Origin of the sequence: Sandaracinomonas limnophila (genome assembly GCF_004005965.1) — a bacterium.
GTDB lineage: Bacteria > Bacteroidota > Bacteroidia > Cytophagales > Spirosomataceae > Sandaracinomonas > Sandaracinomonas limnophila.
Window position 1 is genome coordinate 115,344 of sequence record NZ_SACY01000004.1, and the last position, 57,240, is coordinate 172,583.

Consider the following 57,240-nt stretch of genomic DNA (forward strand, 5'->3'; position numbering starts at 1 on the left):
ACATCCATTGCAGTATTAGTTTCCCACTCTAAGGTCTTACTTCCAAGAGATGATTGCAAAATACCTGGCTCTGTAGCGTTGTTCCAACCTAATGCATAAAGCGGTTGCCATGCGTAATTGCTAATTCCTCCGTCATTACCTGTTTGACCATAGGAAGCTCTTAATTTCATGTTGTCGATAAATGTCAACTCTTTCATGAAATCTTCTTGATCTAAACGCCAAGCAGCAGAACCTGAATAAAAAGTTCCCCAACGTTTGTCTTGGTAAAACTTAGATGAACCATCTCTACGTGCTGAAAATGAAACAAAATATTTTGAATCATAATCATAATTTAAACGAGAGAAGAATCCTTCTACTCTACGTAAATCTTTTTGGGATGTTAGATTTGTTGTAGTAGTGAAATTAATTAACTCGTAGTTTCCGTCCAAAATTTGTTGCGATCTCGAACCGTCTAAACTATTACTAACTAAGTTGTAATTTTCGTGACCAACTAAGGCGTCAACTGTATGTTTACCAAAGGTATGATTGTAAGTTAATAATTGAGACAAGTTGTAGTTTGTAATATTCTCAAATGTATTTGATGCCCTACCTGCTGGAGCGCCGTCTCCAATTTCTGGATTACCAAAAACAATGGTGTTTGCATTGGTAATATCAATACCTACATTGTTTGTAAATTTAAAATCTTTCAAAAATGTAATTTCTGCAAAACCACGTCCACCAAAAAGATTTCTATTAAAGAAGTTTTCATTCAATAGGGTTTCTGCTACCACATGACGACCACCATATTGTGGACGATTTGAAAGTCCTAATGCACTTAAATTACCATAATCATAACGCAAATTCCCGTTTTCCAACTTCAAAAAAGAACCTGGACTTGCTGGATCGTAAGCATAGACTGGATAAATTGGTGCAATACCTCTTGTAAAGAAGAATGGATTCACAAAAGAAGTTCCACCATCGGCAGTAGACTGATTCGAACTTGTAATTGTTGTGTTCAAATTTGCACCTACTTTAAACCAGTCTGTCATTTGGCTATTCATATTCAAACGAGCAGTAAAACGATCATAATCTGATTTAATTTGGTACCCTTTGTCATTTAAATACGAAACAGACAAGAAATAATCTGACTTTCCATTATTTCCAGAAAAATTAGCGTTAACCTCATCTCTAACACCTTGGTGCATAATTGCCTTTTCCCAATTAAGATCATCGGCATTGTAAATTAAGCTTGCTGATGGATTTAATTTACCATCTAATCCTACCAAGCTGGCAAAGGGTACATTATACACATTGTATCCTGTTCCAACAATTGCTCCTAATCCAGCTGATGCTGTTGCATTTGCAGTTGCAATTGCCACTGGACTCGTTGCGCGATATGCTAGGTTGTTACGGTTTGCCTCCCACATCAATGGATAATAATCAGCAGGCCCTACTCTGTCATACTCTGGTAAAGCACGAGTATTGAAACCTTTCGTATATTTAACATTGATTGAGTTTTTACCTTTTGTACCTTTTTTTGTAGTTACCATTACTACCCCGTTTGCAGCACGTGCACCATATAATGCAGTGGAGGCCGCATCTTTCAATACTGTAATCGATTGAATGTCATCATTATTCAAATTCGCAATAGAAGCCGAATAAGGAACTCCGTCTACTACATACAAAGGTGAATTTGAAGAAGAAATAGAACCAAATCCACGAATACGAACATCTGGCGATGACCCAGGTTGTCCGGAAGTTGAAGTAGTTGTTACACCTGCAGAAATACCTTCTAAGGCTTGCCCAATATTAGTTATTGGACGCTGAGCCAATTTTTCCGCACCAAGAGATGCTGAAGAACCTGTAAATGAGGCTTTTTTAGCAGTACCGAAAGTGGTCACGATAACCTCATCTAAGGTTGAAGTTGTTTCGCTTAAAGAAATATTGATTACAGCCTGACTTCCAAGCTTTACCTCTTGAGAGGAATAACCAATAGAACTAAAAACTAAAGTTGAATTTGATGTAGCAGATAATTTGTAATTTCCGTTGACATCGGTATTTGTCCCCCGATTGGTACCTTTAATGGATACGGTAACCCCTGGAAGTCCTAGACCAGATTCTCCTGAAACCTTACCTGAAATTGATTTGTCTTATGCAAAAATTGGGAGTGTCCCAAAAATGCAAAAAATCAAACTGATCAGTGCAGTTTTTTTCATTTTTTTTTAGTTTATAGAGTTTGATGATAAATTTAATTGTTGCGAAAGTTAATTACTAAAATTTTTAATTACAAAGAAATAAATAATTTATTACCAAGGGATTAAGCCTAATAATCGTTTCCCTAATTGCGACAAGTCGGCAGTTTTGTACTTCGTTTGCTCCCATTTTCGCGGATCTCCCGGAAAGGCAAATCCCTCTGGAGAAACGCGGTCGCGCCAAGAAGTAATTCTCCATTCTTTTAAGGCTTCGTTTTCTTCCTCTGCTGGCATCATGGAAATGTATTGGGCCATTCGAACTTTGTCTTCGCTATTATTTGCTCGAATACCATGTGGTTGTGTACTGTTGAAAATTAATAAATCGCCAGCCTCCAATTTTACTTTGGTCGGAATAAATCCCGTGGTATCTGGCTTGAATCTATCTCTGTCTTCTGGCTGAGTTAATTTCCATGTGTCATAGGTTCTAAACAATTCTGGAATACATTGAAAGCCTCCCATATTTTCATCTAATTGATCGGCTAAAGCTAATACTCCTTGTACGTTTACTGGTTTTGTTTCCGGGTCATAGTCCCAATGAATAAATCCCTTGTATTCGTGTCCGGGACGTATCGGAAAGTTCAAATTAGCTCTATCAATAGTTACCCACAATTTTTCAGTTCCCCAGATATCAACAAAGGCATCATAAACTCTTTGCATTTGTCGGTTATTCCACAAATGTTGGTTATTGTAACACTCTACCATACCCGTATTGGCCAACTCTTTCATTTTCATTTCGGCGCGGGGTGCAGTATACCAGGTGTCCTTGTTATTTGGGTCTTTTTCTTCAAATTCCCACAAAAAAGCTGCCGTTGCCAAAGCTTGCTCACGCGGTACGGCATGCTTAACTATGATGTATCCATTGTGTTTCCAAAAATTCCAATCTTCTTCCGAAAGCACCCGAAGGGGTTTGCCATTAGATCGATCGTTTAAACTAATTGAAGAAGTCAGAGCTGTGGAAGGGTTTCCGGGAATGTCTTGATGGTCTTTGGTATTTGGCGTGGCCATTGTGGCAGCCATGGTTCTATTTTCCATAGATTTATTTTTTAATCAATAGGTGGCCTAAAATAAAAACAAAATGGGGGACAGTTAGCAAATTGAGCGGATTTAATTCAAACATTTTATCAAATTTAAGATGCAAAAAAGCTGAAAATCCTCTTAAAAAACCACATCCATAGCAATTGAATCCAAAGATGTTTTTAAAAAGGCAAAAAGAAAAATCTTGTTCACCTGCGTTAAAATCAATGAACCAAATTAGAATTGGCAGGATGAAAAGAAGCCATTTCTGATTATTTTCTAAAAAGCGGATTACCATTTCCATCTTTGAAACTGCCTATTATAATCATGATAAGGTCAACGGTTGCCCAAATACCACAACCGCCAAGAGTTAATAATTGAAAAATACCAACTCCATATTTTCTTGTATAAAAACTGTGCACGCCAAATGCCCCAAAAAAGATACAAAGCAATAAAGTTGTGAGCCAATCAAATGAATTAGGTGGGACTATGTTAGACTGATGAGAAAAATTCTTGGTGGGAACCCCACAGTTTACACAAATAACAGCTTTATCATCTATTTCTTTCCAACAATTTTGACAATACATAATTGCATAGGTTTAATTAATTGCTTCAAATTACTAATTCTTCTGCATATTGTACAATAAGGTCTGAATTTTCCACTCATCTCCAGATTTAACCAAAATAAAAACATCCACCCCTTTGTGAGAAAACTTTTCTTTTAGGTAAAATTCATACGGAACCCATGCAGAGGCTATTTCATTATCAATTGAAATATTACCCCATGAAACTACTCTTTCATCCATGTCTCCTGGTTTTCTAGTCATCACATTTTGAATAAATTTACTACTAGGAACCTCTCTCACCATATTTCCTTCTGGGCGAATAGTACTAATATTTAAAACTGCATTTGGGGTAAAACAAGATTTTAAAGCCACAGAATCTACCGACTTCATTGCTGCAAAAGTTTTTAAAATAACACTTTTGATTTTATCTGAATCAGCAGTATTTGTTTGGGCGTTTAAATTTGAGCAAGCGAAAAGTAAGCAAGTGAGCAAGTAAGCAAGTAGCTTCAACCCTTGTGGTTGAAGAGTAAGCCAATGTGCAAGTAGCTTCAACCCTTGTGGTTGAAGAGTAAGCCAGTGAGCAAGTGGTTGAGTTACTGTTTTTTTCATAATTTTTGACTGAGCGTTTTAATTTTTTTATTCATAATCCTAAACCAAAGAGGAGGAATTAATGCCAATAAAATCATACCTGGATAACCTGTTGGCATTTGAGGAGCAGTTTCTATATGGCGAAGGATTTGATATTTGCGGGAAGCCAAGTAATGATGATCTGAATGGCGACTTAATTCAAACAGCATCAGTCGACCAATTTGGTGATTACTATTCCAGCTATGCCAAGGTTGAACCCGTTCATAAATTGCTTCCCGTTTTTGAATCCTACTCAATCCATAATGTTCAATGTAATTGATGCTTTCGAGCAAAATACTTCCAATGAATGCTGAAAGCATAAAATAAAACATGACTGCTGGGCCAAACAAATAATAAATGAGCCATAGAAATGCCAGTTGAATGAATTGAAATTGAAGCATTTCATTATGAATGGAAAAGCTTTTTTTACCCTTCTTTTTGCAATCTTTTAAGGAAATTTTCCAAGCGCTCAAATACGTTCCGATAAAAGTTTGCAGGTAAAATGCATAAATAGATTGGTTTAGTTTAGCTGAACTGGGATCATTTGGGGTACCTACATGCGAGTGGTGCCCTTTGTTATGGTCAATAAAAAATTGCATGTACAAACTAGTAAGCAACAACAATTTGGCAAGGGTTTGCTCAAATTTATTAACACGATGTCCTAATTCATGTCCGAGATTAATTCCAAAAATGGCGCACAAAAGTCCCATTGAAATTATTCTAGCTAAAATATCAGAAGTGCCTATACCCGGCTCTTGAATCTGACGAAAAAACAAACATAAAGAAATAAATTGTCCGACGGCGGCGGCATATATTACAAAATCAAACCCCTTATTATTTTTAGCCAATTCTTCCTCTTTTGGGTCTAGGTTTTGTGGATCTGGCTTGATAAACAATTCAAGTCCTGGAATTATGAAAAAAATGAATATTAGCGGTGCCCAAGCAGCTATTCCGTAGGAGAAAAACGAAATTCCTGCTAAGAAAAAAAGTAAAAAAGGTGTGTAATATTTAATCATTACCAGCCATTAATTTTTTGGTCCATCCATCCCGATCGATTTTCTAAAAAAAGCTTAAGTGCCTCAACGGATTTTGTATAATTTACTACCTTTTCTTTGTCCCAAATTGCATAATTTCTAGCAACGGCTCCATTAGTAATCAATGATTGCGCTGTATTTTCTACCAATTGAGTCATCGCGGCAGTAGAAAATTCTGCCGAACGAAGTCCTTGCCAGCGGGCTTTAACCTTTTGTTTAAAAATTGGATCTTCTAATAATCTGGTCCACCAAAAAGGTGCCATCCACGCGTCTGAGGAAACAAAATTATTATAATTTGCAACCCATTCGTTTATTGGAACTCTTCCCCCCTCATCAAAACCAATGTTAAGGTCCCAGGTTGGTCCCATTACCAATTTGCCGTCTGCATCTTTTGTAACATAGGTGCTTAGCCGATAAGCATCCACATTTCTACAAAGCTCAGTAATTATGAAATAATCCACGAAGCTATCTATATCAATAAAATTAGTATAAGTACGAGTTGTTTTTGAAAAATCATCCGTGATCAATGCCATCTCGAATTGATCAAGATATTTGGAAATATATACTTTTTGAGCTGGTGTTATTTTTTCTGCACTGGGGTATTCGTACGTAAAATAGGTTTCTAAATATTTATTAGGATGAAAAGCCGGCAAAAACGGTGGAAAGGTCAAGAGATTTTTATTAATATCATAATTACTTCTAAAACTATTGTATTCATTATAGGTTGCATCATCAGCCCAATTCGAAAGAAAATATGAATTAGGTTTTAAATCGTTTTCTGGTGCAGAATCTACTTTATCAATTTTTAAAATATACCCTCCCGTTATATTTGTAGCGGAGGAATTCATTGATTTAATATTTATTCTATTTGTGCTTCTATTTAATTTTTCACAGAATAAATAAACTCCCTGATATGAACCGTTTATTTCCACCTCGACCAACTGTCCCCGGCTGGCATACTTTCCCATTTTTCGAGAAAGTTCATAGCCGATATAATTGTACATAAGGGTTTTATCCCAAATATATTTATCAATCAAATTGACAACATGTCCGATGAGTCGCCAATCTTGTTCCGCAGGTAAACCTAGCATGGAAACATCAAATCCCTTCCCTGCCTCATCTACGGTGCCAACGTTATAAGATTTTTTATCAGATAAACGAAAAGATGTTTTTCCACGAAATTTCAGGGTGATATTTTGTTTTTGTAAAAGATTTTTTTGCTGGTAAACTTTTAGGGTGGCGTTGCTTTTTGTGCCATAAAGAATCTCATTTCCTTGCGTATTTATAACAAAATAAGGTATGGTACTTTTTCCTGTTTCAAGTGCTAATACCTGGCCATCGCTGGCTTTTGTATCAATAACTTCAACTTGTAAATGTTGTTTACAAGAAATTAAAATGAGAAAACAAAATACTAAAATTCTTTTCATTTAAATAAAAATTTCACCTTTCAAATATAAAACAGCTTTCCCAGAAATCTCCACACGGTTACCCTCTAATTTACATTGAAGATTTCCACCCCTTTCAGAAAGTTGCTTGGCTATAAAATCTGATTTTCCATATACATTAGACCAATACGGCACCAAAGTAGTATGAGCAGAACCAGTAACAGGATCTTCATTAACTCCACAATTGGGTCCAAAAAATCTGGAAACAAAATCACATGTATTTCCCTTAGCAGAAACAATTAATCCGCGTGTCCCTAGTTTTTCAATATTTCCTAAATTGGGTTGAATGGCGGAAATAACTTCCTCGTTTTCAAAAATTAACAGATAATCAGACTTTCCTTTGAAAGCCAATTTAGGCATATAGTTGGTTGATTGTATTAATTCTTTGGTCAACTCAACCTCAGTATTGGGGGTAAACCATCGAATTTCTACTTGATTGTTTTGAATCACATAAAAGGCGGTTTCAGAAAGGTTGTTTTCAAGGGCTATTTTTTGTAATATTTCATCCGGCAACCATTCGGCCAACGGACAAACTGCAGCAGGATTTCCTTGAAAAACTTGCTCAGCAAAGGCGTCGACTTGGTAGAGGGTAAGTTTCATTTTGTAAAAAAATTAATTTTCTACCACATACTTTTTAAACTGATTCAAAATAGACTGCCAGCCTTGTTGCTGCATTTCGTGTGGATTTTGATTTTCAGGATCAAATACTTCACTTACTTCCGTTCTATTTACATTTTGATGAAAAAAGACTTCCATTTCGCGACCATCTCCCAATAAAATCTTGATATATTTCTCCTTTTCAATTTCTTGAAAAGTTCCCCAGAAATCAAACTCAAAACTTGCGTCTTTTGCAGCCATCAAGTAATGAAACTCCCCGCCTACTTGGAGGTCTGCAGTGGCTTTCGGACAATGCCAAGATTCGTGTGCAAAGTTCCAATGTAGCACGTGTGTGGGATTTGTCCATTTTTCCCAAACTTCATTTATTGGACTGTTTATATTTGCAGATACAGTAATTTTAGACATATTAATTATAGTTTAGCATAGGGTAAACGATCTATTCTTTGTGTTTTATGGTAACTATCTAGACCAGAACAAGAAATAGTACCTGCTTTTTCGATATCCAAATATCCGTCTGGGTGTAAACAATCTTTTGGAAAATGAACTTGTTCAATTTGACCAATAATCATAATAGTTTGATTGATTGTTAAATCGATTCGCTCCTTAAATTGAACTCCCAGTTGAACAGCACTCTCTTGAACAAATGGAGCAAAAAAATCATTTTTATACTCTCTTGTTAGGCCAGTAACTTCAAATTCTGAAACTTCTTGGGGGTATCGTGCAGAAGTTTGGTGTGCCTTCTGAAAAATAGATTCGTTGACATGATTTATGGTGTAATAACCGGTGGATAAAATATTGGATAAGGTATGTCTTTCTACAGAATCTGGACGCATAATAAAACTAATTAATGGAGGATTTGCCCCGATATGGACTATGGAGCTGAATATTGCCAAATTAGTTTGTCCTTGTCTATCACTTGTACCGATTAAACCAATGCTTTTAAATCCACCAACGCTGTTGATAAAATGCGCTCTTTCACGCAATTCCAATTGCATAATTTCTTCCAAGCGAATACAAGTCTTCATATTGTTTTTTAATTTAGTCAAAGATACACTTTGGTAAATTGATGCAAATGAAAAATGTAAAAAAAGAAAACCTTCCCAACAAAATTTGTATTGTTTGCGAAAGGCCTTTTTCTTGGAGAAAAAAATGGGAGCGCTGTTGGGACAATGTAAAATATTGCAGTGATGTGTGCCGAATAAAATCGAAAAATAAAAATAGGGATTAATTACTTTGCGTTTTTTTTTACATTTAATGTAATTTTTTTACAAATGAATAAACTTGTAATTGTACTTCTAACATTTTTTTTACATCCAATTTTTGGACAAAAACCAGTTCCTGAAAAACCAAGGATATTAATTAGTACAGATATTGGCGGTACGGATCCAGATGATAATCAATCGATGACTCACCTGCTCATGTATAACAATCTTTTCAATATTGAAGGACTTGTTTCATCTCCATCTTATGGGGTCGGCAGAAAAGAAGAAATCCTGCGCATGCTCGATTTATATGAAAAGGATTTTGCCAACTTATCAAAAAAACAAAAAGGATTAGCCACTGCAAACTATTTACGAAGCATTACCAAACAAGGTAGAAAAGGTGGAGCTCCTTTTCTCGGTTACACCGGAGCTACAGAAGGCTCAAACTGGATTATACAATGTGCGAAAAAATCTTCTAAACAAAAATTATGGGTGTTAGTGTGGGGTGGATTAGAAGATTTGGCACAGGCATTACACGATGCCCCCGAGATTCAGCAAAACATTCGTGTATATTGGATTGGTGGACCCAACAAAAAATGGAGTGCTAATGCATACGCCTATATTGCACATAATTTCCCGAACCTTTGGATAATTGAAAACAATTCCTCCTATTATGGGTTCTTCTCTAAAACCAATGAACTTGATCGCATCGACGAATCTGATTTTTATGAGCAATATTTAGCTAATGCAGGTGAATTGGGAAAAGATTTTGTAAACTATTACAAAGGAAAAGTAAAAATGGGAGACACGCCTTCGCTCCTTTATATGATGGATGGTGATCCGAACAACCCAACGAAGGAAAGTTGGGGAGGAAGTTTTGAAAAAATTAATCGAAGTGCAAAAGTTGATTTTAATCGATTGACGACCGAAAAAGATACAGTTGCATTTTGCACCCTTGTTTCCTTTCAATTCAAGGGGCCAAAAATAAATGCCCCAAAAGATTCTTTCGTTTTTTACATGGAAACTCCCTATGCCGGTGGGGCTCAAAAATGGGGTGGGTATTATTTAGGCGATGGTTTTTATGGGCTACATTATGTCCCAAAACAAGCCGAAATTATTCACTATAAAATTACCTCATCCATACCCGAATTCCCCACAGGAGAGGGAACATTAATTGTCACGAATCAGTGGCCAGGAAAAATGCATTCAACAGATATACAATTAGGTCCAAACTGGTATTCCGATAAAAGTGATCCAGCCCTTTACGATGGTAAAATACAAGGCGGAAAAACCATTTCTAAGTGGAGAAAGGCAGTGATGGAGGATTGGGGGAACAGATTGAGCCAGTGAGCAAAGTGAGCCAGTGAGCCAGTGAGCAGAGTGAGCCTGTGAGCAAAGTGGGCTAGTGAGATAGTGGGCAGAGTAGGATAAATTCTCAGATTCCTATATTCCTATATTCCTATATTCCTATATTCCCATATTCCAATATTCTTCATTTCTAAAAAAATTGTATCTTTAAAAGAAATTTTTGACCTATTACACGATGAACGAACACATGCCGCGCAGAAAATTCTTGCAAAATAGTTCCATTGTAGCTGCTGGTGCCTTATTACCTTCTACTTCTATGAAAAAAATTGCTCCCAAACCGGGTGAAATCATCCTCGGCCACGGAAACTTCCAATACAAAGTCGTTCCCAATTGGGGGATTCTAGATGCTGGGAAAAATCCCGTAAACGATTGTCATGAGATGGTAGAAGACGCCAAAGGCCGTTTGTTTTTGCTTACCAATGAAACCAAAAACAATGTGCTCATATATGATAAATCGGGAAAATTGCTAGAGGCTTGGGGACACTCCTATCCGGGCGCGCATGGACTCACTTTAGTAAACGAAGGACACGAACAATTCTTATTAATTTGCGATAATAACCGCCATCAGGTCATTAAAACCGACTTAAAAGGCAAGGAAATCTTTAAAATTGACTACCCCAAAGAAACGGGTGTTTACGATCACCCGCACCAATTTGTACCCACAGAAACAGCTGTAAATCCGAAAAATGGGGACATTTACGTTGCCGACGGCTACGGCGCCAATTACATCATTCAATACGATGCCAAAGGAAATTACATCCGACATTTTGGAGGTAAAACCGATGGTTATGCAGATGATAAATTCAATTGTTGCCATGGAGTTTTAGTAGATACGCGTGATCCCAAAAATTGGACCTTGCTCATCACCGACCGTGTCAATAACAGCCTCAAGCGATTCACCCTAGACGGAAAATTCATCACGCGTTACCATTATCCAGGTTCCTATATATGTAGACCTGTGTTACATGGCGAAAACATCCTTGCAGCTTGTTTCCGAAGCACCAAAGAGTCTAATGTGGGTTCTGGTTATATCCAAATAATTGATAAAAACATGCAGGTCGTTTCCACACCTGGTGGCTCTGCTCCTGTTTACCAAAATGGCATCTTGCAAGCCCAACACAAAGAAGACGAAAACAAAGTATTTATTCATCCACACGATGTTTATGCCGATTCGGATGAAAATATTTATGTGCCTCAATGGGCTTCCAATAAAACCTATCCAATTAAATTAGAACGAATCTAATGCCGAAATTATTCCGATATGGCCTACCTATAGTGCTCCTAATTTTGGGAGCCTACTATTATTTTAGCCCATCGGAAAACGCTATTGACAACTCAATTCCAGAGGTAGTCGATTACAATTATCACATTCGGCCTATATTATCGGACCGTTGCTTCAAATGCCATGGTCCTGATGCCAACAAACGCAAGGCAAATCTTCGTTTAGATACGCCCGAAGGTGCCTATGCCGCCTTTAAAGACAATAAAGCTATGCATGCAATTGTCGCTGGCAATCCAAATGCTTCGGATGCCTACTTGCGATTGATTACCAAAGATACTAGTCAGCGCATGCCGCCGATGAATTCCCATTTAACGGTTTCAGTGCACGAAATTGAACTTATTGAAAAATGGATCAAACAAGGTGCTGTTTACAAACCACATTGGGCCTTCATCAAACCCGTTCAAAGTACCTTACCTGAGGCAGATAAAGATTGGGCAAGAAGCCCAATCGATTATTTCGTCTATGCAAAAATGGAAGAAAAAGGCCTTTCTCCAAGTGAAGAGGCTACAAAAGAACAATTACTGAAGCGAGTTAGTTTGGACTTAACAGGATTGCCACCTGGTCTCGATATGCAAGACAGATTCTTGCAAGACAATAGTGAAAAGGCTTATGAAAAAATGGTCGACGAATTGCTTGCAAGTAAACATTATGGAGAAAAAATGGCCACTCCTTGGCTCGATTTAGCCCGTTATGCAGATTCGCATGGTTACCAAGACGACGGCCTCCGCACCATGTGGCCTTGGCGCGACTGGGTCATTCATGCCTTCAACTCAAATTACTCTTATGCCAAATTTTTAACCTGGCAGTTAGCCGGTGATTTGTTTCCCAAACCAACAAAGGAAATGCTTTTGGCAACAGGTTTCAACAGAAACCATAAAATCACTCAAGAAGGTGGCGTAATCGATGAGGAATACCGTGTAGAATACGTAAACGACCGCACCAATACCTTTTCAAAATCGTTTCTGGCTCTCACCTTTGAATGTGCTCGTTGCCACGACCACAAATACGATCCCATTTCTCAAAAAGACTATTACAGCACCTTTGCCTTTTTCAATCAAGTACCCGAAAAAGGACTTTTTGGAACGATTGACGCCTCTTTTGCCGATCCTCCAAACATGTCGATTTCGACCAAGGACGTTAAAGCAATTTTGAAATTCATCAATAAAAAAGATACGTCTTCGGTAGATGTGATGATCATGGCAGATTCCACTCATCGCCGACCAACCTATGTACTTTCGCGTGGTAATTACGACATGCATGGCGCAGAAGTTACAATGGGACTTCCCAAAAGTATCCTACCTTTCGACGGCAAAAAATACGGCCAAAATCGATTGGGATTAGCGCGTTGGTTGCTCGACAAAAACAATCCATTAACGGCTCGTGTATTTGTTAACCGGATATGGGCACAAATCTTTGGCAGAGGCATTGTAAAAACGGTAGGAGATTTTGGCATGCAAGGAGAGCTTCCCACCCACCCCGAATTACTCGATTGGTTGGCTGTTGATTTTCAAAAAAATGGATGGAATATCAAGCGATTGGTCAAGCAATTGGTGATGTCGGCCACTTATCGACAATCCTCAACCCTCACGAAAAACGCCTTAAAAACCGACCCCGAAAACATTTATTTGTCACGTATGTCTCGAATCCGCATTCCTGCAGAACAAATTAGAGACCAAGTATTGGCATCATCTGGATTACTGAATAGAGAAATTGGTGGACCAAGTGTAAAAACGTATCAACCCAAAGGACTATGGGAAGTAGCCACCTCTGGTAGGGGCTCCTTGATGAATTATATTCAAGACCACAACCAAGATTTATACCGCAGAGGAATGTATGTGTTCATCAAACGGACCGTTCCGCCGCCAAGCATGTTGATTTTCGATGCCAGCAATCGCGACCAATGCGAAGTACAAAGGGGCAGAACCAACACACCTTTACAAGCCTTGGTGATGATGAACGACCCCCATGTGTTGGAAAGCGCCCGAATCATGGCCAGTAAATTATCGCAAGAGCAAGGAAATTTGGAAAACAAAATCAAGCAATCTTTTCGAAAAATAATTTGTCGAAATCCAAGTAAAAAAGAAATGGACTTGTTGACCATTTATTACCAACAGGAAGAAGAAAGCTTTAAAAAATCGCCTCAAAAAGTTCAAAAACTGATGAAAATTGGAGAATACAAGCTTGAGAAAGCCCGCAACACTAGTGCTACGGCAGCATTGATGTTGACAATCCAATTAATCTATAACATGGAGGAGGCCATTATGCGTGTGTAATATGGAAAATGAATTCTTAAAAAATCGGCTCAACATTACCCGCAGGCATTTCTTTGGTCAGGCCGCTGCTGGTATTGGCGGATTGGCTTTGGGGTCTTTATTGGTTCCAGATTTGTTCAAGGGAGGAGAAAGTTCACAGGCAATGCCCTTAGGATTGGCGCATTTTGCGCCAAAAGCAAAGCGCGTTATCTATTTGTGTCAGAATGGCGCGCCCTCTCAGTACGAAAGTTTTGACCATAAGCCCTTACTCAATAAAATGGCAGGTACCGACCTCCCAGAATCGATTCGTGGGGGACAGCGATTAACGGGTATGACAGCCTCACAAGATAAATTCCCCCTAGTTGGCTCCTTTTACGGGTTCAAACAATATGGTAAATCGGGTGCTTTTGTGAGCGATTTATTCCCCCATATTGGCTCCATTGCAGACGACTTATGCATCATTCGAACCATGAACACGGATGCGATCAATCATGACCCGGCCCTAACTTTTTTACAAACAGGAGCACAGGTGGGCAACAGGCCCAGCATGGGCGCCTGGATGTCCTATGGTTTAGGCAGCGAAAACAAAAATTTACCAGCCTTTTGCGTTTTGTTGTCTAGAGGTAGAGGAAATGGCCAAGGGGTGTACTCCAAATTGTGGACCAACGGATTCTTGGATTCAACGCACCAGGGTGTGGTTTTTAGCAGTTCGGAAGATCCCATTTTGTATTTAAATGATGTGGAAGGTATCGACAAAGCAGGCAGAAGACGCATGCTCGACCAACTGGCAGAACTCAATCACGAGGGCTTCCAAGAAAACAAAGACCCTGAAGTAGAAGCCAAGGTACAGCAATATGAAATGGCCTATCGCATGCAAACGGCCGTACCGGAATTGACCGATTTGTCGAAAGAACCCGATTATATCGTAAAAATGTATGGTCCGGAATGTCTGGTACCGGGCACATACGCCGCCAATGTTTTACTGGCCCGCAAATTATCCGAATCGGGTGTGCGATTTGTGCAAATTTATCACCAAGGTTGGGACTCTCACGGCAATTTACCAAAAGAAATGGCCATGCAAGCCCAAGATGTGGATCGCTCTTCTGCAGCATTGATTACTGATTTAAAACAAAGAGGCTTATTGGACGAAACGCTGGTCATTTGGGGAGGAGAATTTGGACGAACCAATTATTGTCAAGGCCAATACACACTCGATAATTATGGCAGAGATCATCACCCAAGAGCCTATAGTATTTTTATGGCCGGGGGTGGTGTGAAACCCGGAACGGTATATGGAGAAACGGATGAATTTGGCTACAATGTCATCAAAGATCCTGTACATATTCATGATTTCCATGCCACTGTACAACATTTGATGGGCATCAATCATGAGCAATTGACTTATAAACATTTGGGCAGAAGGTACAGACTCACCGATGTGGCAGGAAACGTTTTACCCGGATTAATCGCCTAATATGCAAAGATTCTTACAAATAGGGACGCTCTTTTTATGGTTTTTACAATGCTTGTTGCTATTTCTTTTAGTATTTCAAGAGTCATTTGAATTACCGCTGGCGGGCATAGGCCATTTGCACCCGCTGATTTTGCATTTACCTATTGGTTTTGGGGTTTTATTGGCCCTTTTCAGTGTAGTCAAAAAGCAATTTGAACAAATTGAAATTCTATTTCAATCCCTCCTCGTATTAACCGCACTTTTCTCTACTGCAACAGCCATTTTTGGTCTCTTTTTAGCCAAAGAAGGAGGCTATGAGGCCGAGCAAATCACCTGGCATCAATGGTCGGGCGTGGCGGTTTCTTTTGTGTATTTTGCTTGGGTGTTATGGCAAAAAAGTCCCCTTATGGTTGGAATTTTAGGTGTATTGACCTTGATTTTTGCAGGACATACAGGTGCATCCATCACCCACGGAGCAGATTATTTGCAATTTGGAGAACAAAAAGAAGCCATTACCAACGAATCTATTGCCTTTGAGGCCTTGGTACAACCCATTCTAAAGACTAAATGCGAGTCGTGCCACAATGAACAAAAGTCTAAGGGAGGTTTAAAAATGAATACCCTTGCGAATTTATTGAAAGGCGGGAAAAATGGACCTATTTGGAAGGCTGGCGATTTAAACAGTCATTTACTTCAGCGCATGAACTTGCCTTTGAATAATAAAAAACACATGCCTCCAGCTGGCAAAGCACAGCTAACGGCAGATGAGCAACTAATCTTAACGCTTTGGATCAAAGAAGGGGCAAAGGTTGAGCAGAAGGTGGGAGCCTACAGCAAAGTATTTCAAAATCTTGCTACTAAACAACAAGAAACCACAATTGAGCCAGTTTATGATTTTTCAGCTGCATCTGAAAAAGATATTGCGGCCGTAAATACACCCTTTTGCTCGGTATATCCCATTGCCTATGATTCGCCAGCCCTGCAAGCAGAGTTTTTTGTAGCGGCCAAATTTGATCCTAAATCCTTGGAAAATTTAAGCAAAGTATCGGAGCAATTAATTGGAATCAATCTAAACAAAATGCCCGTTTCGGATGCAGATTTAAACATTTTAACAAAATTTTTACATCTTGAAAGACTGCATTTAAATGCAACAAAAGTGAGTTATCGAGGGGTTGTAGATCTGTTAAAAAAATTACCCAATTTAAAGACCTTGGCAATTTGGAACACAGTAATTAGCAATCCAGAAATTACCCAATTGAAAAAACAATTTCCGAAAGTAAGTATTGAGCAAACGGTTGTTTTAAAAAATGAAACATTACAGATAAATCCACCCATTTTGGTCAACGAAAAACTGATTTTAAGACCAAATGAGCAGCTCTCTTTCAAGCATACAATTAATGATGTGGTTTTCAGATATACGGTAAACGATTCCCTACCAGATAGTCTTTCCCGTTTGCAAACAAAAGGGATCGTGCCCATCAAAAACTACACCAAAGTCCGCATCATTGCTACCAAACCCGATTGGTACGCTAGTAATCCGGTGGATGTAAAGGTGTATAAATCTAATTTTGTTCCACATAAAATCGATTTATTAAGCACTCCATCGCCCAAATATCCGGCGAAGGGTGGGATGAGTTTGATGGATTTTGAACAAGGAGCAAGGGAGGTAAAAGGCGTTCCGAACCTCACTTGGTTAGGATTCAAAGATACAGATTTAGATGCTTTGGCCAGCTTTCAGCTACCTACAAAGGTTAATGGACTTACCTTCTCCTATTTAGAAAAAACAGATGCCGACGTGTTTCCTCCTACTAAAATAGAAATTTGGGCAGGAAATGACTCAAAGAACCTTAAATTAATTGCCAGCTTTTCCCCCATACAACCCAAAGAAAAAAGTGGGTATAACCTAAAAGGCATCAATATTCCAATCTCCACCGTACCATCAACTTATTACCGCATCAAAGCCCACCGAAACAAAAAACTACCTTCTTTTGTAGACAACAAAGGGAAAGGCGCTTGGTTGAAGGTGGACGAGGTGGTGTTTTATTAAGTAATAGGTATAAGGTGTGAGGTATAAAATAATAACTAAAAATTTAGTTAAAAATATTTTGTAACTAAAAAATTAGTTATACATTTGTTCCAACAAATAAGGAACAATGAAAAAATTAACGCAGGCAGAAGAGCAAATTATGCAAGTACTTTGGGAACTACCCGAGGGCGGATTTTTAAAAGATATTTTGGAAAATCTACCTGAACCAAAGGCACATTCAAATACCGTTGCCACCCTTCTTAAAATTTTAGTAGAAAAAGAATTTGTTGGGATAAACAATCCAAATCGAAATAACTTTTATTTTCCCAAGATTAGTAAAGAAGCCTATTCCGGAGTTCGAATGGCAGGACTAACTGAGTCGTTTTTTGGAGGTTCATATAGCAATGTGGTTTCCTATTTAGTCGACAAAAATCAGATGTCAATTGAAGATTTAGAGTTATTAATTAGTCAATTAAAAAATAAGAAAAATGAACTATAATCTACTATTCATTTACTTGATAAAAAGTACTCTACTCTCGGGACTCTTTTTTACTTATTATCTACTTTTTTTAAGAAACAACAAATTTCATAGTTATAACCGATTTTACTTGTTAATTAGCTTATTGCTTAGTCTACTTATTCCATTGTTCAATTTAAATCTAATCGCTACACACCAAGAGTCGGATGCTGAAGTGCTTAAAGCCATGTATCTTCTCTCTACCATTCAAGTAAAGGCTGAGCAATCTAATTGGATAAGTGAACATTGGCAAGAGGTATCTTTTTATCTATATGGCATCATTTCTATTGCATTTTTAGGATACCTATCCAAGCAAATATATTCCATATATCAACTAAAAAAATCACACGTACGTACTGTATTTAAAAATATTGAACTAATTGAAACAGAAATCGATGCCGCGCCATTTTCATTTTTAAATACGCTTTTTTGGAAAAAATCAATTGATTTAGCATCGGAAAATGGACAAATAATATTCAAACATGAACTAACTCATATACAACAAAAACATTCTTTCGACAGATTGTTTTGCCAACTAACTTCGGCTATTTTTTGGATTAATCCCTTCAACTGGATGATACAAAAAGAGCTAGAGCATATTCACGAATTTATCGCAGACCAGGAGGCAGTGGGGCCTAATAACACTTCATCTTTAGCGAAAATGATTCTTGAAGTTCAATATGGAAATCAATTTTTAAACCCAAAACATACATTTTTTTATTCATCTATTAAACGAAGAATTATTATGTTAAAAACTTCAAAAAATACAAAATTTGAACATCTAAGAAAGATGTTGGCCATGCCATTATTTGCTACATTAGCAATTGTCTTCTCCTTGAAAATTCAAGCACAAGAGCAAGCCGTTAATGTGAAAACAGACATAAAAAAAGATCAAAAGCAGCCAAAATTGGCTATAACAAATAGGATTCCAGAAAAATGGAATCATGTCAACACAATAAAGGTCCCCAAAAAAACGAATAAAGTAGGCTTGGTTTTGACACCAGCTAAAACGAACAATCCTTTAATTGTTGTCGATGGAAACATCATGGTAGACTTAGATATCAATAAATTAAGTCCTGATAAAATTGAATCAATCAATGTGTTAAAGGGAGAAAAAGCCATAGAAAAATATGCTCAAAAAGGGAGTAATGGCGTTATTGAAATAAAAACCAAAAAAATATAAAACCCGTGTTTTAGTTTAAAAATTTGATTGATAGATTGTGTAATAGCCGATGATTTTCATCAGGCTATTCCCGTTTAATCCACCTTACACCTCATACCTTACACCTCCCATGAAACCCCTACCTACTTTCCTTCTCGCCCTATACACCTATTTCCTCTTCAAAATCTTAGTCTTCAAAGATTTGCCCGAGATTCAAATCGGACATTTACATATAAATTTTGGAGGCACGCAGGGTGGTGAGGGCAATTGGATTCCCTTCAAAACCATTATTCCGTATGTATTGGGCGCTAAAGGCCTGCTCATTGGGGGATTAAACATTGTTGGAAATATCGTTTTACTAATTCCTATTGGTTATTTAGTACCGTTTGTCTTCCGATCGATGAATTGGAATAAAACAATTGTTTTCGCCATTGTGTTTTGTGTCCTGATCGAAACTATTCAATCCATTTTCAAGATTGGCATCTTTGATATCGATGATGTAATCTTGAATGTACTGGGTGTGCTTATTGGTTACTTGGCATTTACCTTGCCAACTAAAATAGTAATGATTAGTTCCGTTATCTGTTTAGCAATTGCGCTCTATTTCGTCTATCCTGTGTTTGCTTTAAGTCAAAGAAAACCACGAGCAAACCACCCATTATCTGATAAAAAATTGTCTGACAAGTCGCAACTAAATGACCTTTGCGGAGGAACAGGTGGTATTGGCACCATTTTTAAAATTGAAGCAAAAGGATTTGATTTAACACAAAAAAATGGGAAACTTCTCCATGTCCGATTAGCTCCAAAGGCAGAGATAAAATCATCGTCTGGAACTATTTCACTGGCTCAGCTCAAAGTTGGACAAGCCGTAACCTTGGTTGGAGGACCAGAATCGTTAGATGGATTTTTGGCTGACCTTGTGCTGGTTTGTCAATAATTGAATAAAAATATTTCAAATTAGTAAAAGAATATTCATATTTTAGGGGTGAAAACCTATTGATATGAAAAAAACGTGCTTTTTGGCATTTTGCCTTTGGATTTGCCTTGGCTCCATTGTGCTGGCAGACGATTATAAAGCTTCCTTATTTGGTATTAAATCCAATGGCACAACACTGAATACCAATTCTATACAAAAAGCGATCGACTATATCCATGAAAAAGGAGGTGGCCGATTAGTGTTTTATGTAGGCAGGTATTTGACCGGAACGATTCAGCTAAAGTCCAACGTGACTATCCACCTGGAAGAGGGTGCCATTTTATTGGGTTCAACCAATATCTATGATTACAACGTCACACAAACCTTTCCAGCCTTGGTTACAGCCTACAATGCTCAAAATATTGCTATAACAGGCAAGGGCGTAATCGACGGACAAGGCAGAGAGGTAGCCTATAATTTATTAGATCAAGTACACAAGGGCCTATTGAAAGATGCCCTGATTAACGACCGTCCTGCTCAGCGTAGGCCCAAAGGTATTTATTTACGCGAATGCAAAAATGTGGACATTTCAGGGGTCATCGTAAAAAATGCTGCAGAATGGGTAGTTGTTTGCGACCAGTGTGAAAACCTAAAAATTGATAAACTGACCGTAGACAGTAAGGCCTTTTGGAACAACGACGGCATCGATATAGTAGATTGTAAAAACGTACTGATCTCCAATTCTTTCATTGATTCCAGTGATGATGCCATTTGTTTTAAATCGCACGATGCAACAAAGCTGTGCGAAAATGTAGAAGTGCGAAACTGTGTGGCTCGGTCTAGTGCCAGTGGTATCAAATTTGGAACCGTATCCTCTGGCGGATACAAAAATTTTAAAATCATCAACAATAAAATTTTCGATACTCATCGCTCTGCCATTACTATCGCCACTCCAGACGGAGGAGCTGTAGAAAACATCTTGGTGGATAGTCTTTATGCTTATAATACCGGAAATGCTATTTACCTGCGAATTGGGGCTAGGTGGAACAAGGGTCGAACGGGAACGATGAAAAACATCACCATTCGAAATATGCATTGCGAAATTGCTGCAGGAAAGGCCGATGCTGGAAGAGAATATGAAGGACCTGTGGAAGATATGCCAAGAAACATTTCACCGGCAAGTATTGTGGGACTTCCTGGACAATACATTTCAGATGTAAAACTTCAAAACATTAACATTGTATATCCGGGTAACAGCAATCCAAACTATGCTTTTCGGGGAATTTCCAATGCCGACTTAGATAGCATTCCTGAAATGCCGGCTGCATATCCAGAATTTTCCCAATTTAAGGAATTACCTGCTTGGGGATTTTATCTTCGACATGCGAAAAACATTCAATTTGAGAACGTAACCTTAACTGCCAAAGGAAAAGAATATCGTCCTGCATTTGTATTTGATGATGTACAAGGCGCCACTTTATCTAAAATGCACATTATTGATCCTCAAAAACAGAAAAAACAAGTACACAGCTATCGTTCCACCAACATTGTGCAAAGCAAATAAAACCAAGTCGCATGAAAAAATACCTATTGATTGCAGGTTTGCTTAGCCTTATTGGCAACATTGAGCTCATAGCAAAAGACTATTTAATCCGTGATTTCGGAGCAAAGAACGATGGCACGACCAACAATGCCGGCGCCATTCAATATGCCATTAATTTCATCAATGAACAGGGTGGTGGCCGACTAATTTTTGAAACAGGCACCTATGTAACAGGAAGTATTTACCTAAAATCGAATGTCACGCTACACCTCAATCAAGGAGCCACCATTCTTGGTTCAACTAACCCGTTTGATTATGTAAAAGACAAAAAAATTGGTTGGATGTCCATGATTTTTGCAGTAAATCAAGAAAACATTGGAATTACTGGCAAAGGTACCATTAATGGAAGGGGGTATCTAACCGCCAATAATATGGTGACTTATATACAAACCGGAATTTACACGGACCCATTAAAATATGATCGACCAAATGAAACCAATCGGCCACAAAACATTTACTTCCGCGAATGTAAAAATATTACCATCAAAGATATTACCTTAAAAGATCCTGCAAGTTGGAATCAAACCTATGACCAATGTAAAAATTTATACGTTGATGGCATAACAGTAGATAGTAAATCGTATTGGAATAACGACGGAATTGATGTGGTAGATTGTGAAGATGTGGTGATCAAAAACTCCTATTTTGATGCAGCAGATGATGTCCTTTGTTTTAAATCTCATTCGGCAGAACATCTGTGTAAAAACGTTGTCGTGGATAATTGCGTTGGCAGGTCAAGTGCCAATGGACTAAAGTTTGGTACGGTTTCTAGAGGCGGATTTAAAAATTTTAAAGTCACCAATTTAACCATTTTTGATACCTATCGTTCGGCAATTACATTAGCGGCTGTTGATGGTGCCGAGATTGAAAACATTGAAATTGATGGCGTCAAATCAATCAATACGGGCAATGTTATTTATTTACGAATTGGCGATCGCTGGGGAAAGGGAAAAAAGCCTTCATTAAAAAATGTTCGCATTTCGAATGTATATGCTGAAGTCCCGATGGGAAAACCAGATGCTGGCTATAATTACGAGGGGCCCGTGGAAGATTTACCTAGAAATATTTCGCCGGCAAGCATTGTTGGTTTGGTGGAAAACAAGATAAAAGACGTGACGCTTAAAAATATCCAAATTGTCTATCCTGGGGAAGGGAATCCGATGTATGCCAAGCGCGGATTAAGTCCAGCCGAATTAGACGGAATTCCAGAAATGCGCGATGCCTATCCCGAATTTTCGCAATTCAAAGAATTACCTGCTTGGGGGTTTTACGTTCGACATGCAGAAGGAATTAACTTTGAAAACGTTACCTTCACTGCCTTAAAAAAAGATTACCGACCCGCTATCGTATTAGACGATGTGAAAGAGGCCAGCTACCAGTCGATGAAATTCAGCGAACCTGAGAGCAATGGCAAACAGCAAATTTTTGAATATCGTTCGACCAGTAAAACTATTAAATAAAAAAAGCCTCGCGTATGCGAGGCTAATTCTATAAATAGAAAACAAAAATACTTATTTAACTTTACTGTAAATCGTATATCTAACGCGACCATCTGCCTGATTAATTACTTGCAGAAATTCATCTTCCGTCTTATTTTGGATTTTTAGATTTGATTCAGGAACTCCGCCACGAATGTTTGTTAAGTTGGTAATCTCCTTAATTTGGTCCTTGTCAACTGTAAATGTACCTGTTCCAACATATCGAACATACTCCTTCTTAACCGTATCTACCAAGGCTCTTACACCCCAAATGAAATTTCCTTTGTTGTACATTTTATAATCTGGATAATTCTGACGAGTTGTATCTGCACCTTTCACAAAATAATTACTCGTTGCTTTCCACAATCCATCAAATTCACTGGCTGCGTCTTCTTTCATTCGAGAATATTTTTCTTCGATTTTAATGTCAATTCCATTGTTTTTCATGCTTGGGATTTTCTGTACATAGCCCGCCTCATTTTTCTCAATGACCAGATTATAATTAATCGCTTCTTCCTCTCCTCCAGAGTTAAAAATATTAGTTTCAACCACATCAGAACCTTTAGCAGTATAGGAGCCAATGCCAAAATTAGCAGATGAATCTGCTGCCATATTGATCCAAATGTAATGAGAGTCTGAATATACCTTGATCTGATTGTGATTTTCGCCTGTTTGCAACAAACTGTCGTTTGACACCGCATAAATAGACTGTGAGTCCATTTTATAGACACCATTTAAACTGGCTACTTCTTCTTTTTTAGAACAGGAAAAAATCAAAAAAGACGCACATGCGAGTAATAATCCTTTTTTCATAGAAATTTGAGTTTAGTTTAACAGATTCAAATTTCTATGAATAACATAAAATAACATTCTTTTGCCTGCGAATATTTGTCTGGTTTTGAAAATTATTTGTCCAGTTTTCTATATTCTACCTAAACTTCTCCAAAGTTCAATAATTTCTGGATATCTATTAATGATAATCTCCATTTGCGTATCAATTCTCATCATGGGTTTGTCTTGAAGATTATAAGCAGGCCAACCCGGACCCTCCTTGGTGAACGGTTTACCTGTTTTGGCAAAGTTTGTCCAGAGCTCTGCAAAATTGTGAGATGCGATTGCCTTTTCTGGTCGATTACCTCCAAAGAAGCTTGGCTTATTGGCCGATTCATTGTTGAATTTGAAGGAAATATCCATTGCGTGCGGAGTTCCCATTGGATAGTCTGTTCCAGGAATTTTCATCTCAGATTTATATCCAAAATTATACAAATAAACGGGTGCAGCTTTTTGTTCAACCATTTTTTCAGCAATCGTTATAGACCCTAATCCCATCATGGTAATAGATGAGATAGCTATAAAAATTTCGGGTGCGGTGGCATTAGGCAATGATTTTCTGTAAGTGGCTATAATTTTATCTGTATCATCACCGTAGGTATGTAGAAGTTTAGCCTTTAATCCCTCAAAATCTAATTTCGTAAATTCTGTATCCTTACTTTGCCAAGCAAAAAAGGTAAACTCATCCTCGTTCCAACCCACTAATAAAGGTTTGTTTTTCGAAATTTTAGGAGCAATAGGATCAAACGGATTCGCTAATAAGGCCTTCCCATCAACAACTGGACCAAAGCCTCCTGCATTTCGACTCATCATTCCTTTTTTCTTATTTTTTTCTTGAAAAGGAGCCACCGAAGGCAATTTATTTTGTAAGGCCAATAAGTCTGCAGCAGGAACGTCTAAAATTTTCTTCCAATCCGAAATAGGAATATTTAGTTCCTTGAATACCTGTAAAGTTGTTTCATGTGCGGTTTCTTTGTCGAACATTCGAACTCCTGGACCGCTTTCAATCGATGCTTTGTTGAAATAAGGCGCTGCAGATGGCATGGCATACAAACATGAGGTTTTGGCGCCTCCGCCCGATTCTCCCCAGATCATGACATTGTTCGGATCCCCACCAAAATTTTTAATATTGGCATTTACCCACTTTAGTCCGTCAACGATATCTAACATACCATTGTTGCCAGAACCCTCATACTCAGGCCCGGCAATTTGGTCTAAATACAAGAAGCCCATAAGGCCCAAGCGGTGATTGGTTTGTACGACTACCACATCAAAATTTCTAGCTAGGTTTGCCCCATCTTGTCCACCCGCAGCACCAGAACCAATGACAAATCCGCCCCCATGATTATAAAACATTACGGCACGCTTTTTACCGTCATTGGCCGGAGTCCACACATTCAAGAACAAGCAATCTTCCGAAGGATCCGGTTCATTTCTTCTGGGTGGTTGAATAGCAGGTGCCCCCGGTTTGGTGGCATCCAGCACATCATTCCAAGGCGCTAATTTACCTGGTCTCTTGAAACGATATTCTCCTGATGTTTTTCCGGCATAAGGAATACCTTTAAATATGTTTACACCGTCAATTGAAACACCTTTAACCTTTCCAAGTTTTGTGTCAGCAATAACAAATTCCTCTGCAACACTCGACTTATTTCTTTTGTAAAAATTAGCCAATGTGGAATGATTCAATAAGGTTGTAGCCGCTGTGGCAGTCAATACCTGACCTAAAAAGTTTCTTCTTTGCATGATGGGATCTTTATTACATTTGACTAAAAAAAACTATATATTTTTGCCAAAAAATACTATATTAGAAAGATAATAGTAATTTGAATAAAATGCAAAATCAATCAATATGAATAGATTGTTGTCTTTAGATTTCATGCGAGGATTCATTATGGTTTTACTGATGTTGGAAAGTGCAGGATTGTATGAGCCACTCTTTGAAGCAACTGAAAACGGTTTTCTGGGCCTAATTTTTGCCCAATTCTTTCACCATCCTTGGCACGGTTTGCATTTTTGGGACCTTATCCAACCGGGATTTATGTTCATGGCGGGCATTGCTATGGCCTATTCATTACATCACCAAGAAATACAAGGAGTTCCTTGGACAAAATCACTGATCAAAACACTCAAAAGAAGTGGCTGGTTGTTCTTTTGGGGGGTATTAGACTATGCAGTGCGAAAAACAGGATTGTCGTTTGAGCTATGGGATGTGCTTACTCAATTGTCAGTTACAACCCTGATCACGTTTTTGATTTTTCGGTGGAATTATCTTCATCAAATCCTATTTAGCTTGGGCTTACTTTTGCTAACAGAAATATTGTATCGATATACTCATATTCCGAATTTCGATCAACCATTTACAGACCAACACAATTTCGGGAATTACATAGATTTGGTATTGATGAACAAAATCAATAAAGGGGGCTGGGTTGCCATTAATTGTATTCCTACGGCAGTGCATACCATTGCCGGAGCGATGGTTGGGAAAATCTTTTTGCATCGTGATAAACCAATAAATCTACTTCTTTGGGGCAGTTTGGCATGCCTTTTGCTTGGATTTGGGCTCGACTTGCTTGAGATAACTCCTATCATCAAACGTATCGCCACTTCCTCTTTTACCCTTGTATCCCTCGGATATTGCCTGCTGGGAATTGCCTTTTGTTATTGGTGGATTGATCTCAAAAACCACAAAAAAAACGTCGATTTTTTTACCATCGTTGGCATGAACTCCCTCTTCATTTATTTGTTTTTTGAGATTGTGGGTCACCGTTGGTTTAATGGGTATATCGAACAAATTACTACTGGATTATTCCTGCCATTTAGGCTTTCTATTATACCAAATCAAATCGTTTCAGCACTAGTAATCTTCGGATTGGAGTGGGGAATGTGTTATTTTTTGTATCGAAAAAAGATATTTTTCAGGTTGTGATAAGGTCTAAATTTAAATTTTTTCAACGTACATTTACTGAATTATGTCAAAACAACTATTTTTAAATTTACCGGTAAAGGACCTTCAAAAATCTGCCGACTTATATACTGCATTAGGATTTCAAATGAATCCTCAATTTTCAGATGAAACAGCAAAATGCATGATCTGGAGCGAGCATATTTATGTGATGTTATTGACACACGAAAAATTTAAACAATTTACTTCCAAACCCATTGCAGATACTAAATCACAATTAGCAGGTTTGTTTTCACTCTCATTAGACAGTATCCAAAAAGTGGATACAATGATGCAAATGGGGCTAAATGCAGGTGGAACAGAGCCCAATGAGCCGAGAAATTATGGCTTTATGTACCAGAGAACTTTAGAGGATTTTGATGGTCACACTTGGGAATTATTCTTTATGGATATGTCAAAATTCAGCGAGCAATAGCCTCAAAAAATTCTTGCAATTTTCGTTCGTCTAATATTCCGTTGGTTCGCACTCCACTACACAAATCAATGCCAAAAGGCTGAACGGCGTCTATGGCTTGTCGGACATTATCTTTGTTTAATCCCCCCGCTAAAAACAAGGGAATGGAGATGCTTTCTCTAATTTTTCTACTCAAATCCCAATTATGTACTCTGCCAGTCCCTCCCAATTCTTTTGTAGCCAAATTAGGGTTTCCGCTGTCTAACAAAATTGCATCAACAAACTCAGAAACCTCTATCGCCTCTTGAACCGAAGCTTCATCAATTACATGAATCACCTGCACCAGCTTCACATGTGGCAAGGCATTTCTGATGGCTGTATATTCTCGACCTTCTAATGCATCAACTATCTGAATCGTCGTTGTATGTACTTTTTGATAATGAGACACAATAGCTGAGGCCTCTGTTTCACTGGTCAACAAAAATGTAGCAATTGGTGGAGGCACCGTTTTAGCAATTTGGTGGATTAAAGAGTCTTCTATAATCCCCGGACCACTAGGCATGTTCCCTACTAATCCCAAAGCAGAAGCGCCATTTTTAATAGCTATTTGTGCTTCTTCTGGACTACTAATGCAGCAAATTTTTACGTGCGTCATTCCTCTTATTTTTTTAAAAATACTACTAATTTTTGGATTGCTGAAGGGCCCATTCCATGTAAATTTGCTATTTCGACCTGTGTTTTCGTTTTTAACTTTTCAAGAGTGTAAATGCCTTCATTCACCAAGGCGCGAAGAGCAGGTCGCGCCAATTTTAATTCAAGAATATTACCATCCATTTGCTGAATTTCAAGATCATACCATTGGGCTAGTTCTTGGTTGGATTTAAGATTACAATTTTTCATACTCTGGTAACTCAAAATCATCAGATGTGGAAGACGTATTTATACTCGAAAAAACCTTCCCAATTTTTTGTACGACCTTACTCGAAATAATGTTAAGAAGGGTATTCAACACAAAGATACCTAATTTCGTTTTTGGATGAGCCAATTTGGGAACCCCTGGAGGAAGTTTTTGGATTTTGTTTACATAAGGACGAAAGAGGTTGTCGTAGGAGCCAAAAGCCTTCTGATGGTCTGCATGTTTGGAAAGTTCTCCGGCCAACAGATAGGCCCCGAGAACCGAAAGACTTACTCCCATTCCTGTTAAAGGAGAAGGACAATACGCGGCATCGCCAACCATCGCACAACGCCCTTTCGACCATCTAGGTGCAATCACCTGACTAATGGCATCAAAATACATGTCTGTATTGCATTCCATGGCTGCCAAGACTCGCTTTGCTTCCCAACCGGCATCAAAAAATTTTTCTGACAAAATTTCTTTTTGTTCCGCCAAACTTAGTTTTTCATAGTCCTTTGGTTCTGAAAGAAATGAAAAAGAAGCCCTGGTTGTGCCCTCATTGTCTGGACGCATCACAATCACTCGCGAATTTGTTGCATTGTACCACCTCGCCCAGCGACTATCTGAATCGGCCCTTGGAATGGTAAAATACGAAACATATAATCCAACAGGCCGCACCACAGGCTCATCTCCAAAAATTAAATTTCGTGTTCGAGAGCGTATTCCATCTGCACAAATGACCAAATCAAAATCCCTGATTTCCCCCTGTTGAAAAGTAACTTTTACACCTGAATCATGCTCTTCCAAAGCCGTAATTTGATTCCCAAAAAGGTACTCCACCTTGTCTTTGGTGTGTTTATACAAAATCTTTACAAGGTCTCCACGAAGAATTTCCAATTCGCTGGTTCCCAGGTTTGATTCGCCTTTGGGCAATGAAGCTTGCGTAACATTGTCACTGTTTACAAATAAAACACCCAATTCACCCGTATCCGAGGCACGGATTTCATCCTCTATACCCATCAATTGCGCAATCCGTTTCGCAGCACCTTTGATGTCTACATTTTGTCCTCCCAATCGAAGCGATTCTGCCCGTTCCACAATGGTCGTTTGAAAACCATAGCGATCCAACCAAAAGGCCAGGGTGGGGCCAGCAATACTTGCTCCTGATATGAGTACTTTTTTGGGTTTCATTGGGTGTGATTAAAATTGTATAAATTTAATTATCAGGGCTCAACAACCAATCAATGGCATTTACCTTTTTTACGCCATTATAAGTTCCAGTATCGTAATCCATGGTCAATAAAATCTTTTCATTATGGTCGGATATACGATTAAAGGGCTTTAATTCGCGTTCTAAAGTAAGTTCATTTTGAACTGTTTGAGAAACTTGAATATATTTTGTATATCCGTCCTTCGTTCGAACAACAAAATCCACTTCCAATCCATCAGTTTTCCCAATCCAAACCTGATAATTCCTTCTTTTCAATTCAAGATATATGACGTTTTCTAACAAATGACCAGAATCAGTAGACAACTCTTTCCCTATCAATGCAGAGCGAAAGCCCAAATCGACCAAATAGTATTTTTCTTGCGTGGCCAAATGCTGTTTCCCCTTGATATCAAATCGATTAACTCGATAAAATAAATACGCTTCTACCAGGGTACTTATATACTTTGAAACGGTTTTATTATCTATTTTTTTATTATTCGATGTTAACTTATTGGAAATATTACTCGAAGAAATACTTGAACCAATAGAGTCTATTAAAAAATTGACAACTTCATAATAGGAGTTTTCTGCATATATAGTGTAGCGCTTAGAAATGTCGTTTTCAAAAATATTTCGATAAACCGTTTGTAAATATTCGGCGACAAAATTTCCCCCAACTTCAGACAATCGTATGGCTTCAGGAAATCCACCTATGCGGATATACTCAGCAAATGCTCTATCTGGATTTGCTTCTTTACCCGTGTAGCTTAGAAATTCTTTAAAAGAAAAAGGCAAAACATGTATTTCAAAGGCTCTACCCGTCAATAATGTAGCCAACTCACTTGATAACAAAAAAGCATTTGAACCCGTTACATATAAATCAATATTGGGAGTAACAAATAGCCCTTCTAGTAGCTTTTCAAATTCCTTTACATTTTGAACTTCATCGATAAACACATAATTAACTTGATTTTCTTTTGCCTGATGAATGATAAAATCATAGATCTCTTTCCAATTTTTTTCTGCCAAATTTCGAAAATTTGGCATATCTAAATTGATCGAAATGATTGAAATAGTTGGATCATCATTTCGTAATTGGTTCTGAAATTGGGTAAATAAGGTTGACTTTCCACAACGCCTTACACCTGTAGCTACTTTGATTAGATTCTTGTCTTTTAATAAAGAAAGAGTCTCAAGATATGATTGTCGCAGTATGGTTTTCATTGCCTGCAAGGTATATGAAATTCCTAAAACTTCCAAATATTACAAAGTTTTAGGAATTTATAGGCCTGAAATTCCTAAAACTCTGCGATAAAATAGATGGGAGTTTTGTCGACAAGTTTCGAGATGAAAAGATATCTTTATCCATTTTAGGCAATGAGACCATGGGATTTAAACTTCTCCACATCCAAAAACATAATGCCCCAGAGGTGACCATCCAAATCTTCGATGCTTCTCAAATACATAAAACTTTCGGGAAGTACCGGCACGGGCTCTGTGCCGCCCGCTTGTAAGCCATTTTCCATCATTTCGTTTACTTGCTGAATGCTCTCTACTGGCAAGGTATGTGAGGTAGTTTGGAATGCTTTTGCATCTGCCAAGGGTTTATTCAAGTAAGAGGTAAAAAACGATTTGGACTGCAACATCACATAAATAGCGTCAGACCAAACCAAGCATTTTTGGTCTTCATCTGTAAACAATGGATTAATCGTAAACCCTAATGCCACATAAAATTTTACCGATTTTTCTAAATCGTTTACCGGAAGATTGATGAAAATTTGTTTCATTATTTCCCCAAAAATTCAACAATTAGTTGAGAAATCAAAGCCGGTTTTTCAGAAAAAACCATATGAGAAGTATTTGGTAAGATTAGCAACTGAGCACTTGGGATAGTGCGGTAAATGTGTAAACCATGTTCTAATTTAATTACATCTTTATCTCCATAAACCACCAAAAATTTACTTTTGATACTACGCAAATGTTCGTCGGAGATTACCTCTTTTGTAACCCACATATCTCGTAATTGAATAAATGATTTTTGCCAAGTGTTTTTATTGGGGGATAATTTCAAAAAGTCATTTAACCAGTATTGTCTATATTCTTCAGAAATATTTTCGGGGGTTCTTGTTTTCATATTTTCCACAAATCCAGCAGGAGCTGCATCAAACATATCACTATCAGAGCCACTCGCAATTACTTTTTTTACTTTATCTGGACGGTCATGCGCAAGTATAAATGCAGAATTCCCGCCATCACTCCAACCCAATACATACACACTATCCAATTTCATTTGATCGATAAATGCCGCATAATAATCTGCATAAATCTGGTAACTGATGGCAGCAATTTGCTCTGATCTACCTTGTCCCGGACTATCCAAAGCAAGGACTCGGTATTTTTTCGACAAGGTACCTATGACTTGTTTAAAGTCCTTAATAGAACCAAATCCACCGTGCAACAACAACAAGGGTGTTCCTTTCCCGTACTCCTCGTAATATACTTTGGCGCCTTTAATGGTAATGTATTTTCCGTGATTGGACCCGTACGGGATTTGTGCTATACCAAGAATACTAACGATTGAAAACAGGGTTAACAGCAGTGATTTTTTCATTTTACATTTTATTTAACTAGGTAATATCCCAATTGTTGATTATACCACAGGTTATCATCAAAATCTTGTTCTTCAATAATTTTACCGTCTTTCATTTTCACCAAAGTAACCCCAGAAAGATTCATCATGTTTCCAGTTTTATTGTGTTTCCCCTGAAAATTCCAGTGTTTGACCAATTTGTCTCCATGACCCCAAACATCGATAAAGGTAAATTTAATATCTGAGAATCCAATCAAATAGGCATTAAATGCTTTTTTAAACCCTTCAATTCCTTGTGCTCTGATTCCTTCCTTTTGGTTTAATAAAATTACATCGCTTGCAAAATTTTGTTCATTAACCTGATCAATGTCGCGTTGATTAAAAATTTTGTCCCAAGTTGCCTTATAGAGTTGAATATTTGTTTCGACTTGCTTTTCAGCTTTTAAAAGGTCCTGACATTCTTTTTTAGACTGTGCAGTTACCGTAAATCCCGCAAGTAATAAAATAAAATATAGTAATTTTTTCATGTGTGTTTTGTTTGTATTGTCATAAATATTAAAAAACCATCAAGCCTGTTTATTTCCAAAAATAGGTTGGATCCAACTTTCTATACTTCTTGCCCAAATAGCGCAATATCTCCGAATGCACCAATGCTGGTTCTTCCCAAGGTGAAATATGCGTTGCATCTGGTACAATATAAAGGGAGGCTTGAGGCAAATTTTTGTAAAGCGCCATGGTATGTTCTAAGGTAAACATGTCGTGGTCGCCGGCCATCACTAAAAACGGAACTTGAATGGAATTTAATTGTGCTAAAGTAATTTTCGGATTGTTATATGCATTTGCGGTTACCTTCTTTTTAGAGGACGCAATTTTGCTTTTATCAGGAGCCAATCTTTCATAAGTAGAAAAATACTTTGCTATTTCTTTTTTTGTTTTAGCAAAAAGCGGATCCTTCGGATCCATTCTCCAAGTTGAATCAATTCCGATAAATACTCCAGAAACTTCTCCCGTGAAATTAGCTCCCAATATTACTGCTTTGTTTATCTTTTCAGGATGAACCAAGGCCAATTCAAGTGCAATATTTCCTCCATCGCTCCAGCCTACAAATTTTGCCTTCTTTAGTTGAAGCTTATCCATGAAACCATTCACGTCTAATGCCATTTGTGCATATGTCAATTCTTTTTCGTCACTATCTGTTGTTCTTCCTTGCGAGCGAGAATCCACTGCAATTACTTTATATTTCTTGGAAAAGGCCGCAATCATGCCGCCCATCATTTCAGAGGACCCATAACCTCCGTGCAACAATATTAAAGGTTCTCCTTTTCCATAGGTTTCATAATACATGCTTATATCTCCTACTTGAACTCTTTTTCCAACTTTTGAATTGGAGCCGTAAGGAATTTGGGAAAACAAAGTCCCACTGGTAAAAATGAATAAGAGGATGAATAGTTTATTTTTCATTATTTTTTAGCTTTTGCATAAATAAATTGCTGAATATTTTTTACCTGCTGAGAAGAAAGGCGATCGCCAAATTTAGGCATTCCCTTTGGCAAGAAAATTCCTTTACGAACAATGTCGTCAATCATGTTGATTATCTCAGGCTTGGAATAAGTTAAATTAGGAATGGTTCCACCTCCATTTAATTTATGACAACCTGAACAGTAAACATCAAAGAGTTTTGCTCCTTCTGCTAATTGTGATGCCGATGCGGTAACAGCCACATTTAATTTTGTTTTAACCTCCATCGGAATAGGAGTTGGCATTTTTAAATTTTTTAAACGTTTTAATTTTTTATTTTCCTACTTGCGCAATTGGTCTAAACCGAAGGGCAGACCACGTTTCATCAATTGAAATTGCTGTTACTGTGGTGATGCCAAATTCTTCTCCGGTAACTCGTAATATATCTCGATTAATATCGGTTTTAATTTTTGAAGTACCCTTCGGATAGGCAAACCATAACACGGAGTCAAATTCTATTTGGGATAAATCTTCTTCAAGAAAACTTATAAAATCTGATTTGCTTGAAAGAAAAACCAAGGTATTTTCACTTTTGGAATCTTCAAATTGGGTCTTGAAACCCAATTTGAGAAATTCCTCTTCCATAATTTTCGGTGCATTGAGCACAATTCCTTGCGATCTGAATTTAAGTTTTTTGATTGTTTCAAGCATATAAACTTCTTTTTGATTTCTCGACTAACCTATTCATTAAGTTTATCAAAACCAAAATTGAAATTTTTCAAATTATTTTTTAACTCCTCTTGAAAACTGCTCTACTGCAGAAATTTTACCTTCCAAATTGAATTGGAATAATTCATTAACCTTTTTCTCCCAAACAGTTCCGTCTTTCAACACGCGTTTTTCGGAAGCATGAACTAAAATTCCTGAAACAGGATCAGTGTCTTTTAATTTAAATGGTAAAATCACATCTGGCCTCCAGTCCAAAGATTTGTATTCTGCAAATAGACTAGGCCATTGATCTTTTTTAACCTTCATCACATTGCCATCAAAATCTTCAATGGTTACCTCATCTGCTACACATTCAGTAAAGGTTTTAATATCCATTGAATTATATGCTTTCACAAACTTCTCAATCATGTCTATCTCTCCACGATTTGAAAACTGAAATGGGCGACCATTGTACGGGTCATTGGGTTTAGCAGAAATATATTTTCCTCCATAGGTCTTTCCGAATTCATTCTCCTTTGGAATATTGTAATATTGGTTAAAATCAGAAATTTTCCCGTCTTTACCTACCTTAAATATTTCAAATAAATTAAGCTTTTGCTTAGACCCATCTTTAAATTCACGGTCTTCAGTAGATTGCATTAAAACGATCTCATCTGATGACCCCGGAACTTTTAAAGGCAAAATTGCCATTGGAACATTGTTCAAAGTTTTCATAGACTCATGAAATTTTCTATTAAAATCGCCTCCCTTTTTTTGCATTTCCTCTGAATAAAATGCTTGTTCAGCCGCTGAGCTGTTGGAGTTGTAGGCTTTCGTTGCGTCCAACACAACTTTAGAACTTTTTTCTGATCCCAATTGGAAGCTTTTTCCGTTGTCTGGACCATTAAAAATCTTTCCTGCATTCTGCGCAGAAACTGTGAAAGTAGATGCCAAAAGTGCACCAAATAAAATGAGCTTTTTCATAGATTAGATAAATTATGATATTTTTTCTGCAAGTACTTATTATACCTAATCGTTTAAAAATCTTAAGAGTAAATTTTTGTTCCCATTTGTGTTTTTGGGAACAGATGATTTAGATAATTCGCGTGCCAAAACCTTTCAATTGGTAGTTTTACAATCAAAATATTTCAAAACTATATCACTTATGAAAAAAACAATTTTATCAATCCTAGTAGCCGCTTCAATGATGGCATGTACCAGCGAGGCTGACAAAAATGCAAAGCTTGCTCAGGAAAATGTTACTTATTATTCTCACGTTTGGGAAGTAGCTATCAATGAAGGAAGAACAAACATTTTAGATACTGCCTATGCTGAAAATGCAGTTCTACATACTGTACCAGAGGTAAAAGGCAAAGCAAATGCAAAAGCTTATTATGAAAATTTTGTAACAGGATTTTCAGACCGTCAATTTATTGTGAAAGAAATCTTTGCTGATGGTGACAAATTAGTAAAATATTGGCAGTTTAAAGGTAAACACACAGGGCCTTTCTTTGGTATTCCTGCGACTGGCAAAAATGTAGATGTAATTGGATGTACCATTGCCAAAATGAAAGATCGTAAAATTACAGAAGAACAAGATTTCATGGATAACCTTGTTTTTATGCAACAATTAGGACTCATTCCGGTTAAATAAAAAGAATCGACCGGGGTTTAGGCTCCGGTCGACTTTCTTTCCTTAATATAGGTAGAAGGCGTAACCCCCTTTCTTTCCTTGAAGGCATCAATAAATTTGGAGCGAGAAACAAAGCCCACCTCTGCCGATATTGCTTCAATCGTAATTTTTTGAGCCATACCATTTTCAATCAAGTCACAAGCATAATTTATTCGCAGATCGTTTTTCCACTCGCCAAAAGTTTTGTTTAATTCTTTGTTAAAATAAGTTGACAAAACTCGTTCTGTTATTTTTAGGTCGAAGGACATTTGCGATAGGGTAAAATCCTTTTTAATAAAAGGAGTAGTTACCAAATATTGTTGTATGGCGTTGGTAATTTCCAATGTTTCAATCCCATTTTTCAAAGGCTTTGCAATGCTGGACTTTATTTTTTGAAACGTGTTTTCTTCTTCCAAGTCAACAGAATAGGAGATATTTCCATATAAAATTTTAGGATATAAAAAGAGAATAAAATTCTGAATAAAGAATCCGCCGCCACAAATGCGGAAAAAATGACTTTCGCTAAAGAGTTCAACGGAAGGTATCCCTAAAATTAAAAAGGGTTTAAAGTATAGGGTTATCATGTGTCCAAGACTTGTGCCAGCAATCAAGACTTGTAAAAAAAGTAAGGAGAAAAACCAGCGCTGAATGATCACATGATTGGAAGGTAAAACGCCAAAGGCCTTAAGAACCTGTCGCTTGTTCCAAAAAAAGTACACAATCGAAAGCACAGCATACAACATCACATGAATGGAGCGACCATATAGCAGTTGCTCAAAAGTCGCCCACCAAAAATTCAAACGATAATCTTCCGTGTAATTGACAATTTCATGTGCCATGCGGGTTTTTACCTCCAAAGGTAGTGTCGTAAATGGCAAACAATTAATCGCTACAAAAACCGCCGGAAATAAATGAAGCAAATCGATGGGCTGAAATGCCTTGTTGTTGGAAAGCGTGTATTTAATATAAAAAAACAGACTGGGCCCCAACAAAAATGAAAGGGGCAAAAAATGCACAAAACAAATCCCCTCCCAAAATTCAATTTTACTATAATGCAGACCGAAATAAACCATCACCACCAAATTACAGCACAAGAAAAACAAGGCTAAATAGATGTTGGACCGGTTCAAGGAACTTAGGTAATACAATAAAATAAAAGAGGTAAAAATCCCAAAGACTGGTGCAAGTATTTCCAAAATGATATATAAATAGAGTTGTTACAAGTTAAGAAAATTAATTTTTTTATTTCAAATTCATTGTAAAAACTTAATATTGTATTTTTAGAAACCTGTTTAATAAATTATGAAAAATTTTTACAACAAATTACATTACCATTTGCTCTATGTAATTCTTTTTCAATGCCTTGCATTAACTAGTTTTGCACAAGACGGCACCATCTATCCATTAGATGCTCCCAAAGAACCCAATGCAATTCCTTTGGGCACAGGCGCTGTAAAAGACCAACCGGCCAAAGAAACTTGGTTTCGCCAATGGGGAGATCCAATGGCAAGAAACATTTCTACAGCAACTTTAACACCATTTTTCCCTGAAAAAGGAAAAGCAAATGGCGCTGCTGTAATTGTGGCACCTGGTGGTGGTTACCGCTGGCTTTCTATGGGAAATGAAGGCTGGGAGGTAGCAGAGGCGCTTGCAAAAAAAGGCATTACTGCATTTGTATTAAAATATCGCTTATTTCCTACGGCAGAAAAATTAGAAGATTTTACGGCTTGGATGAATCGCCCTCGCCCACCGGCTCCACCAAAAACAGATAGCACAAAAAACACAAATCCAATGGCACAAATGGATTTGTCTAATCAATTGCAAGACGCCGAAGCAGCCTATGCCTTGATTTTAAAAAATGCAAAGGAATGGGGTGTAGATGTTCAACGGATTGGCATGATTGGATTTTCTGCAGGGGCCGGACTCACCATGCACTGCACGCTAAATTCCAAAACAATGAAACTGGCCTTTATTGGACCAATTTATGGCGGAATGGGTCCTGTAAAAGTACCTGAAAATGCACCCCCAATGTTCAATGTCATTGCCTCTGACGACTTTTTATTCAATGGCCAATTTGGAATTATCGATTCATGGTTTAAGGCAAAACGACCGGTTGAATTTCATTTATACCAAAATGGTGGACACGGTTTTGGCCTTGGGAATCCGAACCGAACCAGCAATAAATGGTTTGATGCCATTACCCATTGGTTGGAGGTGAATAAGTTTTTAGGAAAATTATAGCCCTATGAAACGACTTCCGATTCTCCTTTTTTTTATTTTTCTCCAACAGATCGTTGCCGCGCAATCCTATCAAAAAATTCACAAAAATGCCATTTTAGTAGATACCCACAATGATATATTAATGAAAGTGGTGGATCAGGGAGTCGTTTTTGACCATGATTTAAGCGGGAAAACGCATACGGACTTAAATCGATGGAAAAAAGGAGGATTAGACGTACAATTGTTTTCTGTCTATTGCGATGGAGATACCAAAAATCCATTTGTTTATGCCAACAGAGCGATGGATAGTCTGGACGCTGTTATTGCAAGAAATCCAAACAAAATTGCAAAAGTTGCCAACTACAAAGAATTAGTTCAAGCTGTCAAACAAGGCAAAATAGCCGCCATGTGTGGTGTAGAGGGCGGACACATGATAGACAACAATTTAAGCAATTTAGAAGCCCTCTATAATCGAGGTGCCCGCTATTTAACATTAACCCACAACGTTGCCCCCAATTGGGCAACAAGTGCCGCAGATGAAGTCACAAATCCCAAATTAAGTCATAAAGGGTTAACAGATTTTGGGAAAAAAGTAGTTCAACGCATGAACGAATTGGGCATGATGGTTGACGTAAGTCATGTAGGCGAACAAACCTTTTGGGATGTCATTCAACTCAGTAAAAAACCAATTATTGCCTCCCATAGTTCTGTTTATGCCCTAATGCCGCACAGAAGAAACTTGAAAGATGAGCAAATAAAAGCCATCGCAAAAAATGGAGGGGTAATTCAAGTAAATTTCTATCCTGGTTTTTTAGACCCCAGTTTCAATGAAAAAGAAAATTCATTTTTAAAAAGACACCAGTCAGAAATGGATGCTTTGAAAAAAACCGGCCTGGCCGACTATTATTTATTAGACGCCATGTATGCCAAATATCCTGCCGAAACCCAAGCCCTGCGACCCGCACTTTCCGTTTTAATAGACCACATCGAATACATTATCAAATTAGTGGGCGTAGATTATGTAGGCCTTGGTTCAGATTTTGATGGAATACATCTAACTCCAAAAGAATTAGATGATGTAACAACCTACCCGCTCATCACCAAGTCGTTGGTAGAAAAAGGTTATTCTAAAAAAGACATTAACAAAATTTTGGGTGGCAATTTATTGCGGGTTTTGAAAGCGAATGAGGAGTAATACTCATATTCAAAAGGTAAAAGCGTTTTAATCCTCGAGCAATATTTTATCCATTTTTTTACCCTTTGCCAATTCATCAACCAGCTTATCTAGCATCCGAACTTTTTTCGTCAATTCGTCTTCGATTTCTTGTACACGGTACCCACAAATCAAACCCGTAATTAGGTGGGCATTGGCATGTAGGGTCGCCTCTGCAAAGAAGGTTTCAAAGGTTGAGCGTTCCTGAATATACCTTTCGATATCCTTCAACGAAAACCCCGTCAGCCAAGAAATAACTTGGTCCAATTCTTCTTTTGTTCTGCCCTTTCTCTCCACTTTTGTTAAATAAAGAGGATATACAGTTCCGAAAAGCATCTTTTTTATTCTGTCGTTTGAAGCACTATTTTCCATGATTCATTTGATTTTGATCTTTCAAAAATAAAGGATTTAAATTTATCAATTAACTGAACTTTAAAACTCGTAAATTGCAGGGGGCCACCCCGGCTGGGTAAGGGGACGCATTACCCCTTAAAAAAAGAAAATCAAAATCACTAACAGGAAACTTATATTTCGCATTACTACCTAACCCATAAAGCAACAGAAGACATTAGTTCAATTTGGTATTACACGTATGATAAGCCCTATTTCCTATTATTTCCAAAACGATGGTATTATTCCCAACAACTCTTTACCAGTTTTGATTTACAAAAACGTCCTACAAGATTTTGAGGCAACCTTTAAAAAAAACGGGTGGACAAACAATTGGATGGACATCATTTTGCCCTATGACCATTTTCATAGCAATACACATGAGGTTTTGGGATTAGCTCAAGGAGCTGCCAAATTAAAAATTGGTGGGGAGAATGGTATTGAGTTACAAGTAGAAACGGGAGATGTCATCATCATGCCTGCAGGGGTGGGGCATTATTCACTTGACAATTCAATGAAATACCAATTTATTGGCGGTTATCCCAATGGTGCAGATTGGAATCTGAAAACGAATTTAGAAGAAGAACAAACCATCTTAGCAGAAATCGCAAATATCCCAATACCAAACACTGACCCATTATTCGGTATCAATGGGCCATTGTTTGATTATTGGAAATAGCGATTTAGTCTATTATTTTTTATACAAAAACCCCATACATTTTGTCAACATGGCTGGAATGACCGACACGTGAGTTTCGTCAGCAAATTCAACAAATTTAGTCTGTATGTTTTTGTAATGACTTGTTAATTGGCCATCAAAATAGCGTAAATCTTCAATCGCATCCTTCGGCTCTAAACTCCCAAAAGATAAAAATACTTTTGCATTATACTCCTTATGAGTAGCGGCATAATTTTTTTCGATAGTACGAATCTCATTATTGAGGGCTAAACGTTGAGAAGAACTATTAATTCCATATCGATTAAATAATTCAGGTGTTTTAAACATTAAATTAGCAACCATTTGTCCACCCAAGGAATGCCCAGAAATACCTCTACTACCATTAAAACTATATTTCGTTTCAATCAATGGAAAGATTTGTTTTGTTAAGGTCTGTAAAAATTGGTCACCTTTCCCAGAAATGGTACTTCCAGCCGGCAAACCCATTGCTTTTGCGTAACCTACATCATTTAAGGTATCTTTGGAAAATGTATAATCTGGCCACCTGTTTTTCAACCATTCGCTTGAAGTAGTTTCTGGACCAGAAATGGTCACCACCATAATTTCCTCAATTGAATTTTCCAACTGGAGGGCTCTATGAACCCCATGAGCTATGGATGCTGCGTAATACCCATCTAAAATATAATACACAGGATATTTTTTGCTGGCATCATACCTTACCGGCAAAGAAACCTCCACGGTATATTTTGTCTGATTGTAGTTGGAGGTCAATTCATACTTTGCCGTTAAGTCTTTCGACAAGGGGAATTGAGCAATAAGAGATTGGGAAAGAACTAGGACCCCAAGGAATAAAAGTTTCTTCATTTCAATTGAATTTATAATAGCACCTCGCTAATTTGAACTATTGGTATACTATTTGTATAGTTCGGTACGTCTGCATTCAATTTTGCAGATACTTCTGCATTCATAGCCTTTTGGAATGAGTCTAAAGAATCAAAATATAAGTAGCCAATAGCTACATAAGGTAAAGGTGTATTGGGTACGCCGCTGGCCAAACCCTTATCAATTTCAACTGCTTTTAGACTATTACCTAATAAAGATTTTGCCAAAGTCATGTGTTTGTTTACATAATAATCCATATTAAATGTCTTGCCTTCACCTTTGGGATAATAAATACCAACTTTAATCATTCCTTTGGTAATTTTTGGAGTTGAAGAAGCATTTTGTGCGAATGACACCTGAACCATCATGACGAATACTGCTGTTAGGATTCCGATTAATTTTGTTTTCATAGAGTTTCTATTTATTTAACAATTGGCATATCAGAGCTAAACATATCTCTATGTATTTTCCATTTCCCATCTTCTTTTTTCCACATCACAAGATATTTTCCTTTTTCAACAACGGTACCGTCTTTAATGTTTAGTTCAAAGGCCCCTTCTTCAGTAATCGTATTCCCATCGCCCCAAATTTCTTTGGATGTCAACTTAATACCTGTTATACCTGATTTAAAAATTCCTGAGACAGCAGAGGTAACTGCGGCTCTACCTTCTGCACTTGGGGCATTGGGATTCATAAATTTGGCATCAATGGTATAAACATTTGTGGCCAGTCCCACTGAATCGCCCTTGCTAACATAGTTTTCGAAGGATTTATTTGCTTCGTTAATTTCATTTTGAGCATTCGCCAAATCGAAAGCTGGTTTTGTTTCTGATTGACATGATAACAAACTTGCAGCAACGAGTGCTGAGAATAATAATTTTTTCATAGTAATAGAATTTTAATTAAAAGGTACAATTATTTCTTTTCTGCGGCTTTTTTGGCCTCTAACTCATCCATGACAAATTTGGTATCATAGAAATTAACTTCTTGGACTTCTTTATCATTTTCCCATTTAATGGCTTGGTGTACATTTACTGTAAATTCCTTGCCCGAAAAATGTCCTTTCGCGTGCCATGTTCCCCATAAGTTTGACCATGTTTCACCATTATTCATTTTCATAGTCACAACACGTAAAAAAGTAAAGTGTGGGTTTTCCCAAAAAGAGACATTAGCAAGAAAATCTGCTTTATATGCTTTTTTGCCAACCATATCGGGGATTGTATCACTCGGATAAAAAACTTTAATGTTCTCGTCTAATTCATCCCAAGCATAAGAGGTGTCGCTTGAAGTAACCGCCTTAATTTGGTTGTGAATAATTTGTGATTTTTCATCGTTAGAAGAAAAGGTTCCCCCCAAAGAGTCTGCCGTATCTACTACTGAAACAATCGAAGATTCTTGCTTCTGTCCGCAAGAAAATAAGGCTGTGGCTACAGCCATGATCAAAAAGATTTTTTTCATTTTTTTCGTTTATGTTTTATCAAACATAAAACAAAAGGCAATTTCGAGATGAAATTCTGATTTAGAAAATGTTCCAAAAACCGAAAACGGAACAAATCATTTACTCTTCTGATAGCTCTTTAAACGATTTCTTTTGCAATTTTTTGATAGCCGTTTCAATGCTTTTTTCCGGTTCAATGATATTATAGGCTCCCCAAAAATCCGGGTCAGCTAAATTTCCAACTTTATCCGACATAATTACATTGGAGTTCAATTTTTGCGCATTTAGTTTTTCTTTGTTTTCCTGATTTTCCCAATCGGTGATAGCCAATTCTACCGTAGTACTATAAATAGTGTTAAAAATCCGTTTGTCCCAATTTAATTTAAAGGTCAGATCCCCGCGAGAATAAGCAAAATTCCATTTACCATTTTGTTGTCGATAATTTACCTGATAACGGACCTCTGTGGGGTATAAGGTAAGTCCGGCCGGCTTTTTACGTACAAATAAAGCACCCGACTTCACCTTGTCCTCTACATTTAAATGAAAGCTAGCGCTGACCATCGCAAGACTTTTTGCATCAACAAATAATTGACCATAGTACAAGGGACTTTCAATACTTGGTTTTTGTTTAAATCCTAAAACCAAGACTTGATTGTCATTGATATAGGTTACCTCATCCAAACTAAAATCATAAAGTTCAAATGCATTTTCTGAAAAGATAAAATCTGGATTCTTGATGATATCAACAAATAAGGCCGAATAAGGACCGCCTTGTAATTTAAAGTTTACTGTATCTAATTTATTGTAATCGGTGCTTTTTCTACCCTTAAACAATTTAACTTGGTCCTGCGAGGCAACTGAAAAAGGTTGCTTGTCGATATTCACAATAGATTCTGAAAGAGAAACATAGGTGCGTCGTTTTCGGATCGTTTCTCTGTAAAACCCAAGCATTTGAAGTGGATTTTCTCCATAGTTTTGAGATCGATTTTTTAGAACATCCAAAAAGATTTTGTTGGCATCAGTCACATTTACCACTACTTCTTTTAGTAAGATGTTGCTGGGCTCCAAATACAATACATTTTTTTCAAGCTTTAAATCCTTGATAGAAAAAACTTTGTTTTTATAGCCCAAATAAGAAATAATGAGGTTTGCATTTTGCTTTTCTGCTGGCACTTTAATAGAAAAATTTCCCTCACTATTACTGATGGTTGAAATTGTTGTACCTGAGATGGTAATACTCGCATAGGCCAGTTTATCTTTGGATTTACTATCCAAAATAGATCCTTTAAATTGCTTAAAAGAACTAGTATCGCTTGGGTAGTAGGTTGACAAACGAGCAGAAGCTGGCATTTGAGCTAGCACTACGAAGAAAAATCCTATTATTCCCCGTACAAAAAAGAGTAGGTTGGTTTTCATGATACATAGCTTATAAATTAATGTTTCAATGGTTTTCTCTTAATCATACCGCCTTTGGTATCTTTAACACTATGCATTACAACAAATGCATTTGGGTCAATTCTTTCAATTTCTACTTATATTTTATTTAGTTCAAGCCTAGTGACTACGGTGTATAAAATACTAATATTGTTTTGTTCTCCTCTCGTGCCATAACCTCTTTCACCTTTGTAAATAGTTATCCCTCTCCCCATCATATTAACTACCATTTCTTTTATTTCAGCATGATGGGTTGAAACGATGGTAACCCCCATGTATTCATCTATCCCTTCAACAATAAAGTCAAGCGTTTTAGATGCAGATAAATAAGTTACCATTGAAAATAGGGCAACCTCAACTGATAAAAAATACATTGCAGTTGAAAAGATGATTACATTAATTACTATGATAATATCTCCAATGGTGGTACCAAATTTTTTACTTAAATAAATTGCCAAAATTTCAGTGCCATCGATTACTGCGCCGCCCCTTATAGAAAATCCAATACCCGCACCTAAAAAAAATCCACCAAAAATGGCGACTAAAATATCATTATTGGTAACATTTGGAAATTCAACGTTTGCTACACATAATGCTAAACCAATTATCGCAAGAGAAGTTTTAATAGCAAATTGTTTTCCAATTATATTATAACCTAATATTACAAACGGTATGTTTATTAACAATAAGATAGAATAAAGTGGAATTGAGGTGATATTAGAAATCAAAAGGGAAATTCCTGTTGCTCCGCCATCAATAAAATGATTGGTCAAAAGAAATCCCTTGAAACCAAAAGAAGCACAAAATATTCCGATTGTGATTAACAAAAAATCTTTAACATACCTTTTAACAATCACTAAAAAATCTAAATACGCTTTTGCATAGAGATAATTTGATCCACCTTTACTTTTTCGTCTTTCTACAAATTGGGTAATTTCTAAAAGATTTCTTAAAAGGTTATTCATTTTCAGTGCTTAATTAAATTGTTGTAACCTTAGATCTTAACGAATTTATTTAGAAAAATATATAAATGCATTTTTTATAATTTATTCCTTTCTAATCCCAGTGCTGTTGGGAGGCCATCTAAACTAATTAAATTATTCTCATCTATGTATTTACTCAATCCATCTGGCCCTTTTTGGCCGGCCCAAGAAAAATGGATGTCGCGATGTTCAATAAATTCATAACGAGGCACGCCAAAACCACAGGAACTTTGCACCAATTCAACATCTACCACAATGATTTGTCGCGTACTTTGATACACATCAAACAAATTGGCGTAGGTGTCCCATTTTTCGTTGGAAGGCAAAATGGTTTCCCCTTTACCATACAATTTTAGGATCAAAGGTTTCTGATCAAAAGAACAAAACATAATGGTTATTCGGCCATTCTCTAAAATATGCGCTGAAGTCTCGTTGCCTGAACTAATCACATCTAAATAGGCTACCTGATTAGGATTTATTACCCGAAAAGAATCTAATCCCTTGGGAGAAACATTGATATGTCCGCCTTCTGATAGAGGTGCTGTTCCCACAAAGTACATGTGTTGCTTTTTGATAAATGCCTCTTGCGATTCAGAAATTTGTTTGTAAAACTCTCCCATGTGATAATTTATTATTAAGTTAAAGTTAATAGCCTGAACTTCCTGCAAGTTTGCAACTAATGTGTCTTAAATAATTGAATCGTGTAATCTAATAGGTCTATGCCTCCAATTTCTCCGTGACCAGGAATAACAATTTTAACATTTGGGTATTGCTGTTTCACTTTCGCAACAGTACTTGACCATTCTCCAACATTCGCATCTCCCAAATACCCTTTTGTAGCCTGTAGTTCTTTAATTAAACATCCTCCAAATAATATATTATCCTTAGGGAAATATCCTACGACGTTGTCTTTCGTATGTCCTTGCCCAAAATATTTTACAAGCGCATGGGTATTTCCAAGGCTTAATTTGAGGGAATCGATAAATCCATTTTGAGGTACTACAACATTATTTGCTTTTGATAATTCGATGGTGCTAAAATTTCCGAATGAGGGAATATTTAACTTATGAAAGGATGCTAAGCCCCCTAGACAATCTTCGTGAAAGTGAGTGGGAACAATCGCATTTATTTTACAAAGAAGTTTTTCCTTTATAAAATTGATTAATTCTTCGGCACTTTTATTATTGGTGGGTGTATCAAATACAACTGCTTCATTTCTATCTCGAACGACCATCCCGTTACAGGGAACATTTCCAAAATCGTTTGTTGGTAAATACGAAGTATGCAAAAATGCATTTTCAGAAATTTGTGTAATTATTAAACCATCAGAATGATAAACTTCAATGCGCTTAAATTCTTTTTGCCCCAAGGTATTTTGTGCAAATAAATTTCCGCAGAGTAAAAAGGTTAGAAAAAAAAGTAGTGCTTTCATATAGTAAATATAATAAAAGATGAAGCTATCCTAAACACTGATGGACAACAAAAAAGGCTTCCGTCGATTGACGGAAGCCTTGTCCAGTTTCGCTCCCTTAATCGGTGGAATGTTGCAGCCAATTCTTACAATATAGATAGATTTTCCAAATCATTTAAATCCTTGGCTCTAAAACTAATTTTTTCGCATAGAAAAAACTGACTTATCCATTTTGGGGGGATTGCCTAAAGTATAATTAAAGGAAACACTATTTAAATAGGCGAAAACCTTACCAATTTCCTCTTTACTCAATCCTAAATAATGAGTAATCTCTTCCTTCTGTTTAAAAAGGTTGCCAGAAGTGCTGTATGTCCTATCTAATTTTGGCATAGTCAAATATACTATGAATTTTTAAACCTTCAAACAAACCGAAAAACAACAAAAAAAGTCACCATTTCTGATGACTTGTCCAGTTTTGCTCCCCTTTCCGACGAAAGATGCAGCTATAATGCGATGATTGAGTTTGTGACTATTAGGAAATTGAAGGGTTGAACTTTGTACAATTTTGCAGGAGGTTCATTTCTATTAGCAAAAATCGTACTAATTAATTCTTAAAATCAAGACTACCACAGGGAACCGTTACAACATCTGTACCGGCTGTAATCTTGTAAAATAGTGTTTTGTCTTTTAATATATATTCTGCCCTAACCGGCCACTTTGTTTTATGGATGAAAATTGCGCTGTAAAATAAATAATTATTGAATGGTGAAATTCTATTATTCAAATCCTTTAATTGATTTGATTCATTATTTAAAAGAGTTGTTATACCCTTAAGACCATAATCGAACTCCTGCACTTTGTCAATTGTCATATTTGACTTTGTAAAGGCAACTTTAGCGTACGATTCTTCAGATTTAAAAGAAATGATTGTCGGAAATTTAATTTTTAAATCCAGAGGCGATGTTGCTTCATTACGTACATTAGTCCAAAAAATGAAATAATAGTACTCTTTTCCTTTATAGGAAACGATTCCGCCCCCCTTTGGTAAACTATTTGTAATAATTATTTTCTTTTGGGAGGATGCGGTGTACACAACTTTTGAATACTCCCAATTCCTATTTTGAACTGATTGCCCATTCGAATTTAAAGAGAATAATATTAGAAGGAAAACAAAAAACTTTTTCATAAAATCAAAAAAGGGTTACACTTATACAAGTATAACCCTTTTTCTTTTATATCCGCTCCCCTTACAGACGAAAGATGCAGCTATAATTCCTTAATTGAGTATTTTACTATTGTGAAATTAAAGCGTTGAACTTTATTAAATAGTGACCTTAAATTTTACTGAACCACTTGTTTGTCAAAAACCCAAATGCTGTGGTGATTTTTTGGTATCCCCTTATATGTTTCATCTGCGATTAATTCATTTTGATTAGCGCCGAACTTATAATGAACCATATTCAAATAATTATTCCTCCACATAGTAGCTTGAAGGCCATCTTCTGTTCGTTCCAACTTGCCTTTGAATAATAGTTTAACTCTTCTTGTTCTACCATCTGCCAGCATTCTAAATCCAATTTTTCTTTTTTTATCACCATATATGTGAAATATCTTCAAACCAAAATCATCCCCACTTTGGATTATTTCAAAAATTTGACGAGTCAAATTTTTGTCTTTGTCTTCTATTGCACTTTTTTCAAAATTCAAAACCCATGTGCCGCTAAAATTGGGCGTTTGAGCTAATTCCTTTGTTTGGAATAAAATTATACAAAGTAGGGTTAGAAGTATTTTTGATTTTGAACTCATTGGCTAATAATTTATTTAAAGTTAATTAAAAAAAATCAAAAGATGCAGCTACCCTAACTAACTGATGGACAAAGAAAAAGCCCCGAAATAATGCGAGGCTTGTGTTTTTCTGCTCCCCCCTTTGTAGGAAGTTGCAACCAAATGCTAAACCAACTCCTTCAAAAAATAATCTAAATCCTGAATTTTAGTTTGAATAATGTCCCACACGATATCGTAATCAATACCGAAATAATCATGAATTAATTTATCCCTTGTACCTGCTATCTTTTTCCACTCAATGTGATTGTGTATGGACTTAAATTCATCATCCAACTTTTTAGTGGCTTCGCCAATTATTTCCAAACTACGCACAACTGCACGGCAAAGAACTTCATCGTTGATAACCTCTTCTTTGGATTTCTGTTCGGTATGTTGTAAAATAAATGTGGTTTCCACCAAGATATGGCGAACCAATTCAAGATTAGAGGCTGACATCTTGTACCTCCCTTAATATATGTGGGCCTATAAATTTACTCAATGATTGTGGCGTAACTAATTCTACTTTTCGACCTAATAAATCCTCTAAAAAGAAAGACAGGTCCATAAAATTGTCAAAACTCTTTTTCGATGGTTCAAAGTCAACCAAGAAATCTACATCACTTTGTTCCGTATTTGTTTCCTTGATAAACGAACCAAATAAGCCCAAGCTGCGTACACCATACGACTTTATCGCAGCACTATGTTGAAATAGAACCTCTAATAAATCTTGTTTCGTATGTATTTTCTCAGCATGCATTGCGGAAAATTAGAAATTTAATTTGATTTAACACAAAAAAAGTCACCATTTCTGATGACTTTCTCTTTTGCTCCCCCTCCTGGGCTCGAACCAGGGACCCCATGATTAACAGAATTAAAGTCAACAGAATAACTATTAGTAATACACTCATTGATTACATATTTAACAAAATTACAATATTAATTAATATGAAATGTCCACTAATGTTCGGTAATGTACGTGGTCCTTGGCAGATTTCTTGGCGAAAATTTGTAAATTCTCAAAATAAAATTGAACATTCATGGAAATTAAACAAAACCCATTTTCTCTATATGACTTTTTAGGTTACCTAATTCCAGGAATCACCTTAAATTATGGAGTAATATTTACATATTCTGATAACAATTTAGAAACTTTTTATAAATTAATAACGAAGTATGAAAATATATCATTAACTGTTCCATTTATAATCATATCATATATTTTTGGTCACTTTTTAAGCTTTATTTCATCACTAACGATTGAAAAATATGCATTATGGAGATATGGCTATCCATCTAAATTTTTACTTGAAGAAAATGAAAAAGAAAATTCTCCAAAATATTTTAATGAAAAAATAATTAGCGTCAACACTCTTTTAAAAATTTTACTTCCAACAATTTTACTTCCAATCTTAATTTTAGATTTTATTTCAAGAAATATTCTTAATCGAAACTATTGGAACAACAGAACATTGGACTCATTATCACGAGAAATAATAAAAGCAAAGGGAATAAATATTTACAAATCAATTACAGATGGATTAGATGTAAATTATGACAAAATCAATTTTGCTGGTGTCGATTGGTTTACAATTTTACATCATTATACTTTTGAGAGAACCAAAACCCACAATACTAAATTTCAAAACTATGTTGCTCTTTATGGATTTTTAAGATGTATTTCTTTTTTATTTATTGTGTTTTTTTGGATGAATGTCTATTCATTTTGGCAAAATAATTATGGTCTAATAAATCTAAACAAAGCAAAAACTGCCTTATTAATTCTATTACCTTACATTTCCTTTCTTTCTTTTTTAAAGTTTTATAAGCGTTATTCTTTAGAAACATTAATGGCCATGACAGTATTAAATTCAGATGAAGACAACAGTTAATACAAACAGCTATTTATCTCTTTAACCTGCTCCGATGTTAATTGGCCAACATAATGTTTTGATGTAACCACCGGAGAAGCGTGACCCATAAGTTCGGCAATGTGATTTATTGAACGACCATTTCTGTTAAGTGTTGTTGCATAAGAATCCCTTGCCATGTCTAAAACGAGGTTCAAAGATAAGTCTAACTTTTGTGTCACGTATTTCAACTCCTTATTGATTTGAGCTCCTAACTTGTGAGACTTATTATTTAATGTTTTATCTGTGTATCCTTCTTTCAGTTTGTCAATAATAAAAGGGCTATCCTTCACACATATTTTTTCAAATACTTCCTTTAGTTTATCTTTTAAAGGAACCGTAATAGGTTTTATATTACTTCTTCTTGTTGTCTTTGTTTTAGTTCTATAAAAAAGAATATTACCTGCTTGAATATTATCCCATCTCATAACTAAAAGGTCTATAAAATTAATACCATTACAACGATACAAGAACAACCAAATATCCCTTGCCCATTCTTGCTCTTTTGTTTCAAATTCATTTAACTCAGCTATCGCTTTAATTTCATCTGCACTCAAAACTATCTTTGTTGGCAAAACTGTTTTTATTCCATAACCACCAGCACCAAATGGATACTTGTATCCTTGAGGAATAAATTGAGTTACATTTCTATGATAATTAATTACAGTACGAATGTCTGTCATATATCCTGCAATAGTTACCATTGAGGTCCCTCTCTTGATTAATTCATGTTCAAAATCGATTAAGAAGTCCGAAGTAATATCTTTATAATTTAACCCCGGCTTGTACTTTTCCAATTGATTTCTTGCGGTCTTCATTCTGTTTTTAGACGCGGGTTTCAACCTCTTTTTCTCTCTAAAATATTCTGCCATTTCGAAATAGGTCATCTCGGATGGTTTAATCTGATTGACCGGTTCTTTTACCTCCTCCTTAAAAAACTCCTCTCTAAATCGTTGTCTATCGAATGGACTTAGCCTTTCGAATACCTTTTCGGCCTTCTCCAAAAACTCATCACATCGTTGTCGGTATTCTTTACTTTTTTCATCCAATGACCGTTTAACAAAAACATGATTATACTGTTGTTCCGTCAGCTTATCAACATTCAGGTACAAGACTTCACCTTGGTGTTGAACGATAACTGATAGGTTAAATCTTCCATGCTTATCGGGTCTATTCCCTCTTTTATCAAGTCTCAAATTAATTGTTGCCATATCGTACTTTTCTGTTTAATGTTGGTATCGGTGGTAGTTCCACTGTTTTGATTCCTCCCGATTTAATCCATTGGTCAAGTTCATCCCTGTCAAACCTAGGAGAACGGCCTATTTTCGAGAATGGAATTTTTCCCTTTTTCATCCATTCCCCTAAAGTTGAACGAGACACTTTTAGATATTCACATGCCATCTTTACTGTCATGTGTTTTGTGAAGTAGAAAAACATATCTTTCATAAGATTTTCCTTTAAAAACGGCGCCAAAGATATTGCTTCAAACTCAATGACGCCGCATGTTAATTGATAGTGTTAATGAATTTTAATGCCCTGTCGATATTAGATTGAAAAACCCTCCGTTTTTTCTTATCAAATTGTTTTTGGTTCGTAACCCATTTGACCTTCTTCCAATGATTATCTACATCCTCAATTTGAGGGTTTATTTCGATTCTGGGACACTCAATCTTTACTCCGGGTAAAATACCTGTTAGTTCTAATCCGGTGTCTGAAATCAAAGTTTGTAGTTGGCCAACATATTCCTCATGGGTGTACAGACCATCGTGAATCGTGAATATCGGTGCACTCGGATTTTCTTGGTTAAATCGTCTTGAAACCTTGTTCAAAAGGAAGTAACTCTCCGACCGCTGAAGGATATATGATAACTCTTTACCACCAAGGTGTTCAAGTGCCAACTCCAACCATTTATTAACCCCAGGGAAACATTCGTCCATGTACTTGACCTTTGGGTTATTCTTCCGTCTTGATTGATGACCATCAAACAGGATATACATGGTATTCTTTTTGAAAGATGACCTCTCTTTCTCCAATTCCTCCGGTGTAATCTCGGTGTCTGAATTGGTCTTAATGACATATGTGTAATAGTCTAATTCAAATGGTATTGACTGGTATTCTTGAATATTCTTTATCTCTTTGGAGTCAAAATAATGGCACCACATAAATGGAGAATATTTTATTGTACTTGAAGAATATGATATATTATTTGAAGTATTATTTGTACTACTTACTACATAATTGTTAGAATATCCGGTAGTACTTACCACCAAGTCATTACCAGTATTCCATAAACCTTGAACCATGTTACGGTCATATAATTTCTTGTATAAAGTAGGGTAAATGGTATGTAGATTATACCCCTCAATACTAGAATTAAAGAACCCATCCTTCATTACAGTGGCCAACAAGTAGGGTTGACATGACATAACATCAACCCCGACAAGTGGTTTCCCATCACATAAAATCCACGGTCGTAGATTTTTGGGGATTTGCGTAAATAAAGAGTTTAAACGATGGTTTTTGCCTGAAACCATAGGATTTAGGTCTCCGTCGTTCAATCTATCCAATATGTTTAACCACCGGCCAATCAAATTATGAATGACCATCATTTGATACTTATTGTCCCTTATTACCCGCTCCTTAAGTTGCCGGTACATATTGGTTATGTATTCAAACACACTGGTGTCAACAGATAATCCATGTTTGTCAAACTGGCTAATAAGGAAATCATACTTCTCCATCATGGCCAATCCTTCCCGATAAGATGGTCGATTCTTCTTAATTCGATTGACCACATCCAAATCCTCTGGTAATGACCGGTATTCAACCTTGCCGGTATTATACTTATCCGTTAGACGATAACTCTTACAATACTTACCGGTCTGGTAATTATGATTACATTCAATTACCGGGTCATTGGGGTTCATTAATAAGAGCATGGCGTGCCTGTAATACCTTGGACCCAAAATATCCTTCATGTTCTCTGAACACATTGTTCTGTAATAGTCATTATCCTTATAGAACTCCATATTCCCATCGTGAACTACAATACGCGATAAGACATAGTAAATCCTATATTTTAGATTTTTGGATAAGGTGTCAGAGAGATTTAACCCTGACACCATTGACTTTACATCCACCGAAACTGGTATGACTAGTCTCATGGGATATAAGTGGTTAAGTTTTTTCTCAATCTAACAGGAAGATTTAAGAATAAATTATTCTGACTGTCAAATCTAGGGATAAACGGAAATCCAAGAGGTAACCGACCCGAAATTAATATTTCATAAAAATCGAATTCAAATAATGTTGATAAAGTGCCTTCAGTAAAATCGTGCCTTTTAATATTCAAAAGGTAATACCTATTATAAACACTAAAAATTAATTCTTTCTTATTCCATTTATTTCTATTACAAATACAAATAATATCTTTTACAAAATCATAATCACTTCCTCCTTGATTAATTTTTGGGTATTCAAGGAATATTGAATAACATAATAGAGTTGCCCATTTTTTAAAATTAACAGGTTCTAGTACGGTTACTTCAATAACTTGATTTTGTTCAATTATTCTAAAATACTCGGGATGTTTTTTAATAATTTCCATAATAATTTTTATTTACTTTTTATGTGATTTAAATACATACCTCACCTTACCTGCCCAACTACATGGATAGGGATGTATGCGAGAATCTGTGTTGGGATGACACCTAAAACCTTGTGGCCACAAGAAGATGTCACTGCGATATTGCGTTACAAATTTAATATGCCAAGTAATCCCTTGCGCTAACAAATTGTTAAGGTTTTACCCTCCAAACGACCCTCTTTATTGGATTAATTATATTTTTAATGAAATGTTTATAAAATACTGTATATCTGTATATTACGATTATTTTGTTATACAAAATTTCTAATTTTAGAGCGTAAATCTCATCACTATTTCATTGTGTTTATCGCTAGACTTTGGTGTCTCAAATTGTAGAATTAACCTTACTCTACTTCTCGTAATTTAAAGGGTTTTTTGTCGTATCGGCCATAGGTGGAACTTTCAATAGGTCATAAAATTAGGATTAGGGATATTACTATCATCATCCACAATTTTTTGTCTTTAATAATACAGATTTCGCCGTAAATTGGATAGGTGGGAATTGACCCATTCGTGAAACTCAATCCATTTTTTATAAAATGACAGAAAAGGACATCTCATTAGAAGAATATTCACCGGCAAAAGGTACAATTACTTCATTATCCCAATTAACCAAGGAACAGTTTCATGACCTCTTGTCAAGTGACAATCCATCGGCAAAGAAATACCGGGATTATGCAAAGAAGGAGTTCGATTACAGGATGAAGTCTTACCAATCCCTTAACGACTTCTTCAATCATAACTCAAACACATAATATTAGAGTATACCTTGAAATGTGAAGCTCTCACATGTAGAAATTGAACAAAAAATGCAGCATTATAGCGCATTAAGGCATAATTTTAGGGTTATAACACCATAAGTCTAATATTATGAAAAAACTAAGTATTCTATATGTTCGTACCAGTTCGATTGACCAAAACTTAGATAGACAACGAGTTCAAGAGGCCAACTACGATAAGGTAATAGAGGACAAAATCTCAGGAACGGTTGCATTATTTGAAAGACCCGGTGGAAAGGAACTATTCAAACTAATCTCAATGGATTTGGTAGGTTCTGTATCCTTTTGGCAAATCGACCGCTGTGGTCGTGACCTGAAGGGAATTGTTGATTTTCTACATTTTATGGTCGAAAGGAAAATACCCGTTCATTTTATTGAACAAGGTCTATCAACTCTTAACCATGATGGAACTGAGAATCCAATTTCAAAGATGTGTATTGCCATGATGTCTGTAATAGCGGAAATGAATCGTAACATGATTAAGTCGGCACAGAAAGAAGGAATTGAACTGGCAAAACTGAAAGGCAACGTATTTTTAGGAAGAAAACATGGTACCAGCGAAGACCCGCTAAAATTCTTATCTAAGTCAAAAAATAGACATGCAATGGAATTGCTTAAGAAGAACTACAAATCTGTTGAAATATCGAAGATTACAGGTCTTCATATCAATACGATTACCAAGGTCAAAAAATTGATGTTGGTAATGTAAATGAAATGAATCATATGTAGTGATTGCTGAGACCCAAAGGATATTTGTACCTATCCTGGTAAAATGAACTATAAAAGGGGTGCCCATACGGAGTCCCCGCAGGAGGTGGTGCCGGCAGTCCCCGTATCCGAAATTGCTTAAAGGGGGATTTTACCTTTAAAACCCATTTCAATGACTTAATGGAAATAAAAATCTGCCAGAAATTTTAATCCAAAAGGGAACTTAATCCTCTAAAATCCTAAAGAAAACTTTTTTAAGTGAAATCTCATTTCAAAAATTTTGGAATTTTTTCCGGTATTTATAGTAAAGGACATTTATGAAAAATACCATCAAGAATCAGACTATTTCGAAGAAAATCATTCTCTCAGAGTCCCAATTTGAGCGTTTATCTCAGAACATAATAAACGAATTGAAAGTAAAGTATACACGAAAATGAGATTACAAGGATTTACTCAGATAGAAGACAATTTTGATAGCGAGAATTTGTCAAAATTAAAGGTCTTGAATATAACATTTACTAACCCTGATGCCTCGTATACAATTGGCAACCTTGGACTTCTAAAGGAGGTTAAGTTCTATGAAGCGTTATTCTACAAAGTATTGGAAGAACTAAAACTGGAAGAAAATGACTTGGTAGCAATTACAAGTACCTCGTTGAAAGAACTTATTTTTAATCTATCGATAATTTCAGCAATCCAAAATCAACACATTGAATTTGTTAATGAAAACATGTTCTATACCGGTCCGCTAAGAAGGAATATTCATTTTAGTGATGAAGACTTCGAATTAAACCTTGAGGACTACGATATTGATGATTTAGACGATTAGTCTAACTTAATGTAATTTACAGGAAGTCTCCACACATTGGACATCTTATAAGTTCCATCCCCCAACATTTACCTATTCTTAAACGGAAACTCAACGCTCAAAAACTCCCAGCTCAATTTTATCTTGCCTTCGTTTGCCATGGTCGGCAATACTTCATACACTAGTGCTTCAACTAACTTATCGCTTTTGATGGGTTTTACCTTAATTCGAATGATGTCATTTTCTTGTTTATAATCATCAGCCAGATGCATATCCCATGCTTTACTCAAAATCAAAGTCCACGTTTCTTTATCAGGAATAGTAAAAAATCCATATTTGCCTTTTGGAATAACTTTACCTTCAACCATTATATCCTGACCAAAATCTATCCATGTAGCTTTGTGTGCTCCCGATGACCACACTTGATTGTAGGCAACTAATCCATTCCAAATATTCCGTCCTCTCACACTCGGTGAACCATATTCTATATGTATGTGATTTGTCCCAATCATAGCCAATGCTGTCATTTTAGGACTTTTGGGTTTTACTGCTGTCATACTGGTATCGACTTTGGGTTGGTGGTTTTCGTGTTGGGCAAAAACACCCGTTGGTAGTGCCCCCAAAAGCGTTAAAACGATGATTTTTTTCATGATTTTGTTTTTCGTTTAATTTAAACTTTCATTTTGAATTCTCTCAACAGACTTTTATTTAATTTTAGTAAGAAAAAGTTATTCCAGCACCAAATCCCATATCGCTATCATAATGAGATGAAATGCCCATGTTTTTGTTTACGATGTAACGAAATCCTGCCATGTATTCCTTATCGGTGTTAAGCATAAAACTCATTCTAAGTCGTTTCGTAATAGGCATATCTTCCCTCATAAGTTGAAAACGAACATTTCCATCTTGATAGATTTCAGCTTGACCAATTATAAGCAATGGCAGCGTGTAATTCACACCGACAGTAAAAAGACTTCTTTGGTCCTTACTATTTGACTGACCAAATAGATTTGTTTCTTGTTCATCTATTCCAAACTTTCTATAACGCCAATCAAAACCAATAAATGGCATTAACCATTGCATTTTACCAATGTATCGACCGATATGTGTTTCTACTTCATATCCATGAAAATCATGATAGCCTAATCGCCATTCTGACCCAATACTCCAACGAGTACTTTGTAACATTGCCATTCCATCATTCCCACTGGTGGCAACATCATTTTCTACCATAAAATGAAATTTACGGTCGTCTGCGAATAATTTACGTTGTGCTAGTTTGGGATTAGGAATCAATGGGTTTGGCGCCTGATTTTCATAACTTAACACTCTTCCCATTCCGCTCATCATGTGATATAAGATATGACAATGGAAAAACCAATCTCCTTCAACATTGGC

63 protein-coding genes (2 of these 63 running past the window's edge) are annotated in these 57,240 nt (G+C 36.6%); 20 read left to right on the top strand and 43 right to left on the bottom strand.

Going from position 1 to position 57,240, the window contains the following annotated elements:
• The 10 genes from EOJ36_RS09215 to EOJ36_RS09260 all read right to left on the bottom strand — a co-directional run.
• On the bottom strand, positions 1-2,120 hold the 5' portion of the coding sequence (locus EOJ36_RS09215; protein ID WP_262707597.1) for a SusC/RagA family TonB-linked outer membrane protein. The gene continues 958 nt to the left of window position 1, outside the view; only the first 2,120 of its 3,078 coding nucleotides appear in the window; it begins with the start codon at positions 2,118-2,120; its stop codon lies off the left edge, out of view.
• Between the two features lie 165 nt (positions 2,121-2,285).
• A complete protein-coding gene (locus EOJ36_RS09220) occupies positions 2,286-3,263 on the bottom strand; it encodes a phytanoyl-CoA dioxygenase family protein (protein ID WP_127804652.1) in 978 nt (325 codons plus the stop codon).
• 4 nt (positions 3,264-3,267) lie between these two features.
• Positions 3,268-3,549, bottom strand: coding sequence for a DUF2752 domain-containing protein (locus EOJ36_RS12125; protein WP_127804654.1), 282 nt, complete (start codon positions 3,547-3,549; stop codon positions 3,268-3,270).
• Positions 3,518-3,832 carry a TM2 domain-containing protein gene (locus tag EOJ36_RS09230; RefSeq protein ID WP_127804656.1) on the bottom strand — a complete coding sequence of 105 codons (315 nt, stop codon included), beginning with the start codon at positions 3,830-3,832 and terminating at the stop codon, positions 3,518-3,520. Before EOJ36_RS09230 ends, EOJ36_RS12125 begins: the two co-directional genes overlap by 32 nt.
• A 33-nt stretch (positions 3,833-3,865) precedes the next feature.
• Positions 3,866-4,420 (bottom strand): nuclear transport factor 2 family protein, encoded by a 555-nt coding sequence (locus EOJ36_RS09235; RefSeq protein ID WP_127804658.1) that lies wholly within the window; start codon positions 4,418-4,420, stop codon positions 3,866-3,868.
• A complete protein-coding gene (locus EOJ36_RS09240; protein ID WP_127804659.1) occupies positions 4,417-5,454 on the bottom strand; it encodes an alkane 1-monooxygenase in 1,038 nt (345 codons plus the stop codon). The genes EOJ36_RS09235 and EOJ36_RS09240 overlap by 4 nt, the downstream gene beginning before the upstream one ends.
• A complete protein-coding gene (locus EOJ36_RS09245) occupies positions 5,454-6,899 on the bottom strand; it encodes a CotH kinase family protein (protein WP_127804661.1) in 1,446 nt (481 codons plus the stop codon). Before EOJ36_RS09245 ends, EOJ36_RS09240 begins: the two co-directional genes overlap by 1 nt.
• Positions 6,900-7,517: a PhzF family phenazine biosynthesis protein gene (locus tag EOJ36_RS09250; protein WP_127804663.1), complete on the bottom strand. Its 618-nt coding sequence runs from the start codon at positions 7,515-7,517 to the stop codon at positions 6,900-6,902. It abuts the gene before it with no gap.
• Positions 7,518-7,529: 12 nt separating this feature from the next.
• The gene (locus EOJ36_RS09255) at positions 7,530-7,940 is read right to left on the bottom strand and encodes an SRPBCC domain-containing protein (RefSeq protein WP_127804665.1); all 411 of its coding nucleotides are present in this window, start codon (positions 7,938-7,940) and stop codon (positions 7,530-7,532) included.
• Positions 7,941-7,945: 5 nt separating this feature from the next.
• The gene (locus EOJ36_RS09260; protein WP_127804667.1) at positions 7,946-8,560 is read right to left on the bottom strand and encodes a flavin reductase family protein; all 615 of its coding nucleotides are present in this window, start codon (positions 8,558-8,560) and stop codon (positions 7,946-7,948) included.
• A 47-nt stretch (positions 8,561-8,607) separates the two neighbouring features.
• On the opposite strand from EOJ36_RS09260, the gene EOJ36_RS09265 reads away from it, so the two are divergent.
• From EOJ36_RS09265 to EOJ36_RS09315, 11 genes are all read left to right on the top strand, one after another.
• Entirely contained in the window at positions 8,608-8,763 is a 156-nt protein-coding gene (locus EOJ36_RS09265; RefSeq protein ID WP_127804668.1) for a DUF2256 domain-containing protein, read from the top strand.
• Positions 8,764-8,806: 43 nt separating this feature from the next.
• Complete coding sequence (locus EOJ36_RS09270) at positions 8,807-10,087, top strand: nucleoside hydrolase-like domain-containing protein (protein WP_127804670.1); 1,281 nt, start codon at positions 8,807-8,809, stop codon at positions 10,085-10,087.
• A 193-nt stretch (positions 10,088-10,280) separates the two neighbouring features.
• The gene (locus tag EOJ36_RS09275) at positions 10,281-11,348 is read left to right on the top strand and encodes an NHL repeat-containing protein (RefSeq protein ID WP_127804954.1); all 1,068 of its coding nucleotides are present in this window, start codon (positions 10,281-10,283) and stop codon (positions 11,346-11,348) included.
• Positions 11,348-13,660, top strand: coding sequence for a PSD1 and planctomycete cytochrome C domain-containing protein (locus tag EOJ36_RS09280; protein WP_127804671.1), 2,313 nt, complete (start codon positions 11,348-11,350; stop codon positions 13,658-13,660). Before EOJ36_RS09275 ends, EOJ36_RS09280 begins: the two co-directional genes overlap by 1 nt.
• A 1-nt stretch (position 13,661) precedes the next feature.
• On the top strand, positions 13,662-15,113 hold the full coding sequence (locus EOJ36_RS09285) for a DUF1501 domain-containing protein (RefSeq protein WP_127804673.1): 1,452 nt from the start codon (positions 13,662-13,664) through the stop codon (positions 15,111-15,113).
• Between the two features lies 1 nt (position 15,114).
• Positions 15,115-17,139 (top strand): c-type cytochrome domain-containing protein, encoded by a 2,025-nt coding sequence (locus EOJ36_RS09290; protein WP_127804675.1) that lies wholly within the window; start codon positions 15,115-15,117, stop codon positions 17,137-17,139.
• Positions 17,140-17,245: 106 nt separating this feature from the next.
• Positions 17,246-17,617 carry a BlaI/MecI/CopY family transcriptional regulator gene (locus EOJ36_RS09295; RefSeq protein WP_127804676.1) on the top strand — a complete coding sequence of 124 codons (372 nt, stop codon included), beginning with the start codon at positions 17,246-17,248 and terminating at the stop codon, positions 17,615-17,617.
• Between the two features lie 124 nt (positions 17,618-17,741).
• Positions 17,742-18,818, top strand: a complete 1,077-nt coding sequence (locus EOJ36_RS09300) for a M56 family metallopeptidase (protein ID WP_164847885.1) — start codon at positions 17,742-17,744, stop codon at positions 18,816-18,818.
• 109 nt (positions 18,819-18,927) lie between these two features.
• On the top strand, positions 18,928-19,734 hold the full coding sequence (locus EOJ36_RS09305) for a VanZ family protein (protein WP_164847886.1): 807 nt from the start codon (positions 18,928-18,930) through the stop codon (positions 19,732-19,734).
• 64 nt (positions 19,735-19,798) lie between these two features.
• Complete coding sequence (locus EOJ36_RS09310) at positions 19,799-21,277, top strand: glycoside hydrolase family 28 protein (RefSeq protein WP_127804682.1); 1,479 nt, start codon at positions 19,799-19,801, stop codon at positions 21,275-21,277.
• An 11-nt stretch (positions 21,278-21,288) separates the two neighbouring features.
• Positions 21,289-22,776, top strand: coding sequence for a glycoside hydrolase family 28 protein (locus EOJ36_RS09315; RefSeq protein ID WP_127804684.1), 1,488 nt, complete (start codon positions 21,289-21,291; stop codon positions 22,774-22,776).
• 51 nt (positions 22,777-22,827) lie between these two features.
• Here the strand turns inward: EOJ36_RS09315 and EOJ36_RS09320 are convergent, their stop codons facing one another.
• Both EOJ36_RS09320 and EOJ36_RS09325 read right to left on the bottom strand, forming a co-directional pair.
• On the bottom strand, positions 22,828-23,607 hold the full coding sequence (locus EOJ36_RS09320) for a hypothetical protein (protein ID WP_127804686.1): 780 nt from the start codon (positions 23,605-23,607) through the stop codon (positions 22,828-22,830).
• 108 nt (positions 23,608-23,715) lie between these two features.
• Positions 23,716-25,371: a carboxylesterase/lipase family protein gene (locus tag EOJ36_RS09325; protein ID WP_127804688.1), complete on the bottom strand. Its 1,656-nt coding sequence runs from the start codon at positions 25,369-25,371 to the stop codon at positions 23,716-23,718.
• A 106-nt stretch (positions 25,372-25,477) separates the two neighbouring features.
• On the opposite strand from EOJ36_RS09325, the gene EOJ36_RS09330 reads away from it, so the two are divergent.
• The gene (locus EOJ36_RS09330; protein WP_238944453.1) at positions 25,478-26,557 is read left to right on the top strand and encodes an acyltransferase family protein; all 1,080 of its coding nucleotides are present in this window, start codon (positions 25,478-25,480) and stop codon (positions 26,555-26,557) included.
• Positions 26,558-26,600: 43 nt separating this feature from the next.
• Positions 26,601-27,008: a VOC family protein gene (locus tag EOJ36_RS09335; protein ID WP_127804690.1), complete on the top strand. Its 408-nt coding sequence runs from the start codon at positions 26,601-26,603 to the stop codon at positions 27,006-27,008.
• Here the strand turns inward: EOJ36_RS09335 and EOJ36_RS09340 are convergent.
• The 11 genes from EOJ36_RS09340 to EOJ36_RS09390 all read right to left on the bottom strand — a co-directional run bounded on the left by EOJ36_RS09340 (position 26,995) and on the right by EOJ36_RS09390 (position 34,832).
• Positions 26,995-27,642 (bottom strand): phosphoribosylanthranilate isomerase, encoded by a 648-nt coding sequence (locus tag EOJ36_RS09340; protein ID WP_127804692.1) that lies wholly within the window; start codon positions 27,640-27,642, stop codon positions 26,995-26,997. The two genes, EOJ36_RS09335 and EOJ36_RS09340, sit on opposite strands and share 14 nt — an antisense overlap.
• Before the next feature lie 5 nt (positions 27,643-27,647).
• A complete protein-coding gene (locus tag EOJ36_RS09345) occupies positions 27,648-27,887 on the bottom strand; it encodes a helix-hairpin-helix domain-containing protein (protein ID WP_238944454.1) in 240 nt (79 codons plus the stop codon).
• The gene (locus tag EOJ36_RS09350; RefSeq protein WP_127804694.1) at positions 27,874-29,073 is read right to left on the bottom strand and encodes an FAD-dependent monooxygenase; all 1,200 of its coding nucleotides are present in this window, start codon (positions 29,071-29,073) and stop codon (positions 27,874-27,876) included. Before EOJ36_RS09350 ends, EOJ36_RS09345 begins: the two co-directional genes overlap by 14 nt.
• A 25-nt stretch (positions 29,074-29,098) precedes the next feature.
• Positions 29,099-30,316, bottom strand: a complete 1,218-nt coding sequence (locus tag EOJ36_RS09355) for an ATP-binding protein (protein WP_127804696.1) — start codon at positions 30,314-30,316, stop codon at positions 29,099-29,101.
• Positions 30,317-30,462: 146 nt separating this feature from the next.
• Positions 30,463-30,879 carry a VOC family protein gene (locus tag EOJ36_RS09360; protein WP_127804698.1) on the bottom strand — a complete coding sequence of 139 codons (417 nt, stop codon included), beginning with the start codon at positions 30,877-30,879 and terminating at the stop codon, positions 30,463-30,465.
• Positions 30,879-31,703 carry an alpha/beta fold hydrolase gene (locus tag EOJ36_RS09365; protein WP_127804700.1) on the bottom strand — a complete coding sequence of 275 codons (825 nt, stop codon included), beginning with the start codon at positions 31,701-31,703 and terminating at the stop codon, positions 30,879-30,881. Before EOJ36_RS09365 ends, EOJ36_RS09360 begins: the two co-directional genes overlap by 1 nt.
• 8 nt (positions 31,704-31,711) lie before the next feature.
• Positions 31,712-32,209 (bottom strand): ester cyclase, encoded by a 498-nt coding sequence (locus EOJ36_RS09370; RefSeq protein WP_127804702.1) that lies wholly within the window; start codon positions 32,207-32,209, stop codon positions 31,712-31,714.
• Positions 32,210-32,258: 49 nt separating this feature from the next.
• Positions 32,259-33,143: an alpha/beta fold hydrolase gene (locus tag EOJ36_RS09375; protein ID WP_127804704.1), complete on the bottom strand. Its 885-nt coding sequence runs from the start codon at positions 33,141-33,143 to the stop codon at positions 32,259-32,261.
• On the bottom strand, positions 33,143-33,445 hold the full coding sequence (locus EOJ36_RS09380) for a c-type cytochrome (protein ID WP_127804706.1): 303 nt from the start codon (positions 33,443-33,445) through the stop codon (positions 33,143-33,145). The genes EOJ36_RS09375 and EOJ36_RS09380 overlap by 1 nt, the downstream gene beginning before the upstream one ends.
• 28 nt (positions 33,446-33,473) lie before the next feature.
• Positions 33,474-33,851 (bottom strand): hypothetical protein, encoded by a 378-nt coding sequence (locus EOJ36_RS09385; protein WP_127804708.1) that lies wholly within the window; start codon positions 33,849-33,851, stop codon positions 33,474-33,476.
• A gap of 72 nt (positions 33,852-33,923) precedes the next feature.
• Positions 33,924-34,832, bottom strand: a complete 909-nt coding sequence (locus EOJ36_RS09390) for a hypothetical protein (protein ID WP_127804710.1) — start codon at positions 34,830-34,832, stop codon at positions 33,924-33,926.
• A gap of 181 nt (positions 34,833-35,013) precedes the next feature.
• Here EOJ36_RS09390 and EOJ36_RS09395 point away from each other — a divergent pair, with 181 nt between their 5' ends.
• A complete protein-coding gene (locus tag EOJ36_RS09395; protein WP_127804712.1) occupies positions 35,014-35,502 on the top strand; it encodes an ester cyclase in 489 nt (162 codons plus the stop codon).
• A 17-nt stretch (positions 35,503-35,519) separates the two neighbouring features.
• Here EOJ36_RS09395 and EOJ36_RS09400 read toward each other — a convergent pair whose 3' ends face one another.
• A complete protein-coding gene (locus EOJ36_RS09400) occupies positions 35,520-36,716 on the bottom strand; it encodes a helix-turn-helix domain-containing protein (protein ID WP_127804714.1) in 1,197 nt (398 codons plus the stop codon).
• A 106-nt stretch (positions 36,717-36,822) separates the two neighbouring features.
• On the opposite strand from EOJ36_RS09400, the gene EOJ36_RS09405 reads away from it, so the two are divergent.
• Both EOJ36_RS09405 and EOJ36_RS09410 read left to right on the top strand, forming a co-directional pair.
• The gene (locus tag EOJ36_RS09405; protein WP_127804716.1) at positions 36,823-37,761 is read left to right on the top strand and encodes an alpha/beta hydrolase; all 939 of its coding nucleotides are present in this window, start codon (positions 36,823-36,825) and stop codon (positions 37,759-37,761) included.
• Between the two features lie 4 nt (positions 37,762-37,765).
• Entirely contained in the window at positions 37,766-38,935 is a 1,170-nt protein-coding gene (locus tag EOJ36_RS09410) for a dipeptidase (protein WP_127804717.1), read from the top strand.
• A gap of 27 nt (positions 38,936-38,962) precedes the next feature.
• Here EOJ36_RS09410 and EOJ36_RS09415 read toward each other — a convergent pair whose 3' ends face one another.
• A complete protein-coding gene (locus EOJ36_RS09415) occupies positions 38,963-39,325 on the bottom strand; it encodes a DUF2200 domain-containing protein (protein ID WP_127804719.1) in 363 nt (120 codons plus the stop codon).
• 220 nt (positions 39,326-39,545) lie between these two features.
• Between EOJ36_RS09415 and EOJ36_RS09420 the strand changes: the two genes are divergently transcribed.
• Complete coding sequence (locus tag EOJ36_RS09420) at positions 39,546-40,022, top strand: hypothetical protein (protein WP_127804721.1); 477 nt, start codon at positions 39,546-39,548, stop codon at positions 40,020-40,022.
• A gap of 12 nt (positions 40,023-40,034) precedes the next feature.
• Here the strand turns inward: EOJ36_RS09420 and EOJ36_RS09425 are convergent, their stop codons facing one another.
• From EOJ36_RS09425 to EOJ36_RS09480, 12 genes are all read right to left on the bottom strand, one after another.
• Positions 40,035-40,886, bottom strand: coding sequence for an alpha/beta hydrolase (locus tag EOJ36_RS09425; RefSeq protein ID WP_127804723.1), 852 nt, complete (start codon positions 40,884-40,886; stop codon positions 40,035-40,037).
• A gap of 11 nt (positions 40,887-40,897) precedes the next feature.
• A complete protein-coding gene (locus tag EOJ36_RS09430; RefSeq protein ID WP_127804725.1) occupies positions 40,898-41,314 on the bottom strand; it encodes an EthD family reductase in 417 nt (138 codons plus the stop codon).
• Between the two features lie 11 nt (positions 41,315-41,325).
• Positions 41,326-41,790, bottom strand: a complete 465-nt coding sequence (locus EOJ36_RS09435; RefSeq protein ID WP_127804727.1) for a YybH family protein — start codon at positions 41,788-41,790, stop codon at positions 41,326-41,328.
• A 29-nt stretch (positions 41,791-41,819) separates the two neighbouring features.
• Positions 41,820-42,362: a nuclear transport factor 2-like protein gene (locus EOJ36_RS09440; protein ID WP_127804729.1), complete on the bottom strand. Its 543-nt coding sequence runs from the start codon at positions 42,360-42,362 to the stop codon at positions 41,820-41,822.
• 100 nt (positions 42,363-42,462) lie between these two features.
• A complete protein-coding gene (locus EOJ36_RS09445) occupies positions 42,463-43,758 on the bottom strand; it encodes a carboxypeptidase-like regulatory domain-containing protein (RefSeq protein ID WP_127804731.1) in 1,296 nt (431 codons plus the stop codon).
• A gap of 116 nt (positions 43,759-43,874) precedes the next feature.
• Positions 43,875-44,741 carry a YitT family protein gene (locus EOJ36_RS09450; protein WP_238944455.1) on the bottom strand — a complete coding sequence of 289 codons (867 nt, stop codon included), beginning with the start codon at positions 44,739-44,741 and terminating at the stop codon, positions 43,875-43,877.
• Positions 44,742-44,815: 74 nt separating this feature from the next.
• Positions 44,816-45,379, bottom strand: a complete 564-nt coding sequence (locus EOJ36_RS09455) for a pyridoxamine 5'-phosphate oxidase family protein (RefSeq protein ID WP_127804733.1) — start codon at positions 45,377-45,379, stop codon at positions 44,816-44,818.
• Between the two features lie 56 nt (positions 45,380-45,435).
• Positions 45,436-46,191 (bottom strand): subclass B1 metallo-beta-lactamase, encoded by a 756-nt coding sequence (gene bla / locus EOJ36_RS09460; RefSeq protein WP_127804735.1) that lies wholly within the window; start codon positions 46,189-46,191, stop codon positions 45,436-45,438.
• Positions 46,192-46,774: 583 nt separating this feature from the next.
• Entirely contained in the window at positions 46,775-47,356 is a 582-nt protein-coding gene (locus EOJ36_RS09465; RefSeq protein WP_127804737.1) for a hypothetical protein, read from the bottom strand.
• A 155-nt stretch (positions 47,357-47,511) separates the two neighbouring features.
• Complete coding sequence (locus tag EOJ36_RS09470) at positions 47,512-47,976, bottom strand: hypothetical protein (protein ID WP_127804739.1); 465 nt, start codon at positions 47,974-47,976, stop codon at positions 47,512-47,514.
• 144 nt (positions 47,977-48,120) lie between these two features.
• Positions 48,121-48,450, bottom strand: coding sequence for a HepT-like ribonuclease domain-containing protein (locus tag EOJ36_RS09475; protein ID WP_127804741.1), 330 nt, complete (start codon positions 48,448-48,450; stop codon positions 48,121-48,123).
• Entirely contained in the window at positions 48,437-48,751 is a 315-nt protein-coding gene (locus EOJ36_RS09480; RefSeq protein WP_127804743.1) for a nucleotidyltransferase family protein, read from the bottom strand. Before EOJ36_RS09480 ends, EOJ36_RS09475 begins: the two co-directional genes overlap by 14 nt.
• Before the next feature lie 280 nt (positions 48,752-49,031).
• Between EOJ36_RS09480 and EOJ36_RS09485 the strand changes: the two genes are divergently transcribed.
• Positions 49,032-49,883: a hypothetical protein gene (locus tag EOJ36_RS09485; RefSeq protein WP_127804745.1), complete on the top strand. Its 852-nt coding sequence runs from the start codon at positions 49,032-49,034 to the stop codon at positions 49,881-49,883.
• Here the strand turns inward: EOJ36_RS09485 and EOJ36_RS09490 are convergent.
• Genes EOJ36_RS09490 through EOJ36_RS09505 form a run of 4 tightly spaced genes read right to left on the bottom strand, consistent with a single transcriptional unit; the run spans position 49,880 to position 53,508 of the window.
• Complete coding sequence (locus tag EOJ36_RS09490; protein WP_127804747.1) at positions 49,880-51,112, bottom strand: tyrosine-type recombinase/integrase; 1,233 nt, start codon at positions 51,110-51,112, stop codon at positions 49,880-49,882. The genes EOJ36_RS09485 and EOJ36_RS09490 overlap by 4 nt on opposite strands.
• Complete coding sequence (locus tag EOJ36_RS09495; RefSeq protein ID WP_238944456.1) at positions 51,099-51,347, bottom strand: helix-turn-helix domain-containing protein; 249 nt, start codon at positions 51,345-51,347, stop codon at positions 51,099-51,101. The genes EOJ36_RS09490 and EOJ36_RS09495 overlap by 14 nt, the downstream gene beginning before the upstream one ends.
• A gap of 59 nt (positions 51,348-51,406) precedes the next feature.
• Complete coding sequence (locus EOJ36_RS09500) at positions 51,407-53,065, bottom strand: hypothetical protein (protein ID WP_127804751.1); 1,659 nt, start codon at positions 53,063-53,065, stop codon at positions 51,407-51,409.
• Positions 53,062-53,508: a hypothetical protein gene (locus EOJ36_RS09505; RefSeq protein WP_127804753.1), complete on the bottom strand. Its 447-nt coding sequence runs from the start codon at positions 53,506-53,508 to the stop codon at positions 53,062-53,064. The genes EOJ36_RS09500 and EOJ36_RS09505 overlap by 4 nt, the downstream gene beginning before the upstream one ends.
• A gap of 909 nt (positions 53,509-54,417) precedes the next feature.
• Between EOJ36_RS09505 and EOJ36_RS09510 the strand changes: the two genes are divergently transcribed.
• Both EOJ36_RS09510 and EOJ36_RS09515 read left to right on the top strand, forming a co-directional pair.
• On the top strand, positions 54,418-55,035 hold the full coding sequence (locus tag EOJ36_RS09510; RefSeq protein ID WP_127804755.1) for a recombinase family protein: 618 nt from the start codon (positions 54,418-54,420) through the stop codon (positions 55,033-55,035).
• A 432-nt stretch (positions 55,036-55,467) separates the two neighbouring features.
• Complete coding sequence (locus EOJ36_RS09515) at positions 55,468-55,863, top strand: hypothetical protein (RefSeq protein WP_127804757.1); 396 nt, start codon at positions 55,468-55,470, stop codon at positions 55,861-55,863.
• Positions 55,864-55,931: 68 nt separating this feature from the next.
• On the opposite strand, the gene EOJ36_RS09520 is transcribed toward EOJ36_RS09515, so the two are convergent.
• Together EOJ36_RS09520 and EOJ36_RS09525 are read right to left on the bottom strand one after the other, a co-directional pair.
• Positions 55,932-56,465 (bottom strand): DUF2911 domain-containing protein, encoded by a 534-nt coding sequence (locus EOJ36_RS09520; protein WP_238944457.1) that lies wholly within the window; start codon positions 56,463-56,465, stop codon positions 55,932-55,934.
• A 91-nt stretch (positions 56,466-56,556) separates the two neighbouring features.
• Positions 56,557-57,240 carry the final stretch of a multicopper oxidase domain-containing protein gene (locus EOJ36_RS09525; RefSeq protein ID WP_127804760.1) on the bottom strand. It continues 1,572 nt past the right edge of the window, so only the last 684 of its 2,256 coding nucleotides appear in the window; its start codon lies off the right edge, out of view — the gene reads right to left on this strand; its stop codon occupies positions 56,557-56,559.

Bases quoted from the DNA above. Each gene is read 5' to 3' on its own strand.
- EOJ36_RS09465 (WP_127804737.1), bottom strand. From the start codon at position 47,356: ATGAAAAAGTTTTTTGTTTTCCTTCTAATATTATTCTCTTTAAATTCG.
- EOJ36_RS09240 (WP_127804659.1), bottom strand. From the start codon at position 5,454: ATGATTAAATATTACACACCTTTTTTACTTTTTTTCTTAGCAGGAATT.
- EOJ36_RS09330 (WP_238944453.1), top strand. From the start codon at position 25,478: ATGAATAGATTGTTGTCTTTAGATTTCATGCGAGGATTCATTATGGTT.
- EOJ36_RS09360 (WP_127804698.1), bottom strand. From the start codon at position 30,879: ATGAAACAAATTTTCATCAATCTTCCGGTAAACGATTTAGAAAAATCG.
- EOJ36_RS09245 (WP_127804661.1), bottom strand. From the start codon at position 6,899: ATGAAAAGAATTTTAGTATTTTGTTTTCTCATTTTAATTTCTTGTAAA.
- EOJ36_RS09310 (WP_127804682.1), top strand. From the start codon at position 19,799: ATGAAAAAAACGTGCTTTTTGGCATTTTGCCTTTGGATTTGCCTTGGC.
- EOJ36_RS09365 (WP_127804700.1), bottom strand. From the start codon at position 31,703: ATGAAAAAATCACTGCTGTTAACCCTGTTTTCAATCGTTAGTATTCTT.
- EOJ36_RS09260 (WP_127804667.1), bottom strand. From the start codon at position 8,560: ATGAAGACTTGTATTCGCTTGGAAGAAATTATGCAATTGGAATTGCGT.
- EOJ36_RS09370 (WP_127804702.1), bottom strand. From the start codon at position 32,209: ATGAAAAAATTACTATATTTTATTTTATTACTTGCGGGATTTACGGTA.
- EOJ36_RS09350 (WP_127804694.1), bottom strand. From the start codon at position 29,073: ATGAAACCCAAAAAAGTACTCATATCAGGAGCAAGTATTGCTGGCCCC.
- EOJ36_RS09335 (WP_127804690.1), top strand. From the start codon at position 26,601: ATGTCAAAACAACTATTTTTAAATTTACCGGTAAAGGACCTTCAAAAA.
- EOJ36_RS09375 (WP_127804704.1), bottom strand. From the start codon at position 33,143: ATGAAAAATAAACTATTCATCCTCTTATTCATTTTTACCAGTGGGACT.
- EOJ36_RS12125 (WP_127804654.1), bottom strand. From the start codon at position 3,549: ATGGAAATGGTAATCCGCTTTTTAGAAAATAATCAGAAATGGCTTCTT.
- EOJ36_RS09285 (WP_127804673.1), top strand. From the start codon at position 13,662: ATGGAAAATGAATTCTTAAAAAATCGGCTCAACATTACCCGCAGGCAT.
- EOJ36_RS09470 (WP_127804739.1), bottom strand. From the start codon at position 47,976: ATGAGTTCAAAATCAAAAATACTTCTAACCCTACTTTGTATAATTTTA.
- EOJ36_RS09420 (WP_127804721.1), top strand. From the start codon at position 39,546: ATGATAAGCCCTATTTCCTATTATTTCCAAAACGATGGTATTATTCCC.
- bla (WP_127804735.1), bottom strand. From the start codon at position 46,191: ATGAAAGCACTACTTTTTTTTCTAACCTTTTTACTCTGCGGAAATTTA.
- EOJ36_RS09345 (WP_238944454.1), bottom strand. From the start codon at position 27,887: ATGAAAAATTGTAATCTTAAATCCAACCAAGAACTAGCCCAATGGTAT.
- EOJ36_RS09455 (WP_127804733.1), bottom strand. From the start codon at position 45,379: ATGGGAGAGTTTTACAAACAAATTTCTGAATCGCAAGAGGCATTTATC.
- EOJ36_RS09490 (WP_127804747.1), bottom strand. From the start codon at position 51,112: ATGGCAACAATTAATTTGAGACTTGATAAAAGAGGGAATAGACCCGAT.
- EOJ36_RS09280 (WP_127804671.1), top strand. From the start codon at position 11,348: ATGCCGAAATTATTCCGATATGGCCTACCTATAGTGCTCCTAATTTTG.
- EOJ36_RS09230 (WP_127804656.1), bottom strand. From the start codon at position 3,832: ATGTATTGTCAAAATTGTTGGAAAGAAATAGATGATAAAGCTGTTATT.
- EOJ36_RS09220 (WP_127804652.1), bottom strand. From the start codon at position 3,263: ATGGAAAATAGAACCATGGCTGCCACAATGGCCACGCCAAATACCAAA.
- EOJ36_RS09390 (WP_127804710.1), bottom strand. From the start codon at position 34,832: ATGAAAAAGCTCATTTTATTTGGTGCACTTTTGGCATCTACTTTCACA.
- EOJ36_RS09480 (WP_127804743.1), bottom strand. From the start codon at position 48,751: ATGCATGCTGAGAAAATACATACGAAACAAGATTTATTAGAGGTTCTA.
- EOJ36_RS09410 (WP_127804717.1), top strand. From the start codon at position 37,766: ATGAAACGACTTCCGATTCTCCTTTTTTTTATTTTTCTCCAACAGATC.
- EOJ36_RS09250 (WP_127804663.1), bottom strand. From the start codon at position 7,517: ATGAAACTTACCCTCTACCAAGTCGACGCCTTTGCTGAGCAAGTTTTT.
- EOJ36_RS09415 (WP_127804719.1), bottom strand. From the start codon at position 39,325: ATGGAAAATAGTGCTTCAAACGACAGAATAAAAAAGATGCTTTTCGGA.
- EOJ36_RS09265 (WP_127804668.1), top strand. From the start codon at position 8,608: ATGAAAAATGTAAAAAAAGAAAACCTTCCCAACAAAATTTGTATTGTT.
- EOJ36_RS09305 (WP_164847886.1), top strand. From the start codon at position 18,928: ATGAAACCCCTACCTACTTTCCTTCTCGCCCTATACACCTATTTCCTC.
- EOJ36_RS09505 (WP_127804753.1), bottom strand. From the start codon at position 53,508: ATGGAAATTATTAAAAAACATCCCGAGTATTTTAGAATAATTGAACAA.
- EOJ36_RS09320 (WP_127804686.1), bottom strand. From the start codon at position 23,607: ATGAAAAAAGGATTATTACTCGCATGTGCGTCTTTTTTGATTTTTTCC.
- EOJ36_RS09510 (WP_127804755.1), top strand. From the start codon at position 54,418: ATGAAAAAACTAAGTATTCTATATGTTCGTACCAGTTCGATTGACCAA.
- EOJ36_RS09515 (WP_127804757.1), top strand. From the start codon at position 55,468: ATGAGATTACAAGGATTTACTCAGATAGAAGACAATTTTGATAGCGAG.
- EOJ36_RS09445 (WP_127804731.1), bottom strand. From the start codon at position 43,758: ATGAAAACCAACCTACTCTTTTTTGTACGGGGAATAATAGGATTTTTC.
- EOJ36_RS09440 (WP_127804729.1), bottom strand. From the start codon at position 42,362: ATGAAAAAAATCTTTTTGATCATGGCTGTAGCCACAGCCTTATTTTCT.
- EOJ36_RS09500 (WP_127804751.1), bottom strand. From the start codon at position 53,065: ATGAGACTAGTCATACCAGTTTCGGTGGATGTAAAGTCAATGGTGTCA.
- EOJ36_RS09255 (WP_127804665.1), bottom strand. From the start codon at position 7,940: ATGTCTAAAATTACTGTATCTGCAAATATAAACAGTCCAATAAATGAA.
- EOJ36_RS09450 (WP_238944455.1), bottom strand. From the start codon at position 44,741: ATGAATAACCTTTTAAGAAATCTTTTAGAAATTACCCAATTTGTAGAA.
- EOJ36_RS09495 (WP_238944456.1), bottom strand. From the start codon at position 51,347: ATGAAAGATATGTTTTTCTACTTCACAAAACACATGACAGTAAAGATG.
- EOJ36_RS09380 (WP_127804706.1), bottom strand. From the start codon at position 33,445: ATGCCAACTCCTATTCCGATGGAGGTTAAAACAAAATTAAATGTGGCT.
- EOJ36_RS09270 (WP_127804670.1), top strand. From the start codon at position 8,807: ATGAATAAACTTGTAATTGTACTTCTAACATTTTTTTTACATCCAATT.
- EOJ36_RS09275 (WP_127804954.1), top strand. From the start codon at position 10,281: ATGAACGAACACATGCCGCGCAGAAAATTCTTGCAAAATAGTTCCATT.
- EOJ36_RS09295 (WP_127804676.1), top strand. From the start codon at position 17,246: ATGAAAAAATTAACGCAGGCAGAAGAGCAAATTATGCAAGTACTTTGG.
- EOJ36_RS09405 (WP_127804716.1), top strand. From the start codon at position 36,823: ATGAAAAATTTTTACAACAAATTACATTACCATTTGCTCTATGTAATT.
- EOJ36_RS09425 (WP_127804723.1), bottom strand. From the start codon at position 40,886: ATGAAGAAACTTTTATTCCTTGGGGTCCTAGTTCTTTCCCAATCTCTT.
- EOJ36_RS09235 (WP_127804658.1), bottom strand. From the start codon at position 4,420: ATGAAAAAAACAGTAACTCAACCACTTGCTCACTGGCTTACTCTTCAA.
- EOJ36_RS09475 (WP_127804741.1), bottom strand. From the start codon at position 48,450: ATGTCAGCCTCTAATCTTGAATTGGTTCGCCATATCTTGGTGGAAACC.
- EOJ36_RS09430 (WP_127804725.1), bottom strand. From the start codon at position 41,314: ATGAAAACAAAATTAATCGGAATCCTAACAGCAGTATTCGTCATGATG.
- EOJ36_RS09395 (WP_127804712.1), top strand. From the start codon at position 35,014: ATGAAAAAAACAATTTTATCAATCCTAGTAGCCGCTTCAATGATGGCA.
- EOJ36_RS09385 (WP_127804708.1), bottom strand. From the start codon at position 33,851: ATGCTTGAAACAATCAAAAAACTTAAATTCAGATCGCAAGGAATTGTG.
- EOJ36_RS09325 (WP_127804688.1), bottom strand. From the start codon at position 25,371: ATGCAAAGAAGAAACTTTTTAGGTCAGGTATTGACTGCCACAGCGGCT.
- EOJ36_RS09315 (WP_127804684.1), top strand. From the start codon at position 21,289: ATGAAAAAATACCTATTGATTGCAGGTTTGCTTAGCCTTATTGGCAAC.
- EOJ36_RS09485 (WP_127804745.1), top strand. From the start codon at position 49,032: ATGGAAATTAAACAAAACCCATTTTCTCTATATGACTTTTTAGGTTAC.
- EOJ36_RS09435 (WP_127804727.1), bottom strand. From the start codon at position 41,790: ATGAAAAAATTATTATTCTCAGCACTCGTTGCTGCAAGTTTGTTATCA.
- EOJ36_RS09340 (WP_127804692.1), bottom strand. From the start codon at position 27,642: ATGACGCACGTAAAAATTTGCTGCATTAGTAGTCCAGAAGAAGCACAA.
- EOJ36_RS09290 (WP_127804675.1), top strand. From the start codon at position 15,115: ATGCAAAGATTCTTACAAATAGGGACGCTCTTTTTATGGTTTTTACAA.
- EOJ36_RS09355 (WP_127804696.1), bottom strand. From the start codon at position 30,316: ATGAAAACCATACTGCGACAATCATATCTTGAGACTCTTTCTTTATTA.